Here is a 53,788-nt window from a genome sequence, read left to right on the forward strand (position 1 = left end):
CGGTCAGCGGCACAAGGCGGTGGCGGCGAAGCTGAAAGAGCAGGGCGTCAAAGCGGGCGTGCCTGATCTGGTGCTGCCGATGGCCCGCGGCGGTTATTTCGGTCTGTACATCGAGTTCAAGGCCACGCCGCCGTACGACGCGCCTGTATCCGTGAATCAGCACGGCTGGGTCGGCAGGCTCAATGAACAGGGCTATCTCGCCATCGTGTGCCGCGGCCACTTCGATGCCATGGAACACATCCGTGCATACCTCCGACTCCCTCAGACCGTGGTGGCCGCATGAGCAAGATAGGCATAGTTTCGTTCTCCGACGCCGAGATCCGTCGGCAAGCAGCCAGCGGAGAGTTCGAATCCATACGCGATCCTCGCCATCCCGGTTTGTACCTGCGCTTCAATCTGACCCGAGAACGTGGCACCTGGTATCTGGTGATCAAGAAGAAATGGAACAAGGTCGGCGGCTACCCGGCACTGAGCTTCAAGGCGCTGGCGGGTGTCATGTCTCAAATCCATGCGCGCCTGGCCGCCGATCCTGCGGCATCCGCCGCCGCTGGCACGCTGCAAACGGTCGGCGAGCTGCTCGACTGGTACTCGGAGCGTCAGTCCCGCGACCGCAGCCTTTCTGACAAGCGCCGGACATCGGCCAAGTCGGCCATTCACTGCCACCTCAAGCCTCGACTGGCTGATATGCAGATCGGCGATGTGTCGCGCGCCAGCATTGATCGAGAGGCGATGTGGCCCATGCAGGAAGAGCTGTCGCTGTCCTACGTCCGGCTTATGTGGGGCGTGTTGGTGGTGGCGTTCAAACAGGCCGAGAAGCTCAAATTGATCGCCACCAACCCTATCGCTGGATTCCGCTTCACCGACTTCACCAAGGCGAAGATCAAGCCGAAGACATCGAGGTTGCGCGGTGTGCAGATCGAGTCGCTGGTCGAAGCGTTCGCCGGTGGCTTCGATCACGACCCGGCCGATCACATGCTGGCGCTGCTGATGCTCTGCCATGGCACGCGCGTCGGCGAAACCCGGCAGGCGCGCTGGTCACACTTCGCAATTGCGGATGGCGGCGAATGGTTTCTGCCCGCCGAAAACACGAAGACCCGATGCGATCACAGCCTGCCGCTGACCGGGCAAGTGGTCGGCTTGTTGAAGCGCTACCGCGAATGGCAGGCGCGCAAAGGCTACCAAGGGACGTACCTGTTCCCGAGCAAGAACGGCCGCCCCATGACCGAGGGCCAGGCCTGTGCTGTGTTCACCCGGCTGGGGCAGGGCGAGTGGACCAGCCACGATCTGCGCAAGGTGGCCCGCACGGCGTGGACTGACCTGGGCGTCGATTACCTGATCGGCGAGATGCTGGTGAACCACACGCTGACCCGCAACGTGCAGACCTACATCCATACCCACGCCGAACAGCTCAAGCGCGAGGCGCTGGAGAAGTGGCATCAGCGATTGGACGAATGCGGCTTTGCCCTGATTCATGGGTGGAAAGACGACAGAAACGGAAATTCGCATATCCCTGCGCAGGCCAGTAAAGACGCGGCCTCTAGCGCTATCCAGAATCCGTAAAAGGCGAGGTTTCAAAATGATGATCATGGTCGATCCGCGCCGACACATCGCGGTCCATCCAGGGGATATCAGTGCGATGAGGATCCCCCGGGAACTGGGAAGCCAGGGTGAATGCTTGGTCATCCATCTCGCCAACGGCCACGAGCTCAAGGTCTGGGAGTACTTCGACAACAAGTCTCGGCTGGACCTGCGCGCTGTGCATGAACGACTGATGGAGGCCTGCAAGTGAAGAAGAACCACGGACCATCGTTCCGGCGCGAGCTGAAGCCGCTGATTGTGTGTAGCACCTGTCGCGGCACCACTGTCACGGCTGGTTTGTTCCACCAGATCGACTGCTCCAAATGCAACGCCTCCGGTTGGGTCAGCGCCGAAACGGGAGAAGCGCTCCCGGTCGAGGTCATGGTTCAGCAACTCAGCATGCGGCTGCGCAATGTCACTGCGGAGCTATCACGGGCGCGCCAAGCTATCGGCGGCGCCCACGAACAATACGAACAGAACAACCGTCTGGGCGCAGGCGGCAGCAATTACACAGGGGACTGAGCATGAACACACGTAAACCGTTACATCGCCCGCTAGGCGACACCGAGTACATGCTCGAACAGTGGGGTTGGTGGCGTATGGATGGGATGGGTGTTCCCAGCTATCTGTCGCCCGCTCTCGCTATCATGAGAGACGTGACCCCATCCGCGACAAAGTCGTATGTCATCACCGACGAGCTTGCCGGAGTTGTTGATGGGGCAGTTGCCAGGCTTTGTCGTCGTGATGCCCAGATGGGTGACATGATCTGGCTGTACTACGGCGCGAAGTGGCCTGCGGTGCGCGTGGGCCGCCAGTACGGCGTCAGCGAGATGAAGGCGCGGGAGCTTATAAAAGCAGGAGTCGCTTGGATCGATTGCGCTCTAGATACGCTCAAGCAGGCAGCATAAAAAACAGTTGTCCATATGGAATAGCTCTGTTTTCATGTCACGGTGTTCAGCTGTATCAGCGCGACACCCCCATTCAAAGCCCCGCCACCGTGCGGGGCTTTTTGTTTGTGTGCGAGACCACAGCTAGGGTGGACCTTCGGGTGGGCCTAGACACGGTATAGCCGGTCGTCACGTGTTACGACAGAACACCGGCAGCCGATGCGCCCGACTACCAAGACTCACGGACGGCATCGGTTGACGGATGGAAAGACATCACTCATCACCCTTAGGCTTTCGACCACTCCACATCTGTGATGCCACACCGCTCAGCCTGAGGTTTGCTTAGTTTTGTGATGGGGTCTGACCGATATTTGGGAAGCTGCCCGAACCCAGCATCTACGGATGCCCAGTGCCATGCTTCGGCATTGTTCATTTGGGCTGCGCGGATGTAGAAAGTTTTGTAGGCCCCGTCCAGCAGATAGTCGATTCGGTAGTGATGTTCCTGTGCCATTTGTATAGCTCCTTGGCGTGGTGGTCGTACCGAATTACTGATTGTAGGACAAGGTGAAAATTCCGTATTAATTCAATGCTATGGGCGTCTCCATCCATTTGGGTGGCGGGACTTTGGCGAGACGTTGCAAGCGACTGCAACGAGGCCGTACCTATTACGAGCCAGGGTGTTGGCCCGGGCTTTTTTATTTCTCCGATCCCGAAAGGGTGGACAGTCGGATGTCGACGAACATGCCTGAGAAAACACCTGACTTCTGGGCGCACATCTGGCTCATCCTCTCTACGCCGCTTTGGCAGGGGGCAATCATGGCCGCAACCATTTCGATGTTGCGTGTGCTCTATGAAGGCAAAGAAGCGAATAAGTGGCGCGTGCTGCTTGAAGCGATGATGTGCGGAGGCCTGAGCCTGTCCGCCAGCAGCGTTATTGAATGGATGGCTTGGCCATCAAGCCTGTCAGTAGGCGCTGGCGGCGCAATTGGTTTTATCGGTGTGACCGCGATTCGCGAGCTGATCATCAAGTTCATCGGGCGCAAGGCGGACACGTTATGAAAGCCATCGCAGCGGCATTCATCATCGCGCTGGTTGCCGTGCTGCTTGCCGGTCTCCAGCAATACCGCGTCATTGCTCTTCGCGGTGAGGTGGCCATCGAGACCAAAGCAAAGCAGGACGCCATCGACGCCAATGCCGAGAGCCAGGCCACCATCACTACCCTACGTGCAGAAGCCAAGCGCAATGCGGACTATCAGGCTGACCTAAATAAACGGTTGAAGGCCAGCGAACAGAAAGCCCAACAGGCGAGGAAAGACTTTGAAGACCTCAAGCGTAAGAGCCCAGCTGTTCGCAAGTGGGCTGATCAGCCTTTGCCTGACGGCCTGCGCGGCAAGCCAGCCAGCGCCAGCAAAGACAACCACGATAAGGCTCGAACCACCGGAGCTGGTCCCGTGCGAGCGGGTCAGTGATTCGGACTACGACCTGACGTTGAACGGCGACCTGTGGGACTTGAAGGATCGGGCAATCAATCTGCTCGACACCTGTGCGGATCAGGTCGACGCGCAGATCCAACGCAGCAAAAGCAAGTGAAGAAGTCCTGGTATGTGACTGTGCCGGGCTATCCACCTTTCCCCATGATCTTGCAGGAAGACGCCGATCACGCGACAGCGCTTGCCGCTGCTCGTCTGGTGTGGCCGACCTGCACCGTAGAGTGAATCCCCATGACCCAAGTGATCGAGATCGTTGTCGTTGGCCCGGTTGGCTCCGGCAAGTCACATGTACTGGAACTGATCGATCGGGCACTTCGCAGCGAATACGGCCAGCACGTGCAGGTGACTTCGCACGAGCTGTCGCAGGAACGGTTCATGGGCTCGCCCGGTAACAAGCCGAACGTGGAGAAGACCATCTTCAATCTGCGCGAGCAGGGCGAGGTGACAGCTCGCCATCTCGACAAGATGACCGTGAGTGTCGATGCGTCTGAGGTGTCATCGGCGCTCAGCAAGATCGAAGCGATTCAGGGTGAGGCGATGGCATTCACTTTTGACCGGCTTGAGTCGGCGATTGAATCCATAGCGCGAATGATGCGCGATGAGTGGGAGCATATGGCTGAGATCAGCCGGACCATGTCCGGTGACGTGCCCACCACCACGCTCTACAAGCGTTTGGGAGAACAGCTTGACGCACTGCTGAGCGTGCAGCTCAAGCGAGTGTCTGACTATGACTGACATCTCAAGACATCCACTGCTGAAGCAGGCGTACGACGTGTGCCAGGCAATCGAGCAGTGTGGCGCCTCAGTGCAGCTCACGCATGCTGTATGCAAGGCAGGCGATTTGCTCCGTGCTATTGATGAGCACCTGCATCCGCGACAGACGGCGGACGAGATCGAATACTTCAGCCAAGCGCACGTGCACACCGTCGGCGATGGTCGCGGCCTGCGCCGCATTCTTGTTGATGGCGTTGAGTTTCGAGATGCGTCGTTTGCTGATTCCGAGCTTGGCATCGTGGTGGCTATCGACCAGCCATGCAGGGTGATGCCTGGCACAGATCGCATCGTGGAGTATGTAGTGATGGGTGATGTGCGCGTCGAGCCGATGGTGACCTGATGCCGCTTCGTCCCCAGAAGCCGTGCAACGCACAAGGTTGCAACGCGCTGACTCGCAACGATCGGTACTGCGATGAGCATGCCCATCTGGCCAAACCTTGGTCGACCCGAAAAGGCTCCGGGCGTGGTGGTCGACCGTGGCGAAGGCTGCGCGACCAGGTGTTGAAGCGGGACCACTACATCTGCCAATGCGATGAGTGCAAAGCGCTCGACCGGATTCGCCCGGCACACGAGGTTGACCACATCATACCGCTCGCTCAGGGCGGGACTGATCTCCCCTCGAACCTGCGCGCAATCAATCACGATTGCCATGAGGCGAAGACTAAAAGGGAGGCGCGGTTCGGCGCTGTCGGAAAACTGTCGTGAGTTCGGAAGCCCGCGCCCGCAGTCGGTGGCCTGCCGAAAATCTGGCGCGGCGCGCACCGAAATGGTGCGATAGAGGCTAGCCATGGCAGGGGGTGGGTCAAAAGTCTGGAACTATTCGTACGGACACCGTCCCCCGAACCGGATTTTTACACCCGCGAAATTAAAAGTTCAGGAGTTGCGCGATGGGAGGCACCGCCACGGTCGCCGGCCGTGGTCGCAAACCCAAGCCGACGGCCAAGAAAGCACTGGCCGGAAACCCCGGAAAGCGGGCGTTAAATACGGCCGAACCGAAGTTTTCCGAGGTCACGAAAGACATTGATCCGCCAGAGTGGCTCAGTCCGCGGGCCGCCACGATGTGGAAAATGTTGGTTCCCGAGTTGCTCCGAGAACACGTGATCGCGCTGACCGATCTGCACAACGTCGAAGCGTTTTGCACCGCCTACGATAAGTGGCGGATGGCCGAAGAGTCGGTGCAGGAATTCGGCATTGTCGTGTCGTCAGCTCAAGGCAGCCCGATGAAGAATCCGGCGCTAACTGCAGCGAACGAATCGATGCGCCAGATGGTGACCTTTGGATCGATGCTCGGCCTCGATCCTGCGAGCCGATCCCGACTGATCGGCGGCAACAAAGAAAAAGCCACGAACGAATTTGCCCAACTACTGAGCTCGTAAATGCCCAAAGCCCTGCACCCCAACGTCGACAAGGCGATGGCGTGGGCTCGGTCCGTTCTTCGAGGGAAGGTTCCGGCGTGCAGGTACATTCTCCAGGCCATACAGCGGCATTTCGATGATGTGGCCGCAAGCCGCAAGGGCAGTTTCAAGTTCAAATTCGATCCGGCAAAGGCCGAGAAAAAGCTCAAGCTGATTCAGCTGCTGCCTCACACCAAAGGGGAGTGGGCGTTCAAGCGGCAGCTGATCACACTTGAGCCTTGGCAGCTTTTCGGCATGGCTGTCACCTTCGGATGGGTGCGGAAAAAAGGTGGGCACCGGCGCTTCCGCGAGAGTTATTGGGAGGTGCCAAGGAAGAATGGCAAGAGCGTGATCGCCGCTGGTGTAGGCATCAGCATGTTCGTGGCCGACGGCGAGTTCGGCGCCGAGGTCTATTCGGGCGCGACCACCGAGAAGCAGGCATGGGAGGTGTTCCGCCCGGCGAAGCTGATGGTGAGCAAGTCGCCCATGCTGATTCAGGCGGCGGGCATCGAGGTCAACGCCTCGAACATGAACATCCCCTCGGACTTCAGCCGCTTCGAGCCGCTGATTGGCGATCCGGGTGACGGTGCGTCGCCGAGCTGCGCGATTGTCGACGAATACCACGAACACCGTACCTCGGCGCAATACGACACCATGCTGACCGGCATGGGCGCCCGTCGGCAGCCGCTGATGTTCATCATCACCACCGCCGGCGCCGATATCGAAGGCCCGTGCTATGACAAGCGCCGCCAGGTCATCGAGATGCTGGAGGGCACCGTTCCGGACGATGAGCTGTTCGGCTACATCTGGACCTTGGATGAGGGCGACGACTGGACCGATCCGAAGATGCTGGCGAAGGCCAATCCCAACCATGGGATATCGGTCTTCCAGGAATATCTTGAGAGCCAGCAAGCCCGGGCGATCCGCTCGGCGCGGTTCACCAACACTTTTAAAACCAAGCATTTGAATCTGTGGGTAAGCGCGAAATCCGGCTTCTTCAACATGGAAAGCTGGAGGGCGTGCGAGGACACCACGTTGACCCTGGACCAGTTTGCGGGGCAAGAGTGGGTCGCCGGTTTCGACCTTGCGCGCAAACTCGACATGAACTCCCGGGCTCGGCTGTTCTGGCGAGTCATAGATGGGCGCATCCATTACTACAGCGTGGCCCCCAAGTTTTGGGTGCCCGAAGACACCGCGTTCAACAGTGACAACAAACGCATGAGCGAGCGATTCCAGGCCTGGGTCAACTCGCAGCACCTCGACATCACTGAGGGCGCAGAGGTCGATTACCGCGAAATCCTCGAAGACACCAAAGAGGCAAACCACCACGCGCCGCTTCGTGAGTCACCAATCGACCCGTTCGGCGCTACGGGGTTGAGCCACGAGCTCGACGACGAGGGGTTCAGCCCGATCACCATCACTCAGAACTACACCAACATGTCAGACCCGATGAAGGAGCTGGAAGCGGCTATTGAGTCCGGGCGGTTTCACCACGACGGAAATCCGATCATGACCTGGTGCGTGGCGAACGTGATCGGCAAGAACCTGCCAGGCAATAACGACGTCGTCCGGCCCATCAAGCAGGGAGACGACAACAAGATTGACGGCGCAGTGGCGCTGATTATGGCGATCGGTCGAGTGCTCGTAGATGCAGCGCAAAACACGACTGAATCATTCATGGACTCAATTCGGAACCCGATCATCGCATGAGCTTGCCACTGGCATTTTTCATACTCACCGCGCTGGCCGGGTTCGGCCTGCTCGTCGGCGGCGTTTTCACACTTTTCGGCACCGGCTGGGCGCTGGTCGCCGCTGCCGCGTCGATGTTCATGATTTCTGGATTCATCAAGAAAGGATTAGCAGGTGAATAAATCTCTTTCGCTGGTTCTCGGCAGGGCTGCGGCCAAGCCGATGAAGTCGCTCGGCGACTGGACCGGAAAGGCCATACGCCTGAGCGACGGAGGTTTCTGGGGATCATGGCTTGGCGGACAGTCCAGCTCAGGCAAGACCGTGAACGTCGACAATGTGATGAGGCTATCCACGGTCTGGGCATGTGTTCGCATCATCTCGACTTCGGTTGCCGGGCTTCCCCTTGGGATTTACCGGCGCAAGGCCGATGGCGATCGAGAAGATGCGCGAGACTTCTCGCTGTATGACGTGATCCACAACAGCCCCAACGAAGACATGACGGCCTTCCAGTTCTGGCAGGCGGTCGTTGCCTCGATGTTGCTTTGGGGAAATGCCTATTGCGAGATTCACCGCGCGGGCGGTCGCGTGATCGCCTTGGACTTCCTGATGCCGTCGCGGATCGATCTTGAAGTCGATGATGATGGACGCCTGGAGTACTGGTACCGCCCGAAGAAAGGGCCGCGGCGGCAGATTGCTCGGCCGGACATGCTGCACATTCCTGCCTTCAGCATCGACGGCCGGGTGGGTATGTCGGCAATCAGGTTCGGCGCTGATGTGTTCGGTTCGGCGATGTCGGCGGACGACGCGGCGAATGGCACCTTCAAGAACGGCCTCCTGCCTACGGTCGCTTTCAGCGTGGATCGAATCCTCAAGCCCGAGCAGCGGGAGGATTTCCGGGAGTATGTGAAGACCGTTTCCGGCGCTATGAACGCGGGTAAATCTCCAGTCCTCGAGCAGGGCGTCAAGGCGGAGACAATCGGGATCAACCCCGTCGATGCGCAGCTGCTGGAATCAAGAGGGCACAGCATCGAAGAAATCTGCCGATGGTTCGGCGTGCCACCGTGGATGGTCGGCAAGACCGACGCTGGCAGCAACTGGGGCACTGGGCTTGAACAGCAGATGATCGCGTTTCTGACTTTCTGCATCAGCTCTGTCACCAGCCAGATCCAGCAATGCGTCAATAAGCGCCTGCTGAGTCCGGTCGACCGTCGCACCTACTACGCCGAGTTTTCGCTGGAAGCCTTTCTGAAAGCAGACAGTGAGGGCAGGGCCGCGTGGTACAGCCAGATGACCCAGAACGGAATCATGACCCGCGACGAGTGCCGAGTGAAGGAGAACCTGCCTCGGCACGGTGGGAATGCTGCCGTCCTCACCGTCCAGACCAACCTGGCTCCAATTGATCAACTCGGCCAGTCAACTGACGGGCAGGCCGCACAAGCAGCCCTAAAAAACTGGCTCGGCCAGACGCAGGAGTAACCATGCCTCTGAACATCAAAGCCCGCAGCTTCAACTGCGAGCTGAGCCCTCGCGCGCTCGATCTGTGGAACCCCGACCTGCGCGCTGCGCTGGAGTCGGGGACCGACACCATCACCATGTACGGCATTATCGGCGAGGACTGGTTCGGCGAGGGTGTAACCCTCAAGCGTGTGGATGCCGCATTGCGCGCCATCGGTGACAAGCCCGTCACGGTCTACATCAACTCGCCGGGTGGCGACATGTTCGAAGGCATCGCGATTTACAACCGCCTTCTCGAGCATTCGCAGGAAGTTACCATCAAGGTTCTTGGCCTGGCGGCGTCGGCCGCCTCTGTCATCGCGATGGCAGGCGCGAAACGTGAAGTCGCGAAGACCGCATTTCTGATGATTCACAACTGCTGGACATACTTCGCGGGCAACCGGCACGACATCCGCGAGCTGGCAGACACCATGGAAGAATTTGATCGAGCCATGATCAGTCTCTACGCGGATACGAGCGGTCAGGATGAAGCGGCCGTGGAGAAGATGCTCGACGCTGAGACCTACATGAACGGGGCGAACGCGGTCGACAAAGGTTTCGCCACGGGGCTGATTTCCGCTGCCGAGGTCGAGCAGGCCCCGAGCGAAGACGGCACTCAGGCCCATTCGGCTCGCAAGCTTGACGCGGCGCTGGCCAAGTCCGGCATGCCACGCAGCGAACGGCGCAAACTGATTTCTCAGATCAAGACCAGCACGTCATGTACTGCTGGCGGCGACACGCTTTGCGCTGTCGTGCCGGGCACGCCTCGCGCTGCCCTTGATGTATCCGCGTTTGAAGAAACCGCAAACCAGGCGTCAGCACTTCGAGGCCTCATCCCCGGCTTCTGATTCGCTGAAACCCTAACTGACTACCAACCGCCCGCGTGGCGGTTTTTTCATTTCTGAAAGGACGAAACCATGCCGCAAGATCTTTCCGCAATTGAAGCTTCCCAGAAGCAAACCCAAGCAGACCTGAAAGCCGTCGGCGATCAGATCAAGACCTATGCCGAGCGCACCGAGAAGGAAATCAAAGCCTCCGGTGAAATGCAGCTTGAAACCCGTGCCAAGGTCGACGAGCTGTTGACGAAGCAGGGCGAACTCCAGGCGCGCATGCTTGATGCCGAGCAGAAGCTGGTGAATGCCAATTCCAGCGGTGCGCGCGCAGATCGCCAGCAATCTGCGGGTGAGCTGGTAGTGGCAAGCGAGCAGATGCAGGGCTTCAACTCCTCCGTCCGCGGCTCCCGGCGCGTATCCGTGCCGCGAGCAGCTATCACTTCCGTTCCTGCCTCTGGGGGCTCACTGGTAGCTCCGGACCGTCGGCAGGAAATCGTTATGCCGCCTGAGCGTAGGCTGACGATCCGCGATCTCATCGCCCCAGGCACGACCACCAGTAACTCGTATGAGTACGTGCGGGAAACTGGGTTTACCAACAATGCCAAGCCGGTCGCCGAGAACACGGCCAAGCCGTATTCGGATATCACTTTCGAGCTGGTGAACGCGCCCGTTCGCACTCTCGCGCACCTGTTCAAAGCCAGCCGCCAGATTCTGGACGATTCCGCTGCGCTGCAGAGCTATATCGATGCCCGTGCTCGCTATGGCCTGCTGACGGTCGAAGAAGTCCAGCTGCTTTACGGGAATGGCACCGGTGCCAACCTGCAAGGGCTGATGACTCTGGCTGAAGCCTACGCAGCACCGGGCGGCATCGTCGTCACCGGTGAGCAGCGCATTGACCGACTTCGTCTGGCGCTGCTGCAGGCTGAACTCTCTGAATTCCCGGCAGACGGCATCGTTCTGAACCCGATCGACTGGGCTGCCATTGAGCTGACCAAAGACGGTGAAGGACGCTACATCGTTGGTCAGCCGCAAGAGGGCACCGCCGCTCGCCTGTGGAACCGCCCCGTTGTTTCGACACAGGCCATGCAGCAAGACGACTTCCTCACCGGCGCATTCCGTCTTGGCGCACAGATTCTCGATCGCATGGAAATCGAGATCTTGGTATCGACCGAGAACGCCGATGACTTCGAGAAGAACATGGTCACCATCCGCGCCGAAGAGCGTCTGGCATTTGCGGTCTACCGCCCTGAAGCATTCGTGACCGGCCCGCTGACCCAAGCTTCCGGCGGCTAATTCAACCATTCAAGGCGCCTAGATGGGCGCCTTACGGAGATTTTGTTATGGCTATCACTACAGAAGACAAGCAGAAGGCGCCGCGCCAGTCAGCAAAGCCTGAAACGGAAGTTAAGGCTGACCATTCCTCAAAGGATGGGGCCAATACCGTGGAGATCTTTCCGCTTCGTTCGTACCAGGACCTAGACGAGATCAAGCGCCGCGGTGGTCCCGGGTACAGCGTTTCCAAGCGTCATGCCGATCAGCTGATCCAAGCCGGACTGGCTACGGACAAAAATCCGAAGGACTGAAATGAACGCCATCTCGACCGACGTAGCAATGCAGCATCTGAAGGCCGACGATGATGACCGTGAATATGTCGATCTGTTGCTGGCGGCCGCAGAGGACTCAGCTGCGCAATTCATGAACCGGCGGTTTTACGGTGACGCAGATGCATTGGCGAACGCCGTCCTTGATGGCACCGCTGGCGCTGATCCGATCGTGTTAAATCCTTCGGTCCGAGCGGCATGCTTGCTCATCCTTGGCCACCTCTATGCGAACCGCGAAGATGTTGTGGTCGGTACGACTCCCAGCGAGATCCCTATGGGCTCCAAATCGCTGCTCACGCCCTACCGCATTGGTTTGGGGGTATGAATGCGCGCCGGTCCACTGCGTCATCATTGTGCGATCCAGCGCGCTGAATCGGTCACTCGGCCCGGCGGCGGCCGCGTAGAGTCATGGACGGAAATCTTCAAAGTGTGGGCCGAGATCACTCTGCCCACCGGGCGCGTCGCTGTGGCGGCCGATCAGCTCAGGGCTGAAATCTCCGCAGAGATTCGTATCCGCTACCGAACCGACATCTCGGCGGGCATGCGAATTATCCACAAGAGCACCACCTACAAGGTGGAGGCCGCACTGGCCGACAACGACCAAACGATGCTTCGGCTGCTCTGCTCGAACGTCGTCAATCCATAACTGAGGGTTAGAACTATGAAAGTACGTGCCTTGGCCGATATCTCCGGCCCAATGGGTCGTAAAGCTGTGGGCGAAGAGTTTGTGGTCGGCGCTGCCGAAGGCAAAGAACTGGTTGACCGCAAGTTGGTGGAAGCCGTGGATGAAGCTCCTGCCAAACCGGCGAAAGAGCCAAAGGCTGAGGCCTGATCATGGCTCCCCGCCGGTCCCGCCTGGCGGGAGACTTCAAGCTCCGCAAAGTGCTCCGGAACATCCATGGCCAGATCGACAATGAGATCAAACCGGCCATGCAAAAAGCGGCTGACCGGATATTGGAATCCATGAAGGAAAGAGTGCCACGCTCTGGTCGTGGCGACGCCGGTGGTCACGCCGCAGACGCATTGGAAGCGTTCGTGAGCAAGTCCGGGCTCGATGCTCAGATTGGCCTTCGCGGGCTGAAGGACAACCGCCGATATTTTTACCTCAAATTCCTTGAATACGGGACGAAGGGTTACACCGGCGGCCGCCGCTCGGGAAATCGAAAGCAGCGTGACACGAACAAAACGGACGGATCGCACTTTTTCGGTAAGCATCCAGACATTCCCGCGCGACCGGCTCACCCGTGGCTGCGCCCAGCATTGGATGTAAATCGGGAGTTCGTTCTTGCGGATATCAGCGCCGCCGTCGCGAACACCCTGAAGCGGGCAAGTCAGGAGCTGGGCAATGGCTGATCCAGGATTCGCGCTTCAGGTCGCGATATTTGACCGGCTCACGGCCGAGGTGTCGTGCCCGATTTACGACAGTGTGCCGATGGATGCGCCGATGCCGTACGTCTCGCTCGACTCGGAGATTTCTTCCAACGATGACCCGTTAGACAGCCGGCGCGATGTACGCCTGTTCTACCTGTCGGTCTGGAGCGAGTTTCGCGGCCAGGAAGAGGTTAAGCGGCTGATGGGCGAGATTGATGCCGCGCTTCACCTCCGACCGATGGACATTCAAACCGGACGGGTCGTTTTGGTCCGCGTCGAGCGCAAGCAAAGCGACCGGGATGCCGACGGCATCACCTATCAGGGCAGCGTGACCCTTCGCGTTATCACCGAACACTGATTTTCAACTGACCCCAACGCCGCGTTGCGGCTTTCACCTGTCCTCAGGAGGACTACCCATGCCTGTAAATACTGGCGCCAAGACGCGGATTTCTATTGGCCCGCGTCTTTCGGCAAAACTTCCAACTGACAAAGCCGCAGCCCTGACCCTGCTCAAAGCCATCACTTATGTGAAGGTCGGCGAGGTGGAAAGCATTGGCGACTACGGCGACACCATCAACGATGTGACATTCGCCAGTCTCGACTCCGGGCGTTCTGAGCATTTGAAAGGCCTGGCCGACGCCGGCACTACTGACCTAACTATCGGCTTTGACAAAGCCGACACTGGCCAGTTGGCGCTGGTTGACGCGTTCTATGATCGCTCGCGGTTCGATTATCCATTCAAGGTCGAGTACGTCGACGGTCAGGTCGACTATTTCGCAGCGAAAGTCATGGGCAACAAGAAGACCGGTATCACGACCGGCGACGTCATCAAGCGCGCCGTCACGCTGGGCATCAACTCGGACATCATCGACGACGACGTCGAGTAACAGCTCCGCCTGCGTTCACCGCCGCCTTTGGGCGGCTCCTTCATATCTGTGAGAGAACACCATGAGCAAACTGAATCACGGGACCGTTGTTGTTGAAGCCGGCGGCACCACTTACACCCTGAAACCAACATTGCGCGCCGCGCGCACAATTGAGTCGAAATTCGGCGGCTTGCTGCCTGCTATGAGCGCTATCGGCCAAGTCAGCGTTGCAGCGATTGCCGTGATTATTGCTGCTGGTGCGGGTATCGACACCAACAAGCGCAAGGAACTGGAAGCGGTCGAAGAAGCTGTCTTTGCTGGTGGTGCCAATGCCGTCGGCGGCCAGGTTCTCTCGTTCGTGAAAGCACTGCTGAACCCCGGCGGCAAAACGGATGCAGAACTCGCAGACGAAAACGACGAGGGAAACGAAAACCCAATGGATATGTCGACGAACTCTTCGGAATAGCCACCGGCTACTTGGGGTGGCCACCGCGTGATGCTTGGGACACGCCGATCATTGAAATACTGATGGCGTGGGAGGCGAAGGTGGACTTCCTCAAGAAAACGAATCCCTGGGGGCAGGCCGAACAGCAAGCGCCCGACGCACAGGCCGTCGCCCGTGACGTGCGGATGGGCTTCCGTGTCGCAGCAAGGACCCGCAAGCAGGGTTGAATACCAATCCTGTCGCAACTGAGCATTACCTCAACTCATCCGGCCATGTGCCGGTTTTTTTATGCCTGGAGAAAAGTGAATGGCTGACGGAGATGTTCAAGGCCTGCTGGTCCGAATTGAAGCCACCACGGCCCAACTCCGTCAGGAAATGGCGCGCGGCGAAGCGGCCGTTGCGCAGAACGCCGGAAAAATCGACTCGAGCCTGGGCAAGGTCGACAAAGCGTTTGATCGTGCGGGCGACAGCGCGAAGACACTGTATGAGGCGATCACCTCAGCTGCATCGTCTTTTGGCGGCTTCAATATCGCTGCGGTCGGATCGATCGCGGGCCTCGTCGCGCTCACCAGCAGCACCATCGACCATGCTCGCGAGGTGAAGAATCTTGCGTCCGTCTCGAACGCTTCTGTCGAAGAATTCCAGCGGATGGCGTACGGCGCTAAAACTGTCGGAATCGAACAGGACAAGCTGGGCGACATTCTCAAAGATGTGAACGATCGCGTGGGTGAATTCATCCAGCGTGGCGGCGGTGAGATGGCGGATTTCTTCAACGAAATCGCGCCGAAGGTTGGTGTTACCGCCGAGCAATTCAAGAATCTTTCCGGGCCTCAAGCCCTCCAGCTTTACTACACATCGCTGGAAAAAGCGGGTCTGAACCAGCAGCAACTGACCACCTATATGGAGGCCATGGGCGACGAGTCCACCGCGCTGATTCCTTTGCTGCAGAGCAACGGAAAAGGCTTCAAAGACTTGGGTGACCGCGCAGAAAAGTTCGGTCTGGTCATCTCCAAGCTGAGTATTGAACGGTTGGTGGATGCTGGTCAGGCGGTGAAGGACCTGCAAGGCACTTTCTCAGGTGCGAGCCAGCAATTGGTGGTCGGGCTTCTCCCTGGTATCGAAAGCGTAACCAAGGGGCTGGCGCACCTGCGGGACGATGGCGGTGCACAGAAGGTAGGGGAGACGATCGCGTTCCTCGCTGAGAATATTGACGTGCTGGCAGCAGCGCTGGGCGGGAAGCTGGCTGCCGCATTTGCTAAGTATGCGATTGATGCGGTGACGTCCGCCGGATTGGCCACGGCAGCATTTCTCCAAAACGTTTCAGCGACGAAAGCTTCCACAATCGCTAAAGCTGAAGAGGCAGCTGTAGCCGCTGAGGGAGCTGCTGCGAAGCTACGTGAGGCAGTAGCGGCTGCCAGTGCAACCACCGCGTTGCAAGCAGAGGCTGTAGCTCGTGTAGCGAACCTCGAGGCAGTCCGGCAGTCCCTGGGCTATCAAGCGGCGTTGGCTGCCGGGTCGGCGGAGGAAACACAGCTCAAGAACTCATTGGCGGCCGTGGAGTTGGAGTTGACCGCCGCACGCACGGCCGAGGCCAAAGCAACCCAAGCGCAAGGCGTGGCGTCTGCTGCGGCTGCTGGCGCAATGGCGCGGGACACGGCGGCGACCCAAGCCAACGCTGCTGCACAAGCTGAGGCGGCTGCAGCCAAAGGGGTTCTGGCGCGCGCGGGAGCGGGCCTGCTCGGGTTACTCGGCGGTCCTGCAGGCATTGCGGCCTTGGCTATCGGCGCCGGTGTCGCCTTCCTCACTATGGGCGGCAACGCTAAAACGGCCGTCACCGGTATGGACGAGCTGAAACGCTCGACCGATGACGTCCGCAAATCGTTTCAGGACCTGGCAAAGGACCAGCAACGCAGTGCGCTGGTAGGTGTCATACGCGAGCAGGAGTCAGCAGCATCGACTGCTGACGAGGCTTTCGCTGCCTTCTTGAAGACCTCCAAACAGGTACTCGGGAGCACGGTCGCCACCCGGATCGCTGGCGATGCCGAGCAAGCGCGGAAGGCAGGGAAAGGCCTCTCAGATACGATCGACGACTGGCAAAAGCGGTTTCACATTCCTGAAGAGGGCATGCGCAGCCTGCAAGATGCAGCCGGGGCGCTTTCGACCGCGGAGCAACGAACGCATCTTCTTGCCGATCGCGCTGCCCTGTATCGCACAGAGCTGGACAAGGGCTCACAGGTCACACAGGTCAATACCGGCCTCACAGCGGACCAGACGCTTGCAGTCAACACGCTGCAAAAGTCGTTGGAGAAGCAGCTCAACACCCTACAGGACAAAACCGCTGTCGACGCTGCCAACCGCGTTCTGACCGACAACAACATCGCGGCGACGAGCAAGGAGGGGCAGGCCCTTCTGACGACTGCGGCCGCCATCGACAAACAGAAAGCGGCGGACCAAGCCGCAGCGAAAGCCAAGTCCGATGCGAACAGCGCGGCGCAGAAGGCAATCAGCCTCTCGGAAGGGCAGCAGAAAGCCCTGACGGATTTGGAGGCCAACGCCCAAATCGCTATTACATCCGCACGAGGCCTTGCGGATGCGTACCTCGCTGGTACCGACAAAAGCCGCGAGCTCACTCTTCAGCAAAAAGTTGAGGAGGCGGTGCTCAAGACTGGCGCCGCGGCCCGCGCCGAGGTTGAAAAGGCGCTTCGAGCGCAGGCTGACGCCGAAGATCGTTTGGCGGTCAGCAAACAGGCCTACGACCTCGGGAAGGAGACGGCAGACCTGATTGCCCAGGCGAAGGCGACCCTTCAAGGTGCCGACGCATTGCAGGCATATAACGTCCAGAAAGCGATGCAGGCGACGCTCGCGAACAAAAACATCGAGGCTGGCAGCAAGGAATATGAGCAGTTGCTCGCCGCGACGAAGGCGCAGCAGGACGCAGTCAAAACCCTCAAACAGGCCGGTGACGCTGGCAGCATCCTCGATCGCCTGTATCCGGAAAGTAAGCTGCTGCGCGATTACACCAACGATCAGAACGCGCTCAACGCGGCGATGAAGCTGTATCCGGAGCGTGCCGACGACTACCGGGCCGCCCTGCAGCGGCTGGGGCTCGAATATGAGGAAAACAAGAACGCTTCCTCAGCATGGGGGAAGTTCACAGAGGGGGCAGTTGATCGTGTAGACAGCGCGTTCGCCGATATGTGGAAGTCGATTCTCGGTAAGTCCGGAAACTTCTTCAGCTCGTTCAAGGACAGCTTTAACCAGTTCTTGGCCGAAGTGCTGCACATGGCGATCACTCGTCCCATCATCGTGCAGATCGGTGCGTCGCTTGGCGTCGGAGGCCTCGCCGCACAAGCAGCGTCTGCTGGCGGGGGCGGAGGCGGTACGGGTGTCGGCTCTCTGCTGAACGGGGCTTCATCGCTGTATAGCGCCGCAACCGGCTGGGGCAAAGCGCTGTACACCGGCTACCAGAGTGGCGGGCTTGCTGGCGCATGGAGCGGTCTCGGCAGTTATTCCTCCGGCGTGCTCGCCGGTTGGGACCAGGCTGCTGGGCAACTGTTCGGGACTATCAGCAACGGCAGCAGCGCGCTGACTTACGCGCCGATCAGTTATCAGGCGGGCAATGGCGCCTTTGCGGGCGCGGGCCAGGCCATTGGTACCTATGCGCCATGGGCGAGCGCTATCGGTGGCGCGTTCATGGGTTATCAGAACTCGGGCGCGAAGGGAGCCGCCGCTGGCGCTGCGGGTGGTTACTTGGGGGCGAAAGGCGGCGCTGCCATAGGCTCGTATTTCGGCCCGATCGGCACAGCCGCTGGTGCGGTCATTGGGGGGCTGTTGGGCTCCATCGGTGGTTCGAAACTGTTCGCGGGCGACTGGGTGACCAAGAACTCAGGCATTCAGCTCGGCGTCAAAGATGGCGACCTCGATGCGTACGCGTTCAAGTACCAGAAAAAGAAAGGCGGCTTGTTCGGCAGTAACAAAAAGCGGACACAGCTGACGGCACTCGACGATCAGCTGCAAGGCCAGCTACAGGATGCATTCGACGGCCGGTTGGATACGGTTTTCGGGCTCTTCGACAAGTTGCACGTGGACGTCAAGGATGGCGCGCTCGATGGCCTGAACATCGCGGCCCAGCAGATCAGCACACAGGATCTGACTTCGGAGCAAGTCACGCAGCTGATTTCAGATTGGTTTGAAGTGCTGGGTAACGAGGCGGTCGGCGCGATCTCGAAGTCGATGAAACTCAACCTCGACGGCTACAACGTCAATCAGCTCACCGACTTCGTCAACAACCTCTACAGCATCAACGACACCTTCAAACTGCTGAACGTCAACGCGCTGCCCGTCTCGATCTGGGGCGGCAAATTGGCTGAGCAGTATGTGGCGCTTGCCGGCGGCATGGAGGCTTTCAATACCGCGACCCAGACTTACTACAACGCGTTTTTCACGGATGAAGAACGGGCGGTGAACACCCTTGCGGGTATCCGGAAGGAGTTTTCTGACCTGAACGTGACGCTTCCTGATAGCAAGGAAGGGTTCCGAGCGATGGTGGAGGGCATCGACAGCACCACCGACGCGGGCCGTCAGCTGTTCATCCAGCTCACGGCTCTGTCCGGCGATGCTGCTACGGCCTACCAAATCCTCAAGCAGCAATCGGACGCCGCGAAGCAGGCGGCCGCAGATGCCGCCCAGCAACTGATCGGAAATGCTTCTGCCGCATTCAGTGGGCTGCAGAGGGCAATCAATGCGCAGAAAACATCGGTCAACGACATGCTAGCCACGGCCAACGCCAATGTAAGCGACCTGACTGCGATCAGCACGAGTTTCAGCAATGCGCTCAAGGCGTTGCGCGGTGACTCGGATAGCGCCGTCAGGATGCTGCGCGCCCAGGCTCAAGCCACTCTTCAAAGTGCGCTCATCCAGGCGCAAGCCGGGAAGTCGTTGGCTGGTTTCGACGGCCTGACGGATGCGCTGGACACGGTCAGCAACAACAACACTGATCTGTATTCCAGCCTGGAGGACTTCAACCGTGATCAGGGCCGCACCGCGAACGTGGTCGCAGAGCTGAACAGGTTGAATGGCAAGCAGCTGACCAGCGCTGAGCAGACGGTCAAGACACTTCAGGACCAGCTCAAAGCACTGGACGACCAGTTGGCGTTCGCTCAAGCCCAGCTCGATGCCTTGAACGGCGTCGACAACTCGGTACTGACCGTGACCGATGCCGTCAAAGCCATGAATGCGGCGGTTGTCGCTGCAATTGCAGGTTTGAGCGGCAAGGGCACCGCGGCGAACAACGGCGTTCTGATCGATTCGGTTTATCAGGACGTGCTTGGCCGGAACGCCGACAAGGACGGGAAGGCGTACTGGCAGGGGCAGGTTGCGTCGGGCGCGCTTGGACTGGACCAGTTGCCCGGTGCGATCAAGAACGCCGCCGCAGAAGACGCCATCAAAAACGCTTACACCTCCGTCCTCGGGCACTCCGCAGATGCGGCAGGCGCGAAGTATTGGGCTGACCAGGTGTCGTCCGGCGCATTGACCGTGGCGCAGTTGGCCGAAGCCATCAAGAACGCGGCCGCTGCCAACGGCAGTCTTCCAGGCCATGCCACAGGCGGATTGATCACCGGGCCTGGCACCGGCACAAGCGACAGCATCGTGGCTCGCCTATCGAACGGCGAGTACGTGATGACAGCCGCGGCCACACGGATGTTCGGTACCGGGCTGCTCGACCAGATGAACGCAGGGCAAATCCCTGCGTTCGCCTCGGGCGGTCCAGTTCTATCTGTCCCGACGATTGGGGCGGTGGCGTCATCAAGCGCTCAGCGAAGTGGCTCCTCGGATGGAACAACCGTCGCCGAGCTGAGAGCGATCCGGGACGAGATCCGCAACGGTCTTTCCGTCCTGGCCGATCATGCGCGTAAAACCAGCGACAACACCGGCCAGCTCGCAGAGGTCGGCACTCAAGTTGTGGGGACTGTTCAGACCAAGGTGGTTGCATGAGCCAAATGATTGTTGTGCCAGGTTTGGAAATAACTCCAGCCCGCTTGGTGCAGAGTTCGCTGCCAGATATGGATTACGGGGCGTGGAACAAGGACACCGCCTACAAAGTCGGCGACAGGGTAACGATCGACCGGATCAATTACGAATCGGTAGCAGCGCACACGAATCGCAACCCTGTGACCGACACGGTCAGTCCGGCGGCATGGTTTGTAGTGGGATGGGTCAACAAGTACCGAATGTTTAACAAGCAGATCGGCAACACCTGGGCTATTGGAACATTCACCTCAAATCCCGAAAGTATCGATCTCACTATCAGACCCGGCAAGCGCGTGAACTCACTGGGTCTGGTCGGCGTCGTCGCGTCCAGCGTCCGGGTGGTGGTGACGGTCCCAGGGAGCCCCGCTCCGATCTACGACAAGACTTTTGCCATGACGAAAAAGAAGGGGGTGGGCTGGTACCAGTTCTTCTTTGGAAAGTTTGCCCGGCGAGACAACTTGGCGGTTCTCGATCTGCCACCTGCAGGTAATGCGGACGTGCGGTTGATCGTTAGTGCGCCGGGTCGTACCGCCCAAATCGGGATGCTCATTCTCGGCTGGTCAGTAGTCATCGGGACGGCGGTGTATGACACGACGCTCGGGCGCAAGAACTACACCACCGTCAAGGAGGAATTCGACGGCAGCATCACCATGACCAAGCACGGGAAGCGAAGGTTGGTGAACTACCAGATCGTCATGATCGGCGATGAAGTCTCCAGCGCGCTGCAAACACTTGATGAGCTGAGCGATACCGCCGCGCTCTACGTCGGCTCGTCCGAGCTGGATTACACAATCATCGCCGGTACGTACGAAGACCTCAGTGTTGGACTCCCTACCTACGGTATGGGAACCCAGAACCTTTCTGTCAGGAGCCTGAATTAATGGCCGCCCCACAACCACCGCAGCTCACGTTGTTCCCCGATCCTCCGCTGCTTACTGACGATGAAGACACCTACAACGCCAAGGCTGGCGACACCGTAATTGCTCAGCAGAAATTCATCCCTGAGATCAACTATGCGCTGACGTGGATCGGTCAGCAGGTATCTGCTGTCGATGGGTACCGGCAGTCGGCGGCTACCAGCGCAGGGAGCGCGGCGGACTCAGCAGGCGCCGCTGACTCTTCCAAAAAAGCGGCAGCCCAATCTGCACTCGATGCGACCAGCAATGGCAAAGCTCAAGTCGATCTTGCGAAGAATCAGGTGACGCTCGCCCAGCAGGCGGCCACGGCAGCACAGTCCGCCGCTCAGGCAGCTGGCGCTGCTGCGGGCCTGCCCGGTGGGCGCGTGCCGTTCACGGTTTTGCAGATCAACAGCGCGGGGAACGTGTCATGGGGTGATGGCCTGATCGACAAGACCAGCGCCGTGCCAGGCCAAGCGCTGATGCTCGGCACCGGCAAGACACCGCAGTGGGCATTCCCCGGCCAGCAGATCGGTGACGTGCTGATCTCTGCAAGGAACCCCGGCGCGCTATACCTACCGGCGGATGGTGGAATCCGGTTGCAGTCTGCTTATAGCGAGCTGTTCGCGAAGGTTGGGTTGATCGGGGGTGGCGTAGGGCTGAGCTGGCCTGAAGTTGATTCAGGCGGTCCATCAGGGATCGGCAACAACTCTTTTGGCGCGAGCCAAGCGGGTACGGTCCTTGCGACATTCAACGGCACTGCATCTTTGCGCAGATCCACAAATCGCGGGGTAAGCTGGGCTACGGTTGCGTTGCCAAACAGCAATATCAACTCTTCGATGGACACCGATGGGCAGGGTACGTGGATTATCGCCGGTACGGGGACACAACTTCTCAGAAGCACAGACGACGGCCAAACTTGGCAGCCAGTAACTGTAACGGCAGCACCTTCAGGTTACACATGGAACAGAGTTAAATATTGCGGGGCTAACACATGGGTTGTAGGGTCCAATGGAGGATCAGGCCAAGGAATAAGAAGCACTAATAACGGAGCAAGCTTCGGAGCTATAGATTTCGGGCACGGGGGCGCGACCATAGCCATTGAGTCTAACGGCAAAGGTGTAATGCTTGCCCAAGGGCCAAACCTTCGCAAGAGCACAAATTATGGTGCCACATGGGTAGCTGGGCCAACCATCAGCGGCCAGGCGATTTCCATTAGCACTGATAAAAACGGTACGTGGGTCCTCACCACTGGCGCGACTTCAAATGGCGTTTACCGAAGTTTGGACGATGCCATGTCATTCTCCGTATTTCCTGTCGCGGGATATAGCACGGGGCCGTTTTGGTGGGTGTTTATTGCTTATGGATTTATTTTTGTACGAAGAAGCACGGTTGACGCTATTCAAAAGTTACAGGTTTATATAGGGAACGGCGTTTGGCAAAACGTAAACGATAGCGTTTTGGTAAACGGTCAGGGCAGCGGAGGCTTTCAGATAGTAGACGCTGGGAACGGCGTTCTAGTCGGCAATAGTCAGAATTCAAACGGCAAATTGGTAATAGCTACTCCGCAATTTCCGTACGACACATCTACTCAATTTGCGTTGCCTCTCATAAACGCTACGTCTGGAACTGCGGCTTACATCAAAGCTAAGGAGCTCGCATGATCCTTTATCAATGGGACGCCGCTGGATTTTTCATCGGCCAACAGGAAGTAGACGAGGACGGCGCGCTCCCCCAGCGCAGCACGCCGACCAAACCGCCAAAGCTCACCGGAACACAGGTGGCGCGCTGGGCCGGGCAGGGCTGGGAGAAGCTGGCAAAGGCGCCTGATCCAGATCCGGTGCAGGAGCTCGTCGAGGCTGTGATTTCCCGATACGAGGAGGCGGTTCAGAATCAGCTCGATTCGGCAGCGAAGGGGCGCGGCTATGACAGCCTGTTCACAGCCATCTCTTACGCTGAGGAGCCTGCCGTTCCGCGCTTCCAGGCAGACGGCCAGGCCTTCCGCCGCTGGCGCTCGCTGGTGTGGGATTACGCGCATACTGAGCTGAACGCAGTGCTGGCGGGCGAGAAGCCCCAGCCCGACCTTGACACCTTCCTCGTAGGAATGCCAGCGCTGGAGTTGCCTGTTTAGGCTTGGCCGTAATGGGATCGTGAGAGTGCATTTGTAAAAGGTCCATGCCGACAATATCCTGATGGCTCTATCCAGATAGGTGCCATGCATGCCAGCTTTTCGCTCTGCCGACATAGAGACATTCGCCAAAACCCACCCGGCCCAATACAACGAACTGCGTGCGCATTCATTCAATTTCATCGAGTTCGTGAACTCAGAGGAGGCGTTCACGAACATGAGAGTGGTGACTGACGCACTCGAGCTTCCGGCAATCGCGGGGATCGTCAAGGTTTGCGGTGAAGCGATCTTGAACACTGAGCCCAACAAAAAGCGTCTCACGTTGAAGAGGTCGATCGGCACGCTGGTGTGCGCGGTGATGGAAGCGAACGGATACGCGAAAACTGGAATCCAACGGGCTGTGCCGCCCATTCCTGAGCGCATCTTTCTTGCTGCTGAGGTATATCAGAGAGCGGACTGGACCTGACTTAAACCCTTCAGCACGCCGACTCTTGTGTGATGGTTCGCGTCCGTCATTTGCTGGCGTTGTATTGCCATGAACGCGGTCACAAGGTACCAACGCTTTGCTGACGCTACTCTTTAGGGTAGCGTTTGCGCGGTTTGGGCCCCTTGCTTCCCCGCGGTACTACTTCCTCTCCTTCTTCTTCATATTTACCAATGTAGCGAAGCGCCTTGATCATCGCCGACATGATTTTTTCTTCCTGTGCGCTCAGGGGGGCGTCGAGGCCGATGAGCAAACGTTCCCTATGGATCTTCGTGGTCACCTGATCACTGGTGTAAGGAACGTAAAACGCATGATTAGGGTCGAGTCGTTCCCGATCACTGACCCCCATTTCGTCAACATCGCCAACGCTTTTTTCAAGCCTATCGACAATTTCTGCGGTGAGCGACCGGCGGTTTTGCTTAGCCAAAGCCTCGAGTTCCTCCTTGAGAGGCTTCGGGATTCTTAAATTCACTTGGGGATCTATTCTGCTCATCTTTGAATGATGAAGCACCGTGCTATTGACTGCAATAAAGCACGGTGCTTAAATTGACATAAAGCACGGTGCTTAGGAGGGCGTTATGAAGGTGCGAGATATGGCGCAGGTGATTTTGCGGATTGAACCAGAGGTTAAGGCATGGCTGGAAAAGAAAGCGAAAGAGGACGAGCGCAGCCAAAATTGGCTTGCGGCGAAAGCTCTCAGAGAGGCAATGCAGAGAGATGGGCTAAATGAACGCCCTTTGGCATGAAACGAAGAAGCCCCGGCGTGTACGAGACGCCAGGGCTTCAGGAAACGAGATCAACTTCGAGGAAGAAATCGTCATGGTCGAGAATATCACAGATGTAACGGCTTTCATCCTGTTCAGGTTCGACCAGCAGCAGGTTCGCACTTTGCTAATCGACGGCTCGCCCTGGTTTGTAGCAACTGACGTCTGTGATGCACTTGCGATCGTCAACACCGCTCGCGCCTTGAGCCGCCTGGACGATGATGAAAAGGGTATTCACAGTATGAACACCCCTGGCGGCAGGCAAAATATGAGCGTCGTAAATGAATCAGGTCTTTACTCGCTGATTCTCACTAGCCGCAAAGTTGAAGCCAAACGCTTCAAGAAATGGGTGACTGCCGAGGTGCTGCCCGCCATCCGCAAACACGGTCGGTACGAAGACCATGGCAAGATGGCAACGCTCTTAAATGAGCTCATCAGTATGAGCGAACTGAACGTCATCAAGGGCTTGATCCGCGATAAAGCCAAGGCGGTTGCGCCTGACCTGCGCCAAGGGTTCCAACTGGTGATGCATAACCGGCTCCATACTCGGTTCAACGTCCCACGTACGGAGATGATTCCCGCGAGCCAGTTCGACCAGGCCTGCAACTTCATCGGCAGCTATGCGCTCGAGGGAGAGTACCTGCCTCACCAGTCTATCAACATTCCTGAAAAGCTCAGCCACACGGAACGCTACTTGGTGAGTGCCGGGGCAAACGGAGAAAGGCAGATCACATCTGTGCCTTTTGATGCGTGCATCATGACGATTCCCAAGTTCATGGCCTTGCTCGGTGAATCTGGTGGGCTAATGGTCAGCACCGACGATTTGTTCTCAGCTGTTCTGGCTATCACGGATCGGCTGCGCGGACGAAGTACCGCCGAGATGCGGAGGGTCGCAGCATGAGCGCTCTGGTCATTGCGGGTATCGAGATTCATCAAGATCAGGATAGTCGTTTCAGCCTGAATGACTTCCATCGCGCAGCTGGTGGGGAAAAACGTCATGCGCCAAATGAATGGATGAGGATTGGGCAGGCTAAGGAACTGGCAGAAGAAATTGGCAAAACGGGAATTCCCGGTTTGAGGACTGCTCGCGGCGGTCGCGCTCCCGGCACTTATGCCTGCAAAGAACTGGTATATGCATACGCGATGTGGATAAGCCCTGCGTTCAGCCTCCATGTGATTCGCTCATTCGACTCTATCGCTGCTAATGACGGCATGACTTCGAAACAGCTGACTCACGACGAATCTGCCGTTGCGTTCGCAAAGCTAGCGCTTGAGCACCTACCAAACCTGGGTGATACCAGTAAGCAGGCATTACTGAGTCATGTATCGGAGCTCGCATATGGGCAGCGCCTCCTTCCATTGCCGAAGGTCGAGGAAGCTCTACTGTCAGCGGGGAAGGTGGGTGAGCTGTTAGGCGTTTCTGGAAATAAGATCGGCCGTCTGGCGAACGCGAACGATATGAAGATTGCTGCCTATGGGGAATTCCGCCTGGACAAATCCCGGCACAGCAGCAAGCAGGTTGAGACCTTCCTTTATAACGGTGCAGCGATTGAGCGGTTCCGTGTACTGCTGAGCTAAATCTACCCTCAAATCCATAACCCGCTTCGGCGGGTTTTCTGCGTGGAGATACGCATGCTGCCACCGCCAGGTAAGTTTGATACTCATCCGGCTGTTCGCTTCACAAGCCGATGGAATGTGGCCACCCAGGAACAGATGAGCTACAGCGATCTGGTGCGCGGGGTGCTGACTGTGCCCACCGACTTCGACAGCGACCTGGCCTCTATCCGCATCCTGCGAGAGGTTTGCCGGTGGGCTGCTATCGGCGCGCTGATTGGGTGGGTCTTCGCTTGGGGCTGGCTGGCCGCGGCGCTCCTGGTTGTGGCCATCGTCACCCTAGCGCTCTACGGGCTGCTCGCTGGCTACGGAATGCGCGCCGCGATCCTGCACGACTGGCTTTACACCACGGGCGTGCTGCCCCGTGCCGACTGCGACGCGGTGTTCTACCGCGCGCTGACAACCGGGGACGGCACGGCTCGATGGCGGGCCTCAATCTTCTGGCTGGGCGTCAGGCTCGGCGGATCAACTTCGTACACCAAGACCCCGGCCAAGGCCGGGTTTTTTACGCCTGGAGAAAAGTGATGCCACAAGTTACCCGAGGGGTACGCAACAACAACCCCGGCAACATTGATTACAACCCACGCAACCAATGGCAGGGCCAGCTCGGTCCAGATCCGGCTATCGAGAAGCGGTTTGCCCGGTTCGACAGCGTGGAAAACGGTATTCGGGCGCTGGCCAAGTTGATCCTGGCCTATCGGGGAAAAGACGGGATGCCTGGAGTGGGCGGTGCGGGTATCGATACGGTGCGCGAGGTGATCAATCGCTGGGCACCGAGCGGTGAGAACGACACCGAATCGTACATCAAGGCCGTCGCCGCCAGCGTGGGCGCGCAGCCCAATCAGCCGATCGACATTCGAAATTTCCGTACGCTCATCGCGCTGACCACCGGGATCATCCAGCACGAAAACGGCAGCGTACCTTACGCGCCGCAGGTGATCGCTGAAGGGGTGCAGAGAGCGCTGGCATGAGCGAAATCAAAACCAGAGGCCGCTGCCTGCGCCGGAGCGCCGACGGGGCGCTCTGGTTTTCTGCCCGGGCTGCAACGAGGCGCACAGCATCACCGCCAGCTCGCGCAACACGCTCGATTCGAACTGGGGCTGCAACGGAAATCTGGAAAGGCTGATGGATACGCGGGAGGAGTGGCGTCAGCGTTTATAGCAAGTCGTCAGGCCAGATTTGCCTACGAGCGGTCTTACTCCTCCTTGAGCGGTTCGATCAAGCGCTCACCCTGATTACGCACATTCCCCACATCCTTGCTGACCTCGAACCACGTGAATTCTTCGGTCGGGCGGCAGCATTCCTTGGCGATCTCGGCGGCGCGCTCCGGTGTGGTTTCGGGATCGACCCATTCCCGCGCATGCTCCGGGCTCAGCACCACTGGGCGCCGGTCGTGAATGTCCACCATCCCCTGATCAGAATCCGCAGTGATGATAACAAAGCCGTCCTGTGGATCCGGCTCCAAACCCTGATGCACCTCCGCCAGCGCGGCGAAGAACATTGGGCCTTCGACCTTCAGCCTGATGAAATAGGGCTGTTTCTTCTTCGGGTCCTCCGGGTCTTTGACCCACTCAAACCAGCCGTTTGCCGGGGCTAGCGCGCGCCCATTTGGCCACAGCTGCTTGAAGTACTTCCCAGTCATCACCGTCTCGACCCTGGCGTTTATGGGTGCGGGGCGTTTCGCGTCCTTCTTCGCCCAGAACGGCGACCATCCCCACTTCACCTTATCCACGCTCAACCCGCCTTCTGTCGGACGGATGATTTCAACTCGGGTCGACGGCGCGACGTTGTAGCGCTCGATCGGCCAAAGGTCATAGCCGTTGATGACCAACTGCTCTGGCGCGAGCTCTTTCAGGTAGTGATCCATCGACTCGTAGATCGAGTAGCGTCCGCACATGATGTCACCCGTCGAAATTTTCCCAATATCAGATTGACCGCAGAAGAACCAGAACGTTAACTGTATATGCATACAGTCATCCACTCACAGGTTCGCATCATGAGCGTCACGATCCTTGGCCCTTTGGCCGGCTCCGGCCAGAAAATTCCCCTTTACGGCTTCAAGGTTCCGGCGGGCTTCCCGTCCCCGGCCGCCGACCACATCGAAAAGCACATCTCCCTCGATGAGCTATTCGATATACGCGCGCCTCATGTGTACCTGGTGAAAATAGAAGGCGACAGTATGCAAGGGGCCGGGATCTTTTGCGGCGATCTGGTTATCGTCGATCGCAGCCTGAATGCGGTGCACGGGGATATCGTGATCGCCTCGGTGAATGGGGAGCCTGTGTGTAAGCGTCTGCACAAGCTCGGCAACACAATTATCCTGATGTCGGAGAACAGCAAGTTTCCTTCGCGGTACATCATGGAAGGCGATGAACTGATGATGTGGGGCGTTGTGAAATACAGCGTTCGCGATCATGACCACGCCTGAGCCGGTCTTCGCCCTGATCGACTGCAACAGTTTCTATGCCAGCTGTGAAAGGGTCTTTCGGCCCGACCTCGCCAAGACCCCGATTGTGGTGTTGTCGAACAACGATGGCTGTGTCATTGCGCGCAGTTACGACGCCAAGCCTTTTGTGAAAATGGGTCAACCATATTTTCAGATCAAAGATCACCTGCGCCGACACGGTGTCGTAGCGTTCAGCAGCAATTACGCGCTGTACGGCGACATGAGTGAGCGGGTGATGACAGTCATCGAGTCGATGGTTCCTGCGCTGGAGGTGTACAGCATCGATGAAGCATTTGCAGATCTGACCGGTATTCCCGGCGACCTGACCGCCTTCGGCCGCAAGATCCGCGAAACCATCTATCAGAGGACTGGTATCCCTGTGGGGGTCGGTATAGCGCGGACAAAAACTCTGGCAAAGCTGGCGAATCACACGGCGAAGCGGCTGCTGTCGAAAACGGGCGGCGTGGTCGACATCTGCGACCCGTTCAAGCGCGACTGGACTTTGCGGAATACTGACGTCGGAGAGGTATGGGGTGTCGGCAAGCGGATGAAGGCGCACCTTGAAAGCATGGGGATCAAGACCGCGATGGACCTGGCCAACGCCGATGCATGGACCCTGAGGAAGAAATTCAGTGTGGTCATCGAGAAAACCGCTCGCGAGTTGGCCGGCACGCCCTGCCTTGAGCTAGGCGAGGCCGACCCGCCGAAACAGGAGATCTGCTGCAGCCGAATGTTCGGCACCCGGCTGACCGAGATTGATCCGATCAAAGAAGCGGTAGCCACGTACACACAGCGCGCGGCGGAGAAGCTGCGCGCCCAAGGCTCCATGTGCAAAAAGATCCGTGTCAGCATTCGCACGGGCATGTTCAACCCTGAAGAGGCCAAATACGCGAACGGCGCTCTGGTTGAACTGCCATATCCCACCAACGATATCCGGCTGATGACCAAGGCCGCATCCGAGGCGGTCAATCGACTGTTTCGACCGGGCTTCAAATACAGCAAGGCCGAGGTGTTGCTGATGGATCTGCGGCGGCCTGGCGAATTTACCGATGACCTATTTGCCCAGTCGCAACCGGCCGAAGCTGAAAAAGTGATGAGCGTCCTCGATGAGATCAACGGACGGTGGGGAAGGGGGACGTTACGTGCGGCGAGTGTGCCGGCGGACCCCGCATGGGCTATGCGGCGAGATCTTATGAGTCAGAGTTTTACGACAAAGCTGGATCAGCTCTGGACAGTAAAAAGTAACTGATAAAATGGGCTCTGATGAAGCGATCCAACCCGCGTGTGGCCCTCATCCATAAACTGAGACCCATTGCTCAGGCATGTAATGCAAACGGACAAAGATGAGCTGCCCCCATGCTGTCTACTTGCCATTTGGGGGGCGCGCAGGTAGAGTGTTCTCGACTGTCTCCAATAGTCGAAGTCGATACTGGAAAACCCTGCACCTTGACGAAGGTGCAGGGTTTTTTTTGCCTGAAATTTCTTGATCCCGGCGTAACTGTTCAACTTATCGGATTTCGCTAATAAAAAAACCCGCCTTTTTAGGGCGGGTTTTTATTCAGCTAGAGGCCCAAAGGCCTGTAGCTGATACAACCATCTAGCTAATTAAGCAGCTACGTGGTTGCTGGTGATAACGCCGTTCGCGAAGCTCACGTCCGACAGGGAAGTGATACCTGTCAGAGTGATTACAGCGACGTTGTCGGTAGTGCCGGTGCCAGCAGTGTGACCAACTGCGTTGGTCTCAATGTTGACGCTTACGGTACCGTTTGTAGCTTGAGTGAAATACACTTCTTTAGCTGCAGTGTTGGTGCCGATAGCATAGCCATCGGTACCTACAGTCACAGCGGAGTTGAAGGTGTAGCCTTCACCAACATAGATCGCATCACCCTTGTTGAAAGCGGTGATGGTGAAGTCGTTGGCAGTAGCAGTACCAGTGGCAGTACCGAAGAAGAACAGGTCAGCTTTAGCGGTGCCGTTTACAGTCGCGTTGTTAGCAACTGCAGCTTCGTCGTGAGCGTAAGCGTTCACGCCGGTGGTGATACCGTTCAGAGCGGTCTGGGTATCGGTAGCAACTGCTTGAACAGCATCGTGCGCGGTGATTTCAGCGTTTGCTTCAGCAACCAGCGCGTCAGCAGCTTGTGCGTCAGCAACGATTTTTGCAGCGCTAGCGCTGGCTTCGGCAGCGTTGACATAGGCAGTACCAACAACACCTTCAGCGGCAGTCAGCTTAGCATCAGCAGCGTTGAACGCAGCTTGTGCAACGCCGTCAGTTTTCACGCCAGCGTACGTAGTTGCGAACACGCCAGTGTTGAAAGCAGCGTCGATCTTGGCCAGGGTGGCAGCGTCCGCAGTGCTGATTGCGGTGAACAGTGCGTCAGCGCTAGTAATTGCAGTACCACCAGCAGCAACGTAAGCGTCGCTAGCAGCGGTGAATGCGGTTTGGTTGGTGGTGATCACGCCCTGCAGAGCAGCGGTATCGGTATCGATCTGACCGGTAGTCGGCGCAGTAACTGCGGCCTTCGCGGTGACAGCGTCGTTGTAAGCGTTGATTTCGGTAACAGCGTCTGGATGAGTGCTAACCAAGTTAGCGCGAGCGGTAGCCAGAGCAGTAGCTGCGGTCGATGCATCCAACTGCAGTTGAGCGGTCGAACCACCGATTTCAGCGCGCAGTGCAGTGGCGTTGGTCAGCGCAACAGAAGCTTCATCGTAGCTGATTGCGTCGTCGCCGTCAGTATCGGTGATGTCGTCCAGAGATGCGTTGTAGTCAGCGTTCAGCGCAACGACTTTGTCATTCAGCGCGGTCAGCGAAGCAACTTTAGAGGCTTCATACGAAACGACTGCAGCGTCAGCTACGACATCTGCCTTGACGATTGCCACGCCAGCTGGGATCGCCAGGCCGGACAGAGTACCGTCGCCCAGATGACCCAGAGCAGTAGTAACGGTAGCCGGATCACCAGTTACGCCGGTGATGATGGACTTAGCATCAGCAGAAGCGTAGTTGGAGCCAGCAGTCGAAGTGTAAACCTCAGCAACCAGAACCTTGTTAGCCACGACTTTAGCGTCGGAAGCCGAAGCGCCATTAACGAAAGCTTGCAGCAACTGGTCGGTGTTAACGGAAGCGCCGCCGCCGGTGGTCCAGTAAGCCAGGCCAGCTGCGTCAGCCGAGTGGCCGAACAACTGCAGGTAGATCTTGGAAACTGTTTCGCTGCGAGTCAGCCCAGCGTATGCATCAGCGTACTCAGGTTGCTCATTAACGAAGTTAGCGCGCAGATTTTCCAGAGTCAGGGTAGCTGGGGCGGTAGTCGAACCGTTCAGTTCGTTCAGCCAGTAGTCCAGACCAGCTTTGTCGGCGGCGCGACCCAGGTAAGCGACATACAGCTGTTGTACTTGTGCAGAAGTAATAGCCATTACGGTTTCATCTCCAATATGAGTCGATATTCCAACTCAGGCATCCACCCGGATCGAAGGTCAATCGACCTTCAGCCTGATTGCCACCCCCAGGGTGGTGGCGATTTATGAGACAGCGAAAATCGCCGACATCTCAATCAGCGTCTCTGGATAGGTCATTTTTTAACCGCTTCAAAGACATAGCTGACAGTTGCTCGCGGATCATACATGGCAAAATGGCTCCAAAACAATAGGAGAAATCTCCCCAAATATGCCGCCTACATATGTCGTCCGTCACAACCTAAACTGAAGTGATGGCATTTTGAAAGATTCATTCGATCTATGAGTAGTTCCAGAGTGCCGACCAGCGGGCGTTTCCTTGACGCTGGGTGTCAAAAAATACCCCTCATAGAGCCGTCGCGCGGGGGCGGTTCGTCGCCGAAAAAATCATCGGCGGGGCTACCTATATAGAAGAAGGAATTGAATCCAGACAGGCCGTCGGTCAGGGATGCAGATGACAGCCGACCGGTGGTCATGGCTGTGGATAAAATTTTGGGCCTGAGAAAGGAGAGCGCCGAATTGTACGTGCATTTGTACGTATGGCAGAAAAACAAAAGGCCCGCATTTCTGCGAGCCTTTGTTTTGTATGGTGCCGGCACCAGGAGTCGAACCCGGGACCTACTGATTACAAGTCAGTTGCTCTACCAACTGAGCTATACCGGCGTTGTGGGCGCTGATTATAGGGATTTGATCGGGCGAGTAAAGCCCTAATTCAAGTTTTTTTACGAGGCTTATGACCTGTCGCGATTACCGTTATTCACAAGCGGTCCATCGAGCTCGTGGCGAATGGCCGTTTTGTGGAACTCTTCTCATTCGTTCGCAAGCTACTGTTTTTTCAAAAATTTAACACGTGATCAAAAAATGACCAGTCGTGCAAATCGTTTGCGAATCAGGTTTTCTGTGTGTTCGTGGGATTTTCGTCAACAGAGTTATCCACAGGGCATCGTGCCGCCAGCGGGTCATTTCCGTTCGGCCAGGATGAGCAGGTTTCGAGGTGTGATGTGTGATGGGCAAAACGTACCGATCCGCACTTCGTAACCGCGTTGTTGCAGGTAAAGGGCGCGGTCGAGGGTGAGCCAGAGTTCGAGGGGGCGGCGGAAGAGGTTGCGGACCAGTTCGAGGTTGCGGACTTCGGCCAATCGTTGCCAGCCGGTTGCTTCAAGGGCGGACCAGTCTCGGTTGCCGGGCTCGGGCAGTTGTTTGAGCGCGGCGAGGTCGCGGCAGTAGTCGTTGAAGGGCTTGTCGAGCCAGGCGCTGGGGAGCGAGGGCGTTGGCAGGTAGTTGTCGATGCCGCGCAGTTGGCGTTGCAGCAGGTCGAATGCCAGCCTGCGGGCCATGGAGATGTCGCGCTGGCGACGAACGCGGGCGCCTGCGGTGACGGTTTCGCTGAGGGGCAGGCCGAGGTCGTCGAGTGACAAGCTGAGGTTTGATGCCTGACCTTCGTTTGACAGGGCTTGGTAGTGGTCACTGGCGATGCGGTTGTAGCAGCAGGGGGCGATGGCTATCTGTTGGCAGTCTGCCTCGCTCGCGAGTTGCATGAGGCGCACGTGGAGGTCGCCGCAGGCATGGAGGGCGACGGGGGTGTGGTGGGCTGCGAGTTGGTGGGCCGCCGTTTCGGCCATGACGTCTTGATGCAGATGCGCCGCCTGAACGCCGAGCTTGTGGCTGAGTTGCCGACCTGCTTCAACCAGCGTGGCATCGTATTCGAGGCAGGTCAGGGCCTGGCCATCGTGTGCGAGTCGTCTGCCAAGGTGGCCTTTGCCGGAGCACCAGTCGAGCCAGTGCGTGGGCGCTTTCCGAAAGCTCAGACTGCTGGCGAAGGCTTCGATCTGTTGCCATTTGCGACCGGGCACGTCGACGCTCATGCGTGAGGAGATGGCGTTCAGAGCGTGGGTCGGCAGGGCGTCGATTTCGCTAAGCGCTTTGGATTCTCTGGCGAGCTGCGCGAAGGGCTCTGGCGCGTCGAGGGTTTCTGGATGGTTGTGGGCCGCTTCGGCCTCTTCCAGCGAGCGCTGGCGCAGCCATGTGGATAACGCCGGGTGTTCGGCTTCCCACGGCAAATGGCGATGGGTGAAGGGTTTCGGCCGCCACAGGTGTTGATGCGCGAGCAGGAAGGCGTCGAGCGCGAGGAAGCGGGATGTGAGGTCGGCGGTATGCGCGGGCATGGGCTGGGCGGTGATTTAGGCTGTGAGGGCAAGCTTACGGGCTTTGCGATGAGGGTGGCAGTCTTGCCAGAGCAAAACCGGACGACCTCGTTGTTCAGGTACACCACGTTGTAGATTTTGCTGCCGCTGCGCGCCAGATCGCGAGCAAGCTTGCTCCTACGCCCTCCGGGCAGAATCAAAAGCGGGTCTACCGCCAGTAGCCGAAAACCTCAGCGTCTTTGGCTCGCATCCACCCGCAGATAACGCTCTAGCAGTTTGAAGCCCTGTACCAGCACAAACGACATCACCAGATAGATCACGCCCGCGATGAAGAACGTCTGTTCTGGCATGTAGGTCCGTGCATTGATCGTGCGGGCCATCCCAGTGATGTCGAGCAGTGTCACGGTGCTGGCAAGAGCGCTGGCTTTGAGCATCAGAATGACTTCGTTGCTGTAAGCGGGCAGGCCGATACGGGCTGTGCGAGGCAGGATGATGTGAACCAGCGCTTTGCCCTTGCACATGCCCAGTGCACGGGCAGCCTCGATTTCGCCAGGTGGCACGGCCTGGATCGCGCCGCGCAGGATCTCGGCGATGTATGCAGTGGTGTGCAGCGTCATGGTCAGCGCGGCGCAGAAAAACGGTTCACGCAGGTACGGCCACAGCGCGCTTTGCGTCACGGCTTCGAACTGGGCGAGGCCGTAATAGACGAGAAACAGTTGAACGAGCAACGGCGTGCCGCGAAAGAAGAAGATGTAGACGTAGGGCAGGGCGCGAACGTAGGCATTACGGGACGCGCGAGCGATGCCCATCGGGATCGCCAGGATCAGTCCCGCCACAACGGCGATGGCCACCAACTCCAGTGTTAGCGTTGCCCCCTGCAGCAATTTGGGCAGCCACCTGAGGACGAATTCCCAACTCATGACGCGCTCCTCACAAAACCCACCGATGCACGCCGTTCCAGACACGCAAGACCGATCATCGACATTGCTGTCATGCCCAGGTACATAAACGCCGCGACCATATAGAAGGTGAACGGCTGTTTGGTAGTCGTGACGGCGATCTGCGCGTGTCGCATGACTTCTTCAAGCCCGATCACCGATACCAGCGCCGTATCCTTCATCAGGATCATGAAAAGGTTGCCCAAGCCTGGCAATGCGATGCGCCACATCTGCGGCATGACCAGTTTGATGAAGATGCGCGACCGGGACATGCCCAGCGCCAGCCCTGCCTCGCGATGCCCTTTCGGGATCGACAGCATGGCGCCGCGAAACACCTCAGTCGCGTATGCGCCGAAGCACAGGCCCAGAGCGATGACGCCTGCCGCGAAGGCGCTGAGCGACAAGTTAGGGATGCCGAACACATGCCCGATGGCACGCATCGAACTCACGGTGCCGAAGTAGATCAGCAGCACCCATAGCAGCTCGGGAATGCCCCGCACCAGCGTCGAATACGTCCCGCCGATCCATTGCAGAATACGGTTGGGCGAGGTTTTGGCGAGGGCGCCGAGCAGTCCCAGGATGAGGCCCAGGCACAGGGCGGACAGCGCGAGTTGAATCGTCATCAGCATGCCAGCCGCCAGGGCCGGGCCGAATCCTTGGAGATCGAAGTTCATGGCTTTGCTTGGTTAACGGATCGGCACCGCCGCAGGGTGAGTGCGGCGATGCTGGTCAGGCGGGTCAGAGGATGCTGAACGGGAAATACTTGTCGTTGATCTTTTTGTAGGTGCCGTCTTCGATGATTTCTTTCAGGGCGGTGTTCAGCTTGTCGCGCAGCGGATCATCCTTGCGCACGGCAATACCGATCTTGTCTTCGCCAAACATCGGCTCGCCCTTGAATTCGAAGTTCTTGCCTGCGTCGCTCTTCAGCCACTCATAGCTGGCGTATTTGTCGCCCAGCAGGGCATCGACGCGACCGGAAGTGAGGTCGAGAAACGCGTTTTCCTGCGAGTCGTAGAGCTTGACGGTCACGTCATCGCCCCAGTTGTCTTCCAGCCAGGTGCCAGACAGGGTCGCGCGCTGGGCGCCGATGGTCTTGCCTTTCAGGGCTTCCTTGATCGCAGCGGCGTCGCCGGTCAGGTTGGTGGCTTTTGGCGCGATGAATTGCAGTTTGTTCGAGTAGTACGGGTTCGTGAAGTCCACGGCCTGCTTGCGCTCTTCCGTGATCGACATCGACGAGATGATGAAATCGAATTTCTGAGCGTTCAGCGCCGGGATGATGCCATCCCAATCCGAGGTGACGACTTCGCAGGTGACTTTCATCTTGGCGCACAGGGCGTTGCCGATTTCGACGTCGAAGCCCACGACCTGGCCGCTGGCATCCTTGTTATTGAACGGGGGGTAAGCGCCCTCGATGCCCATTTTCAGGGTGTCGGCAGCAACGGCACTGGAGGCGACGACCAGAAGAGCGGCCACCAGAATGTTTTTCAGGGTCTGCATCGATGTTGCTCCGTTAGCGATTGCTGGACATGAATTGTTTGCAGCGAGCCGACTGCGGGTCATCGAAGACCTGCTGCGGCGATCCTTGTTCTTCCACGCGCCCCTGGTGCAGGAAGACCACTTCACTGGACACCTGCCGGGCGAAATTCATTTCGTGAGTCACCATCAACATGGTCCGGCCTTCTTCGGCCAGGCCACGAATCACACTGAGCACTTCCTGCACCATCTCGGGGTCCAGCGCAGAGGTTGGCTCGTCGAACAGAATCACCTTGGGTTGCATGGCCAGCGTACGGGCGATGGCCGCTCTTTGCTGCTGGCCGCCCGACAGTTGTGCCGGGTACACATGACGTTTATCCGCGATGCCCACTTTGGCGAGCAACGCTTCTGCCACTTCGATCGCCTCGGCCTTCGTTTGCCCCAAAACCCGGCGCGGCGCCTCGATGATGTTATCGAGTACGGTCATGTGCGGCCACAGATTGAAGTTCTGAAATACGAAGCCAATCTCGCTGCGCAGGCGATTGATCTGACGAGTGTCGGCAGCGATCAGTTCACCCTTGCGCGAAGCTTTGAGTTTGAGGGCTTCGCCCGCGACGAGGATTTCACCCTTGTGCGGGTTTTCGAGCAGGTTGATGCAGCGCAGCAGCGTCGACTTGCCAGAACCGGACGAGCCCAGAATTGAAATCACGTCGCCGTCCCGTGCAGTCAGCGAGATGCCCTTGAGCACCTCAAGCTGATCGTAGCGTTTATGCAAATCGCGAATTTCCAGGGCGGGCGTTGCCTGGGCCATGTTGAAACCTCGTGTGTTCGGTACTGATGGCGCACGGCAAACGAGCTGGCCCTGCGCAAAAAGGGCGCGATGGTGCCAGCTTTAAACGCCGTGGGGAAGGGTGTTTCGGCCAGATGGAGTGTCGGGAAAGGGTAAGCTTGCGCCAATTTGGTGCTTTATGTCGCTAAGTGTGTATTTTCGGTGCGACAAAACGTCTCTATCCTGTTGCGGTTGGTAACGTTTCCTACAGAAATGGCAAAACGCTATTCACCTCAGACACTTATCAAACGCCTCTGCAGCGGGCATATCCGCGCACGACGTCGCTTTTGAAATATCTTGGCGTAATTCTTGCGTAAAAAATAAATAACAGTGCTGTTGTGATCTTTTTACGAAGGGTCGCAAACCGCTCTGATCCGTATAAAAATTCTTAAAGGTTGCTTACATGAGCAGTACCCCAAATTCTTCAAACCTCGATCAGGGGCTCAAACCGCGTCACATCACCATGCTCTCCATTGCAGGTGTGATCGGTGCGGGTCTCTTCGTCGGTTCTGGTCACGCCATTGCCGAAGCGGGTCCAGCAGTTCTGCTGGCCTACGCGGCAGCCGGTACGCTGGTGGTTCTTGTGATGCGCATGTTGGCCGAAATGGCAGTGGCTTCGCCGGACACCGGTTCGTTTTCGACCTACGCAGATCGTGCGATCGGTCATTGGGCGGGTTTCACCATCGGCTGGCTGTACTGGTGGTTCTGGGTGTTGGTGATTCCGCTGGAAGCCAACGCTGCGGCGACCATCCTTCACGCGTGGTTCCCGAACATCGCGATCTGGGCTTTCACCCTGGTCATCACGCTGGTGTTGACTGCGACGAACCTGTTCAGCGTCAAGAACTACGGTGAATTCGAGTTCTGGTTCGCGCTGATCAAGGTCTTGGCGATCATCGGCTTCGTGATTCTGGGCATTGCGGCCATGTTCGGTCTGCTGCCAAGCAGCCAGGTCAGCGGCGTCAGCCACCTGTGGGACACCAACGGTTTCTTGCCGAACGGCATGGGTGCCGTGTTGGCTGCCATGCTGACCACCATGTTCTCGTTCATGGGCACCGAAATCGTCACCATCGCAGCGGCGGAATCGAAGAACCCGGGCCAGCAGATCACCAAGGCCACCAATTCGGTGATCTGGCGGATATGCCTGTTCTACCTCGTGTCGATCTTTCTGGTCGTGGCGCTGGTGCCATGGAACGACAGCCGTCTGGCTGAAGTCGGTTCCTACCAGACCGTGCTCGACCTGATGGGCATCCCGAACGCCAAGCTGATCGTAGACCTGGTCGTTCTGGTTGCTGTCACCAGCTGCCTCAACTCGGCGCTGTACACCGCTTCGCGCATGCTGTTCTCCCTCGGCAAGCGCGGCGATGCGCCAGCCGTTTCGCAGCGCACCAGCAAAGCCGGCACCCCGTACTGGGCCGTGCTGCTGTCGACCGCCGCGGCTTTCGTTGCCGTGTTCGCCAACTACGTCGCACCGGCTGCCGTGTTCGACTTCCTGCTCGCCAGCTCCGGCGCCATCGCGCTGCTGGTGTACCTGGTGATCGCCGTCTCGCAACTGCGCATGCGCCGTAAGCGCGAAGCAGAAGGCCAGGCCATCGACTTCCGCATGTGGCTGTTCCCGGGCCTGACCTGGGCGGTGATCGTGTTCATCGTCGCAGTCCTGACCATCATGCTGTTCCAGGAAGGCCACCGCATGGAAATCATCGCCACCGGCTTGCTGAGCATTCTGGTCGTCGCAGCGGGTTTGATCGTGTCGAGCCGCCGCAAAGCCAGCAAGGCCGGGAAAGTTGTGCTGAATTGATGAGTGAGTGAGCTGGCGTTGCCAGTGAGAAAAAAGCGGCTGCTCTCAGGGATGGGGGCGGCCGTTTTTTTTGGCTAAGCACATTCATGTATTCGAAAGGGCATATCTATCTATGCTTTTTAACGTACGCATCAGGGCATTATTCAGATGCCGACACTTCTCGATTACACCCTCTCTGCCTTATTGGGTTTGAGAGCGGACATTCGAGCTGTGCCGCAAAGGAGAGTGGGAACATGGCTTATGCACTGCTTGCAGAGATCGCCGCTTCAGTGACTGATCTAAAAAAAGACCCTATGGGCACCTTTCGGGAAAGTAATGGTGATCCGATGGTAATCCTCAATCGAAACGAGCCTGCCTTCTACATCCTGTCCCCGGAACGATATGAAGAGCTTCTTGATATGTTGGACGATGCCGAGCTCGCTCGCATCGTCAAGGCGCGACGTGGCGGACGCACAGTTAAGGTAGATATCGATGACCTCATCGCCGAGGCAGAAAAGCGGTAACCCACGTCAGAGGGCGTAGGTGTCTACAGCCTTGAGTTTCTTCCAATCGCCCTGAAAGGACTGGAGCGGCTCGATAAAGCGGTGCTGCTTCAACTGCTGCAAAAGCTTCGCAGCAGGACGCTGGCGCCGAGGGTTCAGGCAGACAAGCTGCGGGGGATGCCGGATTGCTACAAGATAAAACTCAATGCCTCAGGCGTTCGTTTGGTCTACGAGGTCATCGACCACCGTGTGGTGATCGTGGTCGTGGCGGTGGGGCGTCGTGATGATGAGGCTGTTTATCGAGCAGCGATGAAGCGGCTAGGCAAGCGTTAAGCGTTTTATCGGTCAGCGCATCCTCCCCAACACCGACTTCCCCCGCATCTGATGCAGCACGACCGCCTTCAGATGCAACGCCACCAACCCCGCCAAAATCGCGCACAAGACGTGATGCAACTCATGCAGTTCCAGCAACGCGATCTTTGAGTGAATCAGCTGTGGCAGCGTTACAACCGCCATGAGCGTGACCGGGTGGCTCATCATCAACACGCCGGTGATCAGCACGCCTGAAACGGCTGCGTAGATCGCCATGTGTGCCAACGAGACCAAGCGTTCGTGCGCTGAGGTGCGCGTGTAAGAGGGATCAGCCTTGATGGCTAGCCACAGACGCCAGGCGAAGAACGGGATGAACAGACTGGTGATCTGCGGATTGAACGATTCGACCCATTGGCGGAACGGATCATTCGTGTCCAGCAGCGCGACGCCGAAGCCGCTAAATGTTGCCCAGAGGATAATGGCGGCGGACAGCCAGTGCAGGAAAATTCGGGGCTTGGTGTAGGCAGTCGCTTCTACCGCTGTAAGCACAGAAGAGGGGGAGTGAGGGTGTTTCAAAACGGCAGCCTTATTGAGAAGAAGTTGCATTCTCGCGAGGGCGCAACGCTACCGTCTTGATCGGTGTCATGCAAATTAAAGCGCGTGTGTCACCGACGACCCGCGTCTCGCGAGTTCTTCATGGTCAGGATGTCCGACGCCTGATTGTAGGCATCCTGGAAGGTATCGCTGCCCAGCCACTCGACGGTCACGTCTTCCTCTTCGTCATGAAAGATGCCGCGATAGACGATCAGCAACGCCATCAGGAAGTCTGTAGCCGGATCTTCCTCTTCCTCTGCGATCACCAGTTCCAGCACCGGGTATTGCAGGAACACAACGCACATCGCCAGCAGGCTGATCGACTCGGCGGCTTTCATGGCCTGGAACAGGTCATCGTAGTCGGCAGGCTCGAAGCCGTTTTCCATGATGTCCTTGAAGTCGAACGTGCTCAGGTCAATCGTCACGTCATCGAAGGGCTCGTTGACGATCGCGTGGTTCAGCACCGGATGCACCGGGCTCGGCTTACCTTTGCCCGAACGGTTCTGCTTGGCCTTGGCTTTGGCCCGTTGGGCGCGTTTTTGCTGTTTGTCTGGGGAGGCCATGGAGGCGATTTCCTGTATGCGGTACAACAGCCATTTTCATGGCCCGGAATGATCGGGCGCGCATTGTATTCAGTCTTGAGCGGGTTCGTCCTGTTTCCTGCCGCCTGTTGTGTATTGCTGAATGATCATTTCTCCCTCGATTTCGCTGTACGCGTCGCGTAAGGCCTCGCGGAAGTCGTCGCTGTCTATGCGGGTGCGAACGGTTGGCTCATCCAGACCATGTGCCCATCCAAGGTAGCTGCCGATGGTGTTCTGCAGGATGTCGCCGTAGTGGTTGAAATCTATGTTGTACAACGCATGTGCAGCGACAGGGCCTCTTGCGAACGCCAGCAGAAGGGCGTGGAGACCGTGTTCCTCGGCCAGCTTGAGCGCTGCAAAGTGGTCCAGACGTTGTTCTTCGGTGGGCTCGGGCGCTGGAGCCTCGAAAATATCCAGGAGCAGCAACTCGTCTTCGGTGATTGTCACTTCCGAGTCGTCTCTGAGTAGCGCGACCATGGCTTCTCGCTCTTCGTCGTCCATGGTCTCCAGGAGCTCAGGCTCAACGTAGGTCTCCAGAAGAAGATCGTCGTCGATGTCTTCGTCGTCATACTCTGGAGCAAGGAAGTCAGGCATGAAGTAGTCCGGGACGATCGGAGCAGGCGTAGGGTGGTTGCTGCGCACGACACGTGCCTGTTTGGCCTTGTCCTTCGCGCGCTTGGCGCGCTTTAGCTGTTTGTTGGCGGATGACATGGAGAATTCCTTCGCTTGGCGTCAGGGTTGCCATGTTAGTAAATCGCGCCCAATAAAAAACCCCTGAATCTTTCGATGCAGGGGTTTTTCGGTATTAGTGGTGCCCAGAGACGGAATCGAACCGCCGACACGGGGATTTTCAATCCCCTGCTCTACCGACTGAGCTATCTGGGCAACGGGGCGCATTAGACGTGTTTTTCAGGAGGTCGTCAAGCGTGTTGTCGAAAAAAATTTGAATTATTTCCTCCGCTTACGACGAACACCGTCTGCAAAGGGTTATTCGGACGGTGGAACGTAGCCTTCGGCCTTGGCGTACTCTTCGCCCGAGAGGTACTTGTCCATCTCGGTCTGGAGGAATTTACGGTCTTCGGCGTTCATCATGTTCAAACGACGCTCGTTGATGAGCAGGGTCTGGTGTTTCTGCCAGTCGGCCCAGGCTTTCTGCGAGACGTGGTTGTAGATGTCCTCGCCTTTGGCGCCGGGGTACGGGGGGCGCTCAAGGCCTGGCAGTTCTTCTTTGTATTTGCGGCACATTACGGTGCGGGTCATGACGACTCTCCTGCATTCAAAACGTCGGCTGCATGTTTCAGCAGCTTTTTCACCGGGGCAGCGAGACCCAGGCGCGGCGGGGTGGCGAGGTTATACCAGAGCCAGTCGTCCTCGGCCACGTGATGGGCGGACTCCTCGACCCGGACCAGCCAGGGTTCGATGGTCAACTGAAAGTGACTGAAGGTGTGGACCAGCCCGGGCAGAGCCTGATGTTCGCCCATCTCCAGCGAATGTTGATCGGCCAGATGCTGCATGTCCTCCACCGCGTCCAGTTCCGGCAGGCTCCAGAGCCCTCCCCACAACCCGGTCGAGGGACGGCGATAGAGCAGAATCTCGCCTTCGCGGTTGGCGAAAATGGGCATCAAGGTGCGTTTCTGCGGAACGGTCTTACGCGGTTTGGGGATCGGGTACCGCGTTTCCTGTCCGAGCATGTGCGCTTCGCACCCGCGCTCCAGCGGACAGAGCAGGCAGCTGGGTTTGCTACGGGTGCAGAGTGTCGCGCCGAGATCCATCATCGCCTGAGTGTAGTGGTTGACGCGGCTATGGGGCGTGAAGCGCTCTGCGGTCGTCCACATCTGTTTCGCGACCTTGGGTTCGCCCGGATAGCCTTCCTGCGCTGTAAAGCGCGCCAGAACGCGTTTGACGTTGCCATCAAGGATCGGCGCGCGCAGGCCCATGCTGATGCTGGCAATCGCGCCTGCAGTGGACAAACCGATGCCCGGCAGTTCGGTGAGCTGTTCAACGGCGCGAGGGAATTCGCCGCCATGCTGAGCGACGACGATTTTGGCGGCCTTTTGCAGATTGCGGGCGCGGGTGTAGTAGCCGAGTCCGGTCCACAGGTGCAGCACTTCGTCTTCCGGTGCGTCGGCCAAGGCCTGAACGGTGGGTAGCGCTTCCATGAACCGGTCGAAATAGCCGAGCACGGTACTGACCTGGGTCTGTTGCAGCATGATTTCCGACACCCATACACGGTAGGGCGTGATGTCGTGTTGCCAGGGAAGGTCGTGGCGGCCGTGACGGTCGTACCAGTCGAGGACGGCGGAAGAGAACTGCTCGGGTTGCATCGTGATTCCGGGGTTCGAAAAATATTAGGGTTGTGGGCCGCGAAATTGTGGGAGCCGGCTTGCTGGCGAATATGGTGTGCCTGTACCGAATCAGGTCGCTGACACGCCGCTTTCGCCAGCAAACCGGCTCCTACGAATTCTTGAAATGCCGCCCTTTGCGATCGGCGGCAAAATCCTCAGCGCTTGAACAATCCCTTGATTGCATCCTTGAGCTCGGGACTGACCTTGTCCCCCAGCTTTTCATCGATCTTGTCGCCGATCCGGTCGGTCGCCAGTTTGGCGGCGACCTTGCCTAAACCATCGTTATCGAGACGGCAGGCCTTGGCCCCCAGTTCCAGTGGGCCACGGCAGAGGATTGGCCATTCGATGCCGACAAAGCGCGGGTTCACTTCGCAGGCCGGGTCGGGCATGTCGCTCTTGTCGCCCTCAATGATCACGCCGACGCGGTAGTTCATGCCCAGCACGCGCAGGTCGATGTCGCCATCGCCGTTGACCGTCAGGCCCGGCGTGCGGACTTTCAGGTCCGGGTTGCTGGCCACGCCGTTGCGGAACACCAGATTGCCGTTGAGCTGCTGGAACGGGGTGTCCTTGCCGCGTGGATCGCCGCTCAGCGTTTTGCGGTTCAGCACCGAAATTCCGCGACACAGCTGTTGCTCAAGGTTGGCGTTAACCAGCACACCGTCGTTCAGCGCGAAGTTGGCCGTGCCGTTAAGGCTTTCGACCAGCGCTTTCTGGCTGTTGCCTTTGGCGGTGACGTCGCTGTTCAGCGTCAGCAAGCCCCGCAGCGGCGGCGTGGTGCCCTGACTCTGGATGAAACGCTCGACCGGTACGCGGGCGATGCGGGTCTGCACGCTGGCCAGCGGCACTTCCGGACGCACATCCAGATTGCCTTTGACCTCGAAATTGCCGTTGTAGAGATCGCCGCGCAGGCTGTCGAGCTTGACCACGCCGTCGAGGGCCGAGGTTTTCAACGCTGCATTTTGAATCGCCAGTTTCTCAACCGTCAGCTTGCCGAAACTCAGGTCGGCATCGACGTCGAGCGTGCGCATGCGTTCAAGCGGCAGCAGTCGCGTATCGCTCCAGGCGCCTTGAGTTGGCTGGTTTGGCAGTGGCGACGTACCCGAAGCGATCATGGCGTCAGCTTCGCCACTCTGGACTTCGGACTTGCGCGCAGCGCCGGCAGCCTTGGCCTGATCGCTTTGCGGCGAACGATAGCGGTCGGCGTCGAAGGTGTCGGCCTTGAGTTGCAGGCGCAGGGTTTGTTTGGCGAAATCGTCTACCGCGACATGGCCGGTGAAGGTGCTGTCGTCAACCTTCAAGGTCAGATCATCCAGCGAAACGCTGCTTTGCGTCGCGGCGATGCGGCTGACCATTTCCAGCCGCGTCAGGCTGTTTTCACCCAGTGTGGGGGCGGTCTGGCCGACGCTGTCGAGGAATTCGCGCAGGTTGAATTGGGCGATAGAAATGCCGCCGCTCAGCTGGGGCGCCTTGTCCAGGTCGCGCACGTGCAGCTCGCCGAGCGCTCGCAATTGGTTGGCCGACAGCTTGAGATTGGTCCATTCGGCAACGTTGGCCGACATGTCAGCCAGCAGTTGGCCTTGAGCGGAGAACGTCAGCGTCTTGCCCTGCAACGGATCGCCCGCCGCTTCGCCCGAGAAGCGCATGTCGTCGAGCTGATAGCGCTTGAGGGCGCGGTCGAAACGCACTTTGCCGGTCAATTCGGTCTTGGTGCGCAAGACGGGCTGATTGGTGCTCAGGAACGCGGTCAGCTTGACCGGAATGTCGGTTGCGTTATGAATCGGCCCGGTGCTCAGTTGGATGCTCTCGGCGGTGAATTGCCGGGCCTTCTGCATGTCATTGAAATCGATGCGGGCGTTGTTCACGGTCAGGCTGTCGATATCCAGCTTGAGCGGTTGCCAGGTTTTTTCCGACTGTGCGGGCGCCGGGGCGGGGTCGCTGGAAGGCTGGGTGGCCGCCGGGGGCTGAGCAGGATTCGCGGCCTTTGCAGGGGCCTTGCCGATGTCTTCCCAGTTGCCATGCCCGCTTTCGTCGCGGGTCAGCATCAGGTTCAGGCCTTCGACGCGAACGTCGCTCATCTGCACTTCCTTGCGCAGCAGCGGCAACACGCGCACAGAAAGGCCGAGCATTTGCAGGTCGGCGAACGGTTTGGTCGGTTCGGTCAGCGTCGCGATGCTGGCGTCGTGCAATTCAAGGCCGAGCCACGGGAATAGGCTCCAGCCGATATCGCCATTAAGGGTCAGTTCGACATGGGCCCGTTCGCGAACGAGTTTACGAATCTCGTCTTTGTAATCGTTGGGATCAAATAGATGGGTCAAGGCAAAGCCGAGAGCCACGATGATCAGCAACAGCCCGAGAATGAAAAGTCCCAGGATTTTGCCGAACGCTTTCATGGGCGAGTCCTTGTAATCGAATCGTTCAAAATTTAGCCCGCGAGTATAGCGTTCTCACGCAGGTGCCGGGCTGCGATCGGCCTTGCACGCTACCCGGACAAATGTAAGCAGCACTGGGACAGCAAGAAGTCGTGCCCATTCGGAGACATTCTTCACAGTGTGCACGTCGCGTTCGTGCAGTGACAGACGGCATAAAAAAGGTAATAGCAGAATGCTTTATCTGATGCAGCAAATGTTAATCTCAGGGCGTTCGTGGCACATGCTGCGTCGAATTGCCACGTACTGAGACTTTCCACTTCTAAAACCCCCGATGCTTGCGTGCATTAAGAGGGGTGGTGGAACGATGTCGCTGTTCTTGCGTGGCATAACTACAAAATAGGGGCAAAAAAATAATGACTACGAGTACTGCTCTGGGGGGCGTTGCCGCTCAGCCTGCGTTCTTGTCCAAAGAGCGCATTATCGCCAAACGTGGCTTCAACCGTTGGCTGGTTCCACCGGCCGCGTTGGCTATTCACCTGTGTATCGGTATGGCGTACGGGTTCTCCGTATTCTGGTTGCCGCTGTCCAAGGCCGTCGGGATCAAGACCGCCGTGGCCTGTCCGGCAGACATGGGTTTCTTTCAGCAAATTTTCTCGTCCGCCTGTGACTGGCCGATCTCGATGCTCGGCTGGATCTACACCCTGTTCTTCATCTTCCTGGGCTGCTCGGCCGCCATCTGGGGTGGCTGGCTGGAACACGCAGGTCCACGCAAGGCAGGTGTCGTTTCGGCCCTGTGCTGGTGTGGCGGTCTGTTGATCTCGGCGCTGGGTGTCTACACCCACCAGATCTGGCTGATGTGGATCGGTTCGGGCGTGATCGGTGGTATCGGTCTGGGCCTGGGCTACATTTCGCCGGTTTCGACGCTGATCAAGTGGTTCCCGGACAAACGCGGCATGGCCACCGGCATGGCGATCATGGGTTTCGGCGGCGGCGCGATGGTGGGTGCTCCACTGGCGACCGCGCTGATGAGCCACTTCGCAACGCCTGACAGTGTCGGCGTATGGCAAAGCTTCGTGGCCATGGCGGTGATCTACTTCATCTTCATGATCGGCGGTGCACTGTCCTATCGCGTTCCGCCAACCGGCTGGAAACCTGAAGGCTGGACCGCGCCAGCGAAGAAAACCAACAGCGCGATGATCACCAACCGTCACGTGCACGTCAGTGTGGCGTGGAAAACCCCGCAATTCCGTCTGGTATGGCTGGTGCTGTGCCTGAACGTTTCGGCGGGCATCGGCATCCTCGGCATGGCCTCGCCACTGCTGCAGGAAGTGTTCGGCGGCAAGCTGCTGGGCACCGATCAAGGCTTCTCGCAACTGGACGCTTCGCAACTGGCGGCCATCGCGGCCATCGCAGCGGGCTTCACTGGTCTGCTGAGCCTGTTCAACATCGGCGGTCGCTTCTTCTGGGCCTCGTTCTCCGACTACATCGGCCGTAAAGCCACCTACTTCGTGTTCTTCGCGCTGGGCTTCCTGCTTTACGCGTCGGTTCCGACCCTGGGTCACCTGGGCAGTGTTGCGCTGTTCGTGGCGGCATTCTGCGTCGTGCTGTCGATGTACGGCGGCGGCTTTGCGACCGTTCCTGCTTACCTGGCCGACCTGTTCGGTACGCAAATGGTGGGCGCGATCCACGGTCGCCTGCTGACGGCCTGGGCCGCTGCTGGCGTACTGGGTCCGGTGTTGGTGAACTACCTGCGTGAATATCAACTGAGCCACGGCGTTGCACGTGCCGATGCTTATGACATCACCCTGTACATCCTCGCCGGTCTGCTGGTGCTGGGTTTCATCTGCAACATGCTCGTGCGTCCGGTCGCCGACAAGTACTTCATGACTGAAGAAGAATTGAAGGCTGAACAGGCGATTGGTCACGATGCGGGCGCCGATCACACCACTTCGCTGGAGTGGAAAGCGGACGCAGGCACCAAGCCTCTGGCGATTCTGGCCTGGCTGGCAGTCGGCATTCCGCTGGCGTGGGGCGTGTGGATCACCTTGCAGAAGACGGCGGTGTTGTTTCACTAAGCGTTGATCGAGTCGGCCTGAATCATCAGGCCGACCTCGAAACTGTGGGAGCCGGCTTGCTGGCGAAAGCGGTGAGTCAGCAACCAATGAGTTGCCTGACATACCGTTTTCGCCAGCAAGCCGGCTCCTACATGTCATTTGTACAGACATGTCTATCTGCGTCATCCCGTCTACCATCACACGTCTCGTGTTTCTGTTTCCCCGCCACACGCCTATAATGTCCGCCTTTTCGCCCAATGATTTTGCGGAGCTGGTGATGGCCGAACGTAAGGCGTTCGTCGAGCGCGACACCCTGGAAACTCAGATCAAAGCCTCGATCAACCTGGATGGCACCGGAAAGGCCCGATTCGATATCGGCGTTCCTTTTCTTGAACACATGCTCGACCAGATCGCCCGTCACGGGTTGATCGATCTGGATATCGAAAGCAAGGGCGACCTGCATATCGACGACCACCACACCGTGGAAGACGTCGGTATCACCCTGGGTCAGGCCTTCAGCAAAGCCATTGGCGACAAAAAAGGCATCCGTCGCTACGGCCACGCCTATGTCCCGCTGGACGAAGCGCTCTCCCGCGTGGTCATCGACTTCTCGGGCCGTCCCGGCCTGCAAATGCACGTGCCGTACACCCGCGCCACCGTCGGCGGCTTCGACGTGGACCTGTTTCAGGAGTTCTTCCAGGGCTTCGTCAACCACGCCAACGTCACCCTGCACATCGACAACCTGCGTGGCCACAACACCCACCACCAGATCGAAACCGTGTTCAAGGCGTTCGGTCGCGCGCTGCGCATGGCCGTTGAGCTGGACGACCGCATGGCCGGACAAATGCCTTCGACCAAGGGCGTGCTGTAATGCAGACCGTTGCCGTTATCGACTATGGCATGGGCAATCTGCACTCGGTGGCCAAGGCCCTCGAACACGTTGGCGCAGGCCGTGTGTTGATCACCAGCGACGCCGACGTCATTCGCGAAGCCGATCGCATCGTGTTCCCCGGTGTGGGCGCAATTCGCGACTGCATGGCTGAAATCCGTCGTCTGGGTTTCGATGCGCTGGTGCGTGAAGTCAGCCAGGATCGTCCGTTTCTCGGCATCTGCGTCGGCATGCAGGCGTTGATGGATCGCAGTGAAGAGAACGACGGCGTGGACTGCATTGGCGTGTTCCCCGGCCAGGTGCGTTTCTTCGGCAAAGACCTTCACGAAGACGGCCAACACCTGAAAGTCCCGCACATGGGCTGGAACGAAGTCGCGCAGTCGGTGGATCACCCGCTGTGGCACAGCATTCCGGACATGGCGCGGTTCTATTTCGTGCACAGCTATTACATCGAGTCGCCGAACCCGCGGCAGATCGTCGGTCGCGGCCATTACGGTCACGACTTCGCTGCTGCATTGGCAGACGGTTCGCGCTTCGCGGTGCAGTTCCACCCCGAAAAGAGCCATACCCATGGCCTGCAACTGCTGCAGAACTTCGCCGCGTGGGACGGTCGCTGGTAATGAGCAAGAAGAACAAGCCGCCGATCCTGACCCTCACTCCCGAGCAGGAGAGCGAGGCGTGTCACACGATCAAGCGGTTCATGGAAGATCGCTTCGAACTGGACCTGGGTTCGTTCGAAGCGGCCGAAATCCTTGAATTGTTCACCCGCGAAATTGCCCCGCATTATTACAACCGAGCGATCTTCGATGCTCAGGCGCTTTTAAAAGAGCGCTTTGAGAGCCTCGAAAGCGACATGTGGTCGCTCGAAAAAAATTAAAGGCAGTGACAAGCGTCAAGCTTCAAGCTGCAAGACTGATTTATGCGCGCCTGCTTGCGGCTTATAGCTCGCAACTCGCAGCGCTTTGACGAGGAAAAGCAGATGCTGATCATTCCCGCTATCGACCTAAAGGACGGCGCTTGTGTGCGCTTGCGCCAAGGCCGCATGGAAGATTCCACGGTGTTCTCCGATGACCCTGTCAGCATGGCTGCCAAGTGGGTCGACGGTGGTTGCCGCCGTCTGCATCTGGTCGACCTGAATGGCGCGTTCGAAGGCCAGCCGGTCAACGGCGAAGTGGTTACCGCAATCGCCAAGCGCTACCCGAACCTGCCGATCCAGATCGGCGGTGGCATTCGTTCGCTGGAAACCATCGAGCATTACGTCAAAGCGGGCGTGAGCTACGTGATCATCGGCACCAAGGCCGTCAAAGAGCCTGAGTTCGTCGCCGAGGCTTGCCGCGCGTTTCCTGGCAAGGTCATCGTCGGTCTGGATGCCAAAGACGGGTTCGTCGCCACTGACGGCTGGGCTGAAGTCAGCACGGTGCAGGTGATCGACCTGGCCAAGCGTTTCGAAGCGGATGGCGTCTCGGCCATCGTTTATACCGACATCGCCAAAGACGGCATGATGCAGGGCTGCAATGTGCCGTTCACCGCAGCGTTGGCCGCGGCCACGAAAATCCCGGTCATCGCATCGGGCGGCATTCACAACCTGGGCGACATCAAGGCGCTGCTGGATGCGAAGGCTCCGGGCATCATCGGCGCCATCACAGGCCGCGCGATTTATGAGGGGACTCTGGATGTCGCAGAGGCTCAGGCATTGTGTGATGGCTACGCGGCCAGCTCCAAGTTGTAAGCGGCAAGCTGCAAGTTAGAACCGTGACGCGATCCGCTCTTTTTTGCAGCTTGAAGCTTGAAGCTTCTTAATCGGAGATTAAGTCTTATGGCGTTAGCCAAGCGCATCATCCCTTGCCTGGACGTCGACAACGGCCGCGTGGTCAAGGGCGTGAAGTTCGAGAACATCCGCGACGCCGGTGACCCGGTGGAAATCGCTCGTCGTTACGATGAGCAGGGCGCCGACGAGATCACCTTTCTCGACATCACCGCCAGCGTCGATGGCCGCGACACCACACTGCATACCGTCGAACGTATGGCCAGCCAGGTGTTCATCCCGCTGACCGTTGGCGGGGGCGTGCGCACGGTGATGGACATTCGCAACCTGCTCAACGCAGGGGCTGACAAGGTCTCGATCAACACGGCGGCGGTGTTCAACCCAGAGTTCGTTGGCGAGGCTGCTGCGCGGTTCGGTTCGCAATGCATCGTGGTCGCGATCGACGCCAAGAAGGTGTCCGGTCCGGGTGAAACACCCCGCTGGGAAATCTTCACCCACGGCGGTCGCAAGCCGACCGGTCTGGATGCGGTCGAGTGGGCCAAGAAGATGGAAGGCCTGGGCGCTGGCGAAATTCTGCTGACCAGCATGGATCAGGACGGCATGAAAAACGGCTTCGATCTTGGCGTAACTCGCGCGATCAGCGATGCGCTGGGCATTCCGGTGATTGCGTCGGGTGGCGTGGGCAACCTTCAGCACCTGGCGGATGGCGTGCTGGAAGGCCATGCCAGCGCGGTGCTGGCGGCGAGTATTTTCCACTTCGGCGAATACACCGTGCCCGAAGCCAAGGCGTTCATGGCGAAGCAAGGCATCGTCGTTCGCTGAAGGCTTCTCGACACCTATGGCCGCACGGTATGCATCGAAGGTCTGTGGCTGTGAATAGTCATTGTGGGAGCCAGCAAGCCGGCTCCCACAAGGTGGCGCTTGACCTGCAACAGATTGTTTACGGGCGCTAAGCGTCTGTTCTGAAAGCGACCACCGCCCTCACTGAACTGGACAATGCCCATCGTTAACGGCACTCTCTTGCCGTCGTCAGGATCGGGTGCCAGGGATATGTTCAAAGGTGTTTTTCTTGCGCTGATCAGCGCTGCGACGTTGCTCTCAGGCATCGCTCGGGCAGACGATGCGCCAGCCTATTCGATGGTGCTCCTTACCGAGAATTTCCCGCCCTACAACATGGCCATCGATGGCAAAAACTTCGCCCAGGAAAGCAACATCAAGGGCATTGCCGTCGAGATCGTTCGTGAAACCTTCAAACGCGCGGGCATCGGCTACAGCATGACCCTGCGCTTCCCATGGGATCGCATCTACAAGCTTGCATTGGAAAAACCGGGCTACGGCGTGTTCGTGACCGCGCGTTTGCCCGAGCGCGAGACGTTGTTCAAGTGGGTCGGTCCTATTGGCCCGGACGACTGGATCATGCTGGCCAAGGCCGACAGCCCGCTTCAACTGAATTCCCTCAAAGATGCCAGGCAATACCGGATCGGCGCCTATAAAGGTGACGCCATTGCCGAAGAGTTGGGGCGCCAGGGCATGAACCCGATCACCGTGCTCAGCGACAAGGACAACGCTCGAAAGCTGGTCGAAGGGCAGATTGATCTGTGGGCAACGGGTGATCCGGCGGGGCGGTACCTGGCGCGTCAGGAAGGCGTGACCGGCCTGAAGACCGTACTGCGCTTCAACAGCGCCGAGCTGTTTCTAGCGCTGAACAAGGACACGCCGGACGAGGTGGTCAACAAGCTACAGACCGCGCTGGATCAACTGCGCAAGGAAGGCACGGTGGACAGCATTCTCGGGAAATACCTCTGACGCAACGCCATAATCCTCGCCTGAATGCTGCTCAACCTGTGGGAGCGAATTCATTCGCGAGAGGCCCTTACATTCGATAAGTCTTCGTCGGACGTACCGCCGCCTCGCGAATGAATTCGCTCCCACAGGGTATTTCAAGCCGCCCTACCTACCGATAAACCCCATTCTTCCCGTGCCCGCCCATGGCCTGATTGCCACGAATGCTGATCATGTGGCGCAGTTCAACCCATTCGATGCCTTGGGCTTTGAGCTTGGGCAGTTCCCGTTCCAGCACGTCCATGGTCACCGGGTAGGGATGGCCGATCATGATCGCCGAGCCTTGCTTGTGCGCCAGTTTGATCGCGGTCTGTAGCTGCCCGTAGATCGCTTCGCTGGTGCGGGTGTCGTCGAGGAATACGTCCCGCGACACGCTCGCCAAACCAATCTTTTGTGCTTCAGCCGCGGCGACGGTTTTGGCGCTGGTGCGGCTGTCGACCAGAAACAGATGACGCCGCTGCAACTCGCCCACCAGCCAGGCCATGGCCACTGGTTCGGCAGTCATGCGGCTGCCTTCGTGGTTGTTGATGCCTGCGGCATACGGCACCTTCAGCAGCGCCGCGTTAAGGCGGGCTTCAAGCTCGGGCAGCGGCAGGTCTGGATGCCACGCATACGGCCCCGTGGCGGGGTCCATCGGCATGTGCAGCATCACCGTTCGACCCGCCTTGTGGGCCTGACGCGCAAAATCCGTGGCGTGCGGGGTATCGGGCATGATCGCCACTGTCACGGGGCCGGGGAGGGCCAGCGCACGGCTGTCCTTCTCAGGGCTTTGTCCGAGATCGTCGATGATCAGGCTGAGGTACGCGACCTTCTCCGGTTTGGCATCGGTGTCGGAGGATTCGGCGGGTGCCGCGTGTGCGGCACCCGTCAGAAGTGCAAAGGACCAGACGAGCCCGGTCAACCAGAAGCGCATATCAATTGCCGCGTGTGACACTCAATCCCTTGAGCAGACTGAGGGCCTGGTTCATCTGGTAATCGTCGTCCTGCGGACGCGACTTGCCAGCCTTGGATTTGGTGGTCGGTTTGTCCGCGCCGCCATTGCCGTTGCCCAGGTGGCCGAGCAGGTCGGCCTCTTTGTAGTTCTCGCCATCGGCTTCGGTCGTGACCTTGGCGCGTTTGACTTCGATGTCCGGGTTGATGCCCTG

At 58.5% G+C, this 53,788-nt stretch carries 64 protein-coding genes and 2 tRNA genes (2 of these 66 cut by a window edge); 47 read left to right on the forward strand and 19 right to left on the reverse strand.

Annotation, left to right across the window (positions count from 1 at the left end; genetic code table 11):
* The 5 genes in view from ACIQAL_RS13225 to ACIQAL_RS13245 are tightly spaced (at most 16 nt apart) and all read left to right on the forward strand, a layout consistent with a single transcriptional unit that may run on beyond the window.
* A protein-coding gene (locus ACIQAL_RS13225; protein WP_401145928.1) for a VRR-NUC domain-containing protein crosses the window boundary here: on the forward strand, positions 1-283 show its 3' portion. The gene continues 149 nt to the left of window position 1, outside the view; the window shows 283 of its 432 coding nt (coding positions 150-432); its start codon lies off the left edge, out of view; the stop codon is at positions 281-283.
* Complete coding sequence (locus ACIQAL_RS13230; protein ID WP_401145930.1) at positions 280-1,560, forward strand: tyrosine-type recombinase/integrase; 1,281 nt, start codon at positions 280-282, stop codon at positions 1,558-1,560. Before ACIQAL_RS13225 ends, ACIQAL_RS13230 begins: the two co-directional genes overlap by 4 nt.
* Before the next feature lie 16 nt (positions 1,561-1,576).
* Positions 1,577-1,789: a hypothetical protein gene (locus ACIQAL_RS13235; RefSeq protein WP_401145932.1), complete on the forward strand. Its 213-nt coding sequence runs from the start codon at positions 1,577-1,579 to the stop codon at positions 1,787-1,789.
* A complete protein-coding gene (locus ACIQAL_RS13240; protein WP_401145934.1) occupies positions 1,786-2,100 on the forward strand; it encodes a hypothetical protein in 315 nt (104 codons plus the stop codon). The genes ACIQAL_RS13235 and ACIQAL_RS13240 overlap by 4 nt, the downstream gene beginning before the upstream one ends.
* A gap of 2 nt (positions 2,101-2,102) precedes the next feature.
* Positions 2,103-2,486, forward strand: a complete 384-nt coding sequence (locus tag ACIQAL_RS13245; RefSeq protein WP_401145937.1) for an antiterminator Q family protein — start codon at positions 2,103-2,105, stop codon at positions 2,484-2,486.
* 265 nt (positions 2,487-2,751) lie between these two features.
* Here ACIQAL_RS13245 and ACIQAL_RS13250 read toward each other — a convergent pair whose 3' ends face one another.
* Entirely contained in the window at positions 2,752-2,976 is a 225-nt protein-coding gene (locus ACIQAL_RS13250; protein WP_401145939.1) for a DUF6555 family protein, read from the reverse strand.
* 230 nt (positions 2,977-3,206) lie between these two features.
* Between ACIQAL_RS13250 and ACIQAL_RS13255 the strand changes: the two genes are divergently transcribed.
* The 25 genes from ACIQAL_RS13255 (at position 3,207) to ACIQAL_RS13375 (ending at position 23,942) form a co-directional block, all read left to right on the forward strand.
* The gene (locus ACIQAL_RS13255) at positions 3,207-3,524 is read left to right on the forward strand and encodes a phage holin, lambda family (RefSeq protein ID WP_401146221.1); all 318 of its coding nucleotides are present in this window, start codon (positions 3,207-3,209) and stop codon (positions 3,522-3,524) included.
* On the forward strand, positions 3,521-3,934 hold the full coding sequence (locus ACIQAL_RS13260) for a hypothetical protein (RefSeq protein ID WP_401145941.1): 414 nt from the start codon (positions 3,521-3,523) through the stop codon (positions 3,932-3,934). Before ACIQAL_RS13255 ends, ACIQAL_RS13260 begins: the two co-directional genes overlap by 4 nt.
* Positions 3,840-4,055 carry a hypothetical protein gene (locus ACIQAL_RS13265; protein WP_401146223.1) on the forward strand — a complete coding sequence of 72 codons (216 nt, stop codon included), beginning with the start codon at positions 3,840-3,842 and terminating at the stop codon, positions 4,053-4,055. Before ACIQAL_RS13260 ends, ACIQAL_RS13265 begins: the two co-directional genes overlap by 95 nt.
* 131 nt (positions 4,056-4,186) lie before the next feature.
* Positions 4,187-4,690 carry a hypothetical protein gene (locus ACIQAL_RS13270; protein ID WP_401145944.1) on the forward strand — a complete coding sequence of 168 codons (504 nt, stop codon included), beginning with the start codon at positions 4,187-4,189 and terminating at the stop codon, positions 4,688-4,690.
* Positions 4,683-5,069, forward strand: a complete 387-nt coding sequence (locus ACIQAL_RS13275; protein WP_401145946.1) for a hypothetical protein — start codon at positions 4,683-4,685, stop codon at positions 5,067-5,069. Before ACIQAL_RS13270 ends, ACIQAL_RS13275 begins: the two co-directional genes overlap by 8 nt.
* Positions 5,069-5,434, forward strand: coding sequence for an HNH endonuclease (locus tag ACIQAL_RS13280; protein ID WP_401145948.1), 366 nt, complete (start codon positions 5,069-5,071; stop codon positions 5,432-5,434). The genes ACIQAL_RS13275 and ACIQAL_RS13280 overlap by 1 nt, the downstream gene beginning before the upstream one ends.
* Positions 5,435-5,616: 182 nt before the next feature.
* Positions 5,617-6,105 (forward strand): phage terminase small subunit P27 family, encoded by a 489-nt coding sequence (locus ACIQAL_RS13285; RefSeq protein WP_401145950.1) that lies wholly within the window; start codon positions 5,617-5,619, stop codon positions 6,103-6,105.
* Positions 6,106-7,833 (forward strand): terminase large subunit, encoded by a 1,728-nt coding sequence (locus ACIQAL_RS13290; RefSeq protein WP_401145952.1) that lies wholly within the window; start codon positions 6,106-6,108, stop codon positions 7,831-7,833.
* On the forward strand, positions 7,830-7,994 hold the full coding sequence (locus tag ACIQAL_RS13295; RefSeq protein WP_401145954.1) for a hypothetical protein: 165 nt from the start codon (positions 7,830-7,832) through the stop codon (positions 7,992-7,994). Before ACIQAL_RS13290 ends, ACIQAL_RS13295 begins: the two co-directional genes overlap by 4 nt.
* Positions 7,987-9,288, forward strand: a complete 1,302-nt coding sequence (locus ACIQAL_RS13300) for a phage portal protein (RefSeq protein WP_401145955.1) — start codon at positions 7,987-7,989, stop codon at positions 9,286-9,288. The genes ACIQAL_RS13295 and ACIQAL_RS13300 overlap by 8 nt, the downstream gene beginning before the upstream one ends.
* Before the next feature lie 2 nt (positions 9,289-9,290).
* Positions 9,291-10,154 (forward strand): head maturation protease, ClpP-related, encoded by an 864-nt coding sequence (locus tag ACIQAL_RS13305; protein ID WP_401145957.1) that lies wholly within the window; start codon positions 9,291-9,293, stop codon positions 10,152-10,154.
* A 69-nt stretch (positions 10,155-10,223) separates the two neighbouring features.
* On the forward strand, positions 10,224-11,432 hold the full coding sequence (locus ACIQAL_RS13310; protein ID WP_401145959.1) for a phage major capsid protein: 1,209 nt from the start codon (positions 10,224-10,226) through the stop codon (positions 11,430-11,432).
* A 47-nt stretch (positions 11,433-11,479) separates the two neighbouring features.
* Positions 11,480-11,722, forward strand: a complete 243-nt coding sequence (locus tag ACIQAL_RS13315; RefSeq protein ID WP_401145962.1) for a hypothetical protein — start codon at positions 11,480-11,482, stop codon at positions 11,720-11,722.
* 1 nt (position 11,723) lies between these two features.
* Positions 11,724-12,065: a head-tail connector protein gene (locus ACIQAL_RS13320; RefSeq protein WP_401145965.1), complete on the forward strand. Its 342-nt coding sequence runs from the start codon at positions 11,724-11,726 to the stop codon at positions 12,063-12,065.
* Positions 12,066-12,386 (forward strand): phage head closure protein, encoded by a 321-nt coding sequence (locus tag ACIQAL_RS13325; protein WP_401145967.1) that lies wholly within the window; start codon positions 12,066-12,068, stop codon positions 12,384-12,386.
* Positions 12,387-12,401: 15 nt separating this feature from the next.
* Positions 12,402-12,572: a hypothetical protein gene (locus ACIQAL_RS13330; RefSeq protein WP_401145970.1), complete on the forward strand. Its 171-nt coding sequence runs from the start codon at positions 12,402-12,404 to the stop codon at positions 12,570-12,572.
* 2 nt (positions 12,573-12,574) lie between these two features.
* Positions 12,575-13,093 (forward strand): HK97 gp10 family phage protein, encoded by a 519-nt coding sequence (locus ACIQAL_RS13335; RefSeq protein WP_401145971.1) that lies wholly within the window; start codon positions 12,575-12,577, stop codon positions 13,091-13,093.
* On the forward strand, positions 13,086-13,469 hold the full coding sequence (locus ACIQAL_RS13340) for a DUF3168 domain-containing protein (RefSeq protein ID WP_401145973.1): 384 nt from the start codon (positions 13,086-13,088) through the stop codon (positions 13,467-13,469). Before ACIQAL_RS13335 ends, ACIQAL_RS13340 begins: the two co-directional genes overlap by 8 nt.
* Before the next feature lie 58 nt (positions 13,470-13,527).
* Positions 13,528-13,998 carry a phage tail tube protein gene (locus ACIQAL_RS13345; protein WP_401145975.1) on the forward strand — a complete coding sequence of 157 codons (471 nt, stop codon included), beginning with the start codon at positions 13,528-13,530 and terminating at the stop codon, positions 13,996-13,998.
* 61 nt (positions 13,999-14,059) lie between these two features.
* Complete coding sequence (locus tag ACIQAL_RS13350; protein ID WP_401145977.1) at positions 14,060-14,443, forward strand: hypothetical protein; 384 nt, start codon at positions 14,060-14,062, stop codon at positions 14,441-14,443.
* Between the two features lie 285 nt (positions 14,444-14,728).
* On the forward strand, positions 14,729-20,416 hold the full coding sequence (locus ACIQAL_RS13355) for a DUF4214 domain-containing protein (RefSeq protein WP_401145978.1): 5,688 nt from the start codon (positions 14,729-14,731) through the stop codon (positions 20,414-20,416).
* Positions 20,413-21,333: a hypothetical protein gene (locus ACIQAL_RS13360; RefSeq protein ID WP_401145980.1), complete on the forward strand. Its 921-nt coding sequence runs from the start codon at positions 20,413-20,415 to the stop codon at positions 21,331-21,333. The genes ACIQAL_RS13355 and ACIQAL_RS13360 overlap by 4 nt, the downstream gene beginning before the upstream one ends.
* Positions 21,333-23,012, forward strand: coding sequence for a WD40/YVTN/BNR-like repeat-containing protein (locus tag ACIQAL_RS13365; RefSeq protein WP_401145981.1), 1,680 nt, complete (start codon positions 21,333-21,335; stop codon positions 23,010-23,012). The genes ACIQAL_RS13360 and ACIQAL_RS13365 overlap by 1 nt, the downstream gene beginning before the upstream one ends.
* A complete protein-coding gene (locus ACIQAL_RS13370) occupies positions 23,009-23,479 on the forward strand; it encodes a hypothetical protein (protein WP_401145983.1) in 471 nt (156 codons plus the stop codon). Before ACIQAL_RS13365 ends, ACIQAL_RS13370 begins: the two co-directional genes overlap by 4 nt.
* 88 nt (positions 23,480-23,567) lie before the next feature.
* Positions 23,568-23,942: a hypothetical protein gene (locus ACIQAL_RS13375; protein ID WP_401145985.1), complete on the forward strand. Its 375-nt coding sequence runs from the start codon at positions 23,568-23,570 to the stop codon at positions 23,940-23,942.
* Positions 23,943-24,048: 106 nt separating this feature from the next.
* Here ACIQAL_RS13375 and ACIQAL_RS13380 read toward each other — a convergent pair whose 3' ends face one another.
* Entirely contained in the window at positions 24,049-24,453 is a 405-nt protein-coding gene (locus ACIQAL_RS13380; protein ID WP_401145987.1) for an Arc family DNA-binding protein, read from the reverse strand.
* 85 nt (positions 24,454-24,538) lie between these two features.
* Between ACIQAL_RS13380 and ACIQAL_RS13385 the strand changes: the two genes are divergently transcribed.
* The 5 genes from ACIQAL_RS13385 to ACIQAL_RS13405 are packed head-to-tail and all read left to right on the forward strand — an operon-like array spanning position 24,539 to position 27,309.
* Positions 24,539-24,706, forward strand: coding sequence for a hypothetical protein (locus ACIQAL_RS13385; RefSeq protein WP_401145988.1), 168 nt, complete (start codon positions 24,539-24,541; stop codon positions 24,704-24,706).
* On the forward strand, positions 24,687-25,625 hold the full coding sequence (locus ACIQAL_RS13390; protein ID WP_401145990.1) for a Bro-N domain-containing protein: 939 nt from the start codon (positions 24,687-24,689) through the stop codon (positions 25,623-25,625). Before ACIQAL_RS13385 ends, ACIQAL_RS13390 begins: the two co-directional genes overlap by 20 nt.
* Positions 25,622-26,302: a KilA-N domain-containing protein gene (locus ACIQAL_RS13395; RefSeq protein WP_401145993.1), complete on the forward strand. Its 681-nt coding sequence runs from the start codon at positions 25,622-25,624 to the stop codon at positions 26,300-26,302. The genes ACIQAL_RS13390 and ACIQAL_RS13395 overlap by 4 nt, the downstream gene beginning before the upstream one ends.
* A 54-nt stretch (positions 26,303-26,356) precedes the next feature.
* The gene (locus tag ACIQAL_RS13400) at positions 26,357-26,863 is read left to right on the forward strand and encodes a DUF1353 domain-containing protein (RefSeq protein WP_401145995.1); all 507 of its coding nucleotides are present in this window, start codon (positions 26,357-26,359) and stop codon (positions 26,861-26,863) included.
* Positions 26,863-27,309, forward strand: a complete 447-nt coding sequence (locus tag ACIQAL_RS13405) for a structural protein P5 (RefSeq protein ID WP_401145998.1) — start codon at positions 26,863-26,865, stop codon at positions 27,307-27,309. Before ACIQAL_RS13400 ends, ACIQAL_RS13405 begins: the two co-directional genes overlap by 1 nt.
* Positions 27,310-27,533: 224 nt before the next feature.
* Here ACIQAL_RS13405 and ACIQAL_RS13410 read toward each other — a convergent pair whose 3' ends face one another.
* Positions 27,534-28,235, reverse strand: a complete 702-nt coding sequence (locus tag ACIQAL_RS13410; protein ID WP_401146226.1) for an SOS response-associated peptidase — start codon at positions 28,233-28,235, stop codon at positions 27,534-27,536.
* Positions 28,236-28,334: 99 nt separating this feature from the next.
* Between ACIQAL_RS13410 and ACIQAL_RS13415 the strand changes: the two genes are divergently transcribed.
* Both ACIQAL_RS13415 and ACIQAL_RS13420 read left to right on the forward strand, forming a co-directional pair.
* Positions 28,335-28,766 carry a LexA family protein gene (locus tag ACIQAL_RS13415; protein WP_401146000.1) on the forward strand — a complete coding sequence of 144 codons (432 nt, stop codon included), beginning with the start codon at positions 28,335-28,337 and terminating at the stop codon, positions 28,764-28,766.
* On the forward strand, positions 28,753-30,033 hold the full coding sequence (locus ACIQAL_RS13420; protein ID WP_401146002.1) for a Y-family DNA polymerase: 1,281 nt from the start codon (positions 28,753-28,755) through the stop codon (positions 30,031-30,033). Before ACIQAL_RS13415 ends, ACIQAL_RS13420 begins: the two co-directional genes overlap by 14 nt.
* Positions 30,034-30,389: 356 nt before the next feature.
* Here ACIQAL_RS13420 and ACIQAL_RS13425 read toward each other — a convergent pair whose 3' ends face one another.
* From ACIQAL_RS13425 to ACIQAL_RS13455, 7 genes are all read right to left on the reverse strand, one after another.
* Positions 30,390-32,192: a DUF4214 domain-containing protein gene (locus ACIQAL_RS13425; protein WP_401146005.1), complete on the reverse strand. Its 1,803-nt coding sequence runs from the start codon at positions 32,190-32,192 to the stop codon at positions 30,390-30,392.
* A gap of 626 nt (positions 32,193-32,818) precedes the next feature.
* Positions 32,819-32,894, reverse strand: a tRNA-Thr gene (locus ACIQAL_RS13430).
* 296 nt (positions 32,895-33,190) lie between these two features.
* Positions 33,191-34,396 carry a methyltransferase gene (locus tag ACIQAL_RS13435; RefSeq protein ID WP_401146007.1) on the reverse strand — a complete coding sequence of 402 codons (1,206 nt, stop codon included), beginning with the start codon at positions 34,394-34,396 and terminating at the stop codon, positions 33,191-33,193.
* Between the two features lie 209 nt (positions 34,397-34,605).
* Positions 34,606-35,295, reverse strand: a complete 690-nt coding sequence (locus tag ACIQAL_RS13440) for an ABC transporter permease (protein ID WP_401146010.1) — start codon at positions 35,293-35,295, stop codon at positions 34,606-34,608.
* Entirely contained in the window at positions 35,292-35,987 is a 696-nt protein-coding gene (locus ACIQAL_RS13445) for an ABC transporter permease (RefSeq protein WP_401146012.1), read from the reverse strand. The genes ACIQAL_RS13440 and ACIQAL_RS13445 overlap by 4 nt, the downstream gene beginning before the upstream one ends.
* A 64-nt stretch (positions 35,988-36,051) precedes the next feature.
* Positions 36,052-36,810 carry an ABC transporter substrate-binding protein gene (locus ACIQAL_RS13450; RefSeq protein ID WP_401146014.1) on the reverse strand — a complete coding sequence of 253 codons (759 nt, stop codon included), beginning with the start codon at positions 36,808-36,810 and terminating at the stop codon, positions 36,052-36,054.
* Between the two features lie 13 nt (positions 36,811-36,823).
* Positions 36,824-37,597 (reverse strand): ABC transporter ATP-binding protein, encoded by a 774-nt coding sequence (locus tag ACIQAL_RS13455; RefSeq protein WP_401146016.1) that lies wholly within the window; start codon positions 37,595-37,597, stop codon positions 36,824-36,826.
* A 421-nt stretch (positions 37,598-38,018) separates the two neighbouring features.
* Between ACIQAL_RS13455 and gabP the strand changes: the two genes are divergently transcribed.
* The 3 genes from gabP (at position 38,019) to ACIQAL_RS13470 (ending at position 40,225) form a co-directional block, all read left to right on the forward strand.
* Entirely contained in the window at positions 38,019-39,410 is a 1,392-nt protein-coding gene (gene gabP / locus ACIQAL_RS13460) for a GABA permease (RefSeq protein WP_341960640.1), read from the forward strand.
* Positions 39,411-39,643: 233 nt separating this feature from the next.
* Positions 39,644-39,913 carry a type II toxin-antitoxin system Phd/YefM family antitoxin gene (locus ACIQAL_RS13465; RefSeq protein WP_401146020.1) on the forward strand — a complete coding sequence of 90 codons (270 nt, stop codon included), beginning with the start codon at positions 39,644-39,646 and terminating at the stop codon, positions 39,911-39,913.
* A gap of 45 nt (positions 39,914-39,958) precedes the next feature.
* Complete coding sequence (locus ACIQAL_RS13470) at positions 39,959-40,225, forward strand: type II toxin-antitoxin system RelE/ParE family toxin (protein WP_401146229.1); 267 nt, start codon at positions 39,959-39,961, stop codon at positions 40,223-40,225.
* 12 nt (positions 40,226-40,237) lie between these two features.
* Here ACIQAL_RS13470 and ACIQAL_RS13475 read toward each other — a convergent pair whose 3' ends face one another.
* The 7 genes from ACIQAL_RS13475 to ACIQAL_RS13505 all read right to left on the reverse strand — a co-directional run bounded on the left by ACIQAL_RS13475 (position 40,238) and on the right by ACIQAL_RS13505 (position 46,114).
* Positions 40,238-40,780: a cytochrome b gene (locus tag ACIQAL_RS13475; protein ID WP_401146022.1), complete on the reverse strand. Its 543-nt coding sequence runs from the start codon at positions 40,778-40,780 to the stop codon at positions 40,238-40,240.
* A gap of 89 nt (positions 40,781-40,869) precedes the next feature.
* Positions 40,870-41,361 (reverse strand): hypothetical protein, encoded by a 492-nt coding sequence (locus tag ACIQAL_RS13480; RefSeq protein WP_166594212.1) that lies wholly within the window; start codon positions 41,359-41,361, stop codon positions 40,870-40,872.
* Positions 41,362-41,430: 69 nt separating this feature from the next.
* Complete coding sequence (locus ACIQAL_RS13485; RefSeq protein WP_401146023.1) at positions 41,431-42,090, reverse strand: hypothetical protein; 660 nt, start codon at positions 42,088-42,090, stop codon at positions 41,431-41,433.
* A 98-nt stretch (positions 42,091-42,188) separates the two neighbouring features.
* Positions 42,189-42,264 (reverse strand) — tRNA-Phe (locus tag ACIQAL_RS13490).
* 102 nt (positions 42,265-42,366) lie between these two features.
* Positions 42,367-42,639, reverse strand: a complete 273-nt coding sequence (locus tag ACIQAL_RS13495) for an oxidative damage protection protein (protein WP_166594215.1) — start codon at positions 42,637-42,639, stop codon at positions 42,367-42,369.
* Complete coding sequence (mutY, locus tag ACIQAL_RS13500; RefSeq protein ID WP_401146026.1) at positions 42,636-43,703, reverse strand: A/G-specific adenine glycosylase; 1,068 nt, start codon at positions 43,701-43,703, stop codon at positions 42,636-42,638. Before mutY ends, ACIQAL_RS13495 begins: the two co-directional genes overlap by 4 nt.
* A gap of 176 nt (positions 43,704-43,879) precedes the next feature.
* Positions 43,880-46,114, reverse strand: coding sequence for an AsmA family protein (locus ACIQAL_RS13505; RefSeq protein ID WP_401146029.1), 2,235 nt, complete (start codon positions 46,112-46,114; stop codon positions 43,880-43,882).
* Positions 46,115-46,506: 392 nt separating this feature from the next.
* On the opposite strand from ACIQAL_RS13505, the gene ACIQAL_RS13510 reads away from it, so the two are divergent.
* From ACIQAL_RS13510 to ACIQAL_RS13540, 7 genes are all read left to right on the forward strand, one after another.
* Positions 46,507-48,168: an OFA family MFS transporter gene (locus tag ACIQAL_RS13510; protein ID WP_401146031.1), complete on the forward strand. Its 1,662-nt coding sequence runs from the start codon at positions 46,507-46,509 to the stop codon at positions 48,166-48,168.
* 256 nt (positions 48,169-48,424) lie between these two features.
* A complete protein-coding gene (gene hisB, locus ACIQAL_RS13515) occupies positions 48,425-49,018 on the forward strand; it encodes an imidazoleglycerol-phosphate dehydratase HisB (RefSeq protein ID WP_062379429.1) in 594 nt (197 codons plus the stop codon).
* Positions 49,018-49,656, forward strand: a complete 639-nt coding sequence (gene hisH / locus ACIQAL_RS13520) for an imidazole glycerol phosphate synthase subunit HisH (protein ID WP_166594219.1) — start codon at positions 49,018-49,020, stop codon at positions 49,654-49,656. Before hisB ends, hisH begins: the two co-directional genes overlap by 1 nt.
* Positions 49,656-49,913, forward strand: a complete 258-nt coding sequence (locus ACIQAL_RS13525; RefSeq protein WP_401146033.1) for a DUF2164 domain-containing protein — start codon at positions 49,656-49,658, stop codon at positions 49,911-49,913. Before hisH ends, ACIQAL_RS13525 begins: the two co-directional genes overlap by 1 nt.
* A 102-nt stretch (positions 49,914-50,015) precedes the next feature.
* A complete protein-coding gene (gene hisA / locus ACIQAL_RS13530; protein ID WP_166594221.1) occupies positions 50,016-50,765 on the forward strand; it encodes a 1-(5-phosphoribosyl)-5-[(5-phosphoribosylamino)methylideneamino]imidazole-4-carboxamide isomerase in 750 nt (249 codons plus the stop codon).
* A gap of 87 nt (positions 50,766-50,852) precedes the next feature.
* Positions 50,853-51,623, forward strand: a complete 771-nt coding sequence (gene hisF / locus ACIQAL_RS13535; RefSeq protein ID WP_166594222.1) for an imidazole glycerol phosphate synthase subunit HisF — start codon at positions 50,853-50,855, stop codon at positions 51,621-51,623.
* A gap of 228 nt (positions 51,624-51,851) precedes the next feature.
* Positions 51,852-52,607, forward strand: coding sequence for a substrate-binding periplasmic protein (locus tag ACIQAL_RS13540; RefSeq protein ID WP_401146036.1), 756 nt, complete (start codon positions 51,852-51,854; stop codon positions 52,605-52,607).
* Between the two features lie 148 nt (positions 52,608-52,755).
* Here ACIQAL_RS13540 and ACIQAL_RS13545 read toward each other — a convergent pair whose 3' ends face one another.
* The gene (locus ACIQAL_RS13545) at positions 52,756-53,556 is read right to left on the reverse strand and encodes a divergent polysaccharide deacetylase family protein (protein WP_401146038.1); all 801 of its coding nucleotides are present in this window, start codon (positions 53,554-53,556) and stop codon (positions 52,756-52,758) included.
* Between the two features lies 1 nt (position 53,557).
* Positions 53,558-53,788, reverse strand: partial view of a S41 family peptidase gene (locus ACIQAL_RS13550; protein WP_401146040.1) — the final stretch only. It continues 1,101 nt past the right edge of the window; 231 of the gene's 1,332 nt are visible here — the last part of the coding sequence; its start codon lies beyond the right edge, outside the window; it ends in the stop codon at positions 53,558-53,560.

It is taken from the genome of Pseudomonas sp. NPDC088368, from assembly GCF_044753445.1.
Taxonomy (GTDB): Bacteria; Pseudomonadota; Gammaproteobacteria; order Pseudomonadales; family Pseudomonadaceae; genus Aquipseudomonas; species Aquipseudomonas bambusae.

Bases quoted from the DNA above. Each gene is read 5' to 3' on its own strand.
- ACIQAL_RS13320 (WP_401145965.1), top strand. From the start codon at position 11,724: ATGAACGCCATCTCGACCGACGTAGCAATGCAGCATCTGAAGGCCGAC.
- ACIQAL_RS13415 (WP_401146000.1), top strand. From the start codon at position 28,335: ATGAGCGTCACGATCCTTGGCCCTTTGGCCGGCTCCGGCCAGAAAATT.
- ACIQAL_RS13365 (WP_401145981.1), top strand. From the start codon at position 21,333: ATGGCCGCCCCACAACCACCGCAGCTCACGTTGTTCCCCGATCCTCCG.
- ACIQAL_RS13455 (WP_401146016.1), bottom strand. From the start codon at position 37,597: ATGGCCCAGGCAACGCCCGCCCTGGAAATTCGCGATTTGCATAAACGC.
- ACIQAL_RS13370 (WP_401145983.1), top strand. From the start codon at position 23,009: ATGATCCTTTATCAATGGGACGCCGCTGGATTTTTCATCGGCCAACAG.
- ACIQAL_RS13355 (WP_401145978.1), top strand. From the start codon at position 14,729: ATGGCTGACGGAGATGTTCAAGGCCTGCTGGTCCGAATTGAAGCCACC.
- ACIQAL_RS13280 (WP_401145948.1), top strand. From the start codon at position 5,069: ATGCCGCTTCGTCCCCAGAAGCCGTGCAACGCACAAGGTTGCAACGCG.
- ACIQAL_RS13375 (WP_401145985.1), top strand. From the start codon at position 23,568: ATGCCAGCTTTTCGCTCTGCCGACATAGAGACATTCGCCAAAACCCAC.
- ACIQAL_RS13440 (WP_401146010.1), bottom strand. From the start codon at position 35,295: ATGAGTTGGGAATTCGTCCTCAGGTGGCTGCCCAAATTGCTGCAGGGG.
- ACIQAL_RS13285 (WP_401145950.1), top strand. From the start codon at position 5,617: ATGGGAGGCACCGCCACGGTCGCCGGCCGTGGTCGCAAACCCAAGCCG.
- ACIQAL_RS13540 (WP_401146036.1), top strand. From the start codon at position 51,852: ATGTTCAAAGGTGTTTTTCTTGCGCTGATCAGCGCTGCGACGTTGCTC.
- ACIQAL_RS13360 (WP_401145980.1), top strand. From the start codon at position 20,413: ATGAGCCAAATGATTGTTGTGCCAGGTTTGGAAATAACTCCAGCCCGC.
- hisB (WP_062379429.1), top strand. From the start codon at position 48,425: ATGGCCGAACGTAAGGCGTTCGTCGAGCGCGACACCCTGGAAACTCAG.
- ACIQAL_RS13400 (WP_401145995.1), top strand. From the start codon at position 26,357: ATGCTGCCACCGCCAGGTAAGTTTGATACTCATCCGGCTGTTCGCTTC.
- ACIQAL_RS13270 (WP_401145944.1), top strand. From the start codon at position 4,187: ATGACCCAAGTGATCGAGATCGTTGTCGTTGGCCCGGTTGGCTCCGGC.
- ACIQAL_RS13295 (WP_401145954.1), top strand. From the start codon at position 7,830: ATGAGCTTGCCACTGGCATTTTTCATACTCACCGCGCTGGCCGGGTTC.
- ACIQAL_RS13480 (WP_166594212.1), bottom strand. From the start codon at position 41,361: ATGGCCTCCCCAGACAAACAGCAAAAACGCGCCCAACGGGCCAAAGCC.
- ACIQAL_RS13230 (WP_401145930.1), top strand. From the start codon at position 280: ATGAGCAAGATAGGCATAGTTTCGTTCTCCGACGCCGAGATCCGTCGG.
- ACIQAL_RS13525 (WP_401146033.1), top strand. From the start codon at position 49,656: ATGAGCAAGAAGAACAAGCCGCCGATCCTGACCCTCACTCCCGAGCAG.
- ACIQAL_RS13405 (WP_401145998.1), top strand. From the start codon at position 26,863: ATGCCACAAGTTACCCGAGGGGTACGCAACAACAACCCCGGCAACATT.
- ACIQAL_RS13275 (WP_401145946.1), top strand. From the start codon at position 4,683: ATGACTGACATCTCAAGACATCCACTGCTGAAGCAGGCGTACGACGTG.
- ACIQAL_RS13350 (WP_401145977.1), top strand. From the start codon at position 14,060: ATGAGCAAACTGAATCACGGGACCGTTGTTGTTGAAGCCGGCGGCACC.
- ACIQAL_RS13390 (WP_401145990.1), top strand. From the start codon at position 24,687: ATGAACGCCCTTTGGCATGAAACGAAGAAGCCCCGGCGTGTACGAGAC.
- ACIQAL_RS13315 (WP_401145962.1), top strand. From the start codon at position 11,480: ATGGCTATCACTACAGAAGACAAGCAGAAGGCGCCGCGCCAGTCAGCA.
- ACIQAL_RS13260 (WP_401145941.1), top strand. From the start codon at position 3,521: ATGAAAGCCATCGCAGCGGCATTCATCATCGCGCTGGTTGCCGTGCTG.
- ACIQAL_RS13305 (WP_401145957.1), top strand. From the start codon at position 9,291: ATGCCTCTGAACATCAAAGCCCGCAGCTTCAACTGCGAGCTGAGCCCT.
- ACIQAL_RS13425 (WP_401146005.1), bottom strand. From the start codon at position 32,192: ATGGCTATTACTTCTGCACAAGTACAACAGCTGTATGTCGCTTACCTG.
- ACIQAL_RS13420 (WP_401146002.1), top strand. From the start codon at position 28,753: ATGACCACGCCTGAGCCGGTCTTCGCCCTGATCGACTGCAACAGTTTC.
- gabP (WP_341960640.1), top strand. From the start codon at position 38,019: ATGAGCAGTACCCCAAATTCTTCAAACCTCGATCAGGGGCTCAAACCG.
- ACIQAL_RS13545 (WP_401146038.1), bottom strand. From the start codon at position 53,556: ATGCGCTTCTGGTTGACCGGGCTCGTCTGGTCCTTTGCACTTCTGACG.
- ACIQAL_RS13250 (WP_401145939.1), bottom strand. From the start codon at position 2,976: ATGGCACAGGAACATCACTACCGAATCGACTATCTGCTGGACGGGGCC.
- ACIQAL_RS13245 (WP_401145937.1), top strand. From the start codon at position 2,103: ATGAACACACGTAAACCGTTACATCGCCCGCTAGGCGACACCGAGTAC.
- mutY (WP_401146026.1), bottom strand. From the start codon at position 43,703: ATGCAACCCGAGCAGTTCTCTTCCGCCGTCCTCGACTGGTACGACCGT.
- ACIQAL_RS13495 (WP_166594215.1), bottom strand. From the start codon at position 42,639: ATGACCCGCACCGTAATGTGCCGCAAATACAAAGAAGAACTGCCAGGC.
- ACIQAL_RS13310 (WP_401145959.1), top strand. From the start codon at position 10,224: ATGCCGCAAGATCTTTCCGCAATTGAAGCTTCCCAGAAGCAAACCCAA.
- ACIQAL_RS13450 (WP_401146014.1), bottom strand. From the start codon at position 36,810: ATGCAGACCCTGAAAAACATTCTGGTGGCCGCTCTTCTGGTCGTCGCC.
- ACIQAL_RS13380 (WP_401145987.1), bottom strand. From the start codon at position 24,453: ATGAGCAGAATAGATCCCCAAGTGAATTTAAGAATCCCGAAGCCTCTC.
- ACIQAL_RS13235 (WP_401145932.1), top strand. From the start codon at position 1,577: ATGATGATCATGGTCGATCCGCGCCGACACATCGCGGTCCATCCAGGG.
- ACIQAL_RS13510 (WP_401146031.1), top strand. From the start codon at position 46,507: ATGACTACGAGTACTGCTCTGGGGGGCGTTGCCGCTCAGCCTGCGTTC.
- hisH (WP_166594219.1), top strand. From the start codon at position 49,018: ATGCAGACCGTTGCCGTTATCGACTATGGCATGGGCAATCTGCACTCG.
- ACIQAL_RS13465 (WP_401146020.1), top strand. From the start codon at position 39,644: ATGGCTTATGCACTGCTTGCAGAGATCGCCGCTTCAGTGACTGATCTA.
- ACIQAL_RS13505 (WP_401146029.1), bottom strand. From the start codon at position 46,114: ATGAAAGCGTTCGGCAAAATCCTGGGACTTTTCATTCTCGGGCTGTTG.
- ACIQAL_RS13395 (WP_401145993.1), top strand. From the start codon at position 25,622: ATGAGCGCTCTGGTCATTGCGGGTATCGAGATTCATCAAGATCAGGAT.
- ACIQAL_RS13410 (WP_401146226.1), bottom strand. From the start codon at position 28,235: ATGTGCGGACGCTACTCGATCTACGAGTCGATGGATCACTACCTGAAA.
- ACIQAL_RS13340 (WP_401145973.1), top strand. From the start codon at position 13,086: ATGGCTGATCCAGGATTCGCGCTTCAGGTCGCGATATTTGACCGGCTC.
- ACIQAL_RS13325 (WP_401145967.1), top strand. From the start codon at position 12,066: ATGCGCGCCGGTCCACTGCGTCATCATTGTGCGATCCAGCGCGCTGAA.
- ACIQAL_RS13330 (WP_401145970.1), top strand. From the start codon at position 12,402: ATGAAAGTACGTGCCTTGGCCGATATCTCCGGCCCAATGGGTCGTAAA.
- ACIQAL_RS13255 (WP_401146221.1), top strand. From the start codon at position 3,207: ATGCCTGAGAAAACACCTGACTTCTGGGCGCACATCTGGCTCATCCTC.
- ACIQAL_RS13335 (WP_401145971.1), top strand. From the start codon at position 12,575: ATGGCTCCCCGCCGGTCCCGCCTGGCGGGAGACTTCAAGCTCCGCAAA.
- hisA (WP_166594221.1), top strand. From the start codon at position 50,016: ATGCTGATCATTCCCGCTATCGACCTAAAGGACGGCGCTTGTGTGCGC.
- ACIQAL_RS13290 (WP_401145952.1), top strand. From the start codon at position 6,106: ATGCCCAAAGCCCTGCACCCCAACGTCGACAAGGCGATGGCGTGGGCT.
- ACIQAL_RS13485 (WP_401146023.1), bottom strand. From the start codon at position 42,090: ATGTCATCCGCCAACAAACAGCTAAAGCGCGCCAAGCGCGCGAAGGAC.
- hisF (WP_166594222.1), top strand. From the start codon at position 50,853: ATGGCGTTAGCCAAGCGCATCATCCCTTGCCTGGACGTCGACAACGGC.
- ACIQAL_RS13435 (WP_401146007.1), bottom strand. From the start codon at position 34,396: ATGCCCGCGCATACCGCCGACCTCACATCCCGCTTCCTCGCGCTCGAC.
- ACIQAL_RS13385 (WP_401145988.1), top strand. From the start codon at position 24,539: ATGAAGGTGCGAGATATGGCGCAGGTGATTTTGCGGATTGAACCAGAG.
- ACIQAL_RS13445 (WP_401146012.1), bottom strand. From the start codon at position 35,987: ATGAACTTCGATCTCCAAGGATTCGGCCCGGCCCTGGCGGCTGGCATG.
- ACIQAL_RS13345 (WP_401145975.1), top strand. From the start codon at position 13,528: ATGCCTGTAAATACTGGCGCCAAGACGCGGATTTCTATTGGCCCGCGT.